At 54.9% G+C, this 57,671-nt stretch carries 46 protein-coding genes, 2 tRNA genes and 1 pseudogene; 27 read left to right on the forward strand and 22 right to left on the reverse strand.

The window, feature by feature from the left end; genetic code table 11:
• Both GSQ94_RS00950 and GSQ94_RS00955 read right to left on the reverse strand, forming a co-directional pair.
• A partial coding sequence (locus GSQ94_RS00950; protein WP_158941445.1) for a TonB-dependent siderophore receptor occupies nt 1-2,091 on the reverse strand: 2,091 nt, incomplete at its 3' end.
• A 16-nt stretch (nt 2,092-2,107) separates the two neighbouring features.
• On the reverse strand, nt 2,108-3,163 hold the full coding sequence (locus GSQ94_RS00955; protein ID WP_254063501.1) for a quinone oxidoreductase: 1,056 nt from the start codon (nt 3,161-3,163) through the stop codon (nt 2,108-2,110).
• 109 nt (nt 3,164-3,272) lie between these two features.
• On the opposite strand from GSQ94_RS00955, the gene GSQ94_RS00960 reads away from it, so the two are divergent.
• The 4 genes from GSQ94_RS00960 (at nt 3,273) to GSQ94_RS00975 (ending at nt 7,008) form a co-directional block, all read left to right on the forward strand.
• Complete coding sequence (locus GSQ94_RS00960; protein WP_158941446.1) at nt 3,273-4,292, forward strand: RimK family alpha-L-glutamate ligase; 1,020 nt, start codon at nt 3,273-3,275, stop codon at nt 4,290-4,292.
• 20 nt (nt 4,293-4,312) lie between these two features.
• Nucleotides 4,313-5,350, forward strand: a complete 1,038-nt coding sequence (locus GSQ94_RS00965) for an LLM class flavin-dependent oxidoreductase (protein ID WP_158941633.1) — start codon at nt 4,313-4,315, stop codon at nt 5,348-5,350.
• A gap of 128 nt (nt 5,351-5,478) precedes the next feature.
• Nucleotides 5,479-6,336 (forward strand): subclass B3 metallo-beta-lactamase, encoded by an 858-nt coding sequence (gene bla, locus GSQ94_RS00970; protein WP_158941447.1) that lies wholly within the window; start codon nt 5,479-5,481, stop codon nt 6,334-6,336.
• Between the two features lie 114 nt (nt 6,337-6,450).
• Entirely contained in the window at nt 6,451-7,008 is a 558-nt protein-coding gene (locus tag GSQ94_RS00975) for a hypothetical protein (RefSeq protein ID WP_158941448.1), read from the forward strand.
• 212 nt (nt 7,009-7,220) lie between these two features.
• Here the strand turns inward: GSQ94_RS00975 and GSQ94_RS00980 are convergent, their stop codons facing one another.
• The 3 genes from GSQ94_RS00980 to GSQ94_RS00990 form a co-directional block, all read right to left on the reverse strand.
• Nucleotides 7,221-8,195: a glycosyltransferase family 2 protein gene (locus GSQ94_RS00980; RefSeq protein ID WP_158941449.1), complete on the reverse strand. Its 975-nt coding sequence runs from the start codon at nt 8,193-8,195 to the stop codon at nt 7,221-7,223.
• A 119-nt stretch (nt 8,196-8,314) separates the two neighbouring features.
• Nucleotides 8,315-8,650 carry an energy transducer TonB gene (locus GSQ94_RS00985; RefSeq protein WP_158941450.1) on the reverse strand — a complete coding sequence of 112 codons (336 nt, stop codon included), beginning with the start codon at nt 8,648-8,650 and terminating at the stop codon, nt 8,315-8,317.
• A gap of 67 nt (nt 8,651-8,717) precedes the next feature.
• The gene (locus GSQ94_RS00990; RefSeq protein ID WP_158941451.1) at nt 8,718-9,503 is read right to left on the reverse strand and encodes a DeoR/GlpR family DNA-binding transcription regulator; all 786 of its coding nucleotides are present in this window, start codon (nt 9,501-9,503) and stop codon (nt 8,718-8,720) included.
• Nucleotides 9,504-9,758: 255 nt separating this feature from the next.
• Between GSQ94_RS00990 and GSQ94_RS00995 the strand changes: the two genes are divergently transcribed.
• From GSQ94_RS00995 to GSQ94_RS01010, 4 genes are all read left to right on the forward strand, one after another.
• Nucleotides 9,759-13,217, forward strand: a complete 3,459-nt coding sequence (locus GSQ94_RS00995; RefSeq protein ID WP_158941452.1) for a carboxypeptidase-like regulatory domain-containing protein — start codon at nt 9,759-9,761, stop codon at nt 13,215-13,217.
• 119 nt (nt 13,218-13,336) lie between these two features.
• Complete coding sequence (locus GSQ94_RS01000; RefSeq protein ID WP_158941453.1) at nt 13,337-14,272, forward strand: N-acetylglucosamine kinase; 936 nt, start codon at nt 13,337-13,339, stop codon at nt 14,270-14,272.
• 94 nt (nt 14,273-14,366) lie between these two features.
• A complete protein-coding gene (locus tag GSQ94_RS01005) occupies nt 14,367-15,680 on the forward strand; it encodes an alpha-L-fucosidase (RefSeq protein ID WP_254063503.1) in 1,314 nt (437 codons plus the stop codon).
• 228 nt (nt 15,681-15,908) lie between these two features.
• Nucleotides 15,909-16,655: a copper homeostasis protein CutC gene (locus GSQ94_RS01010; protein WP_158941455.1), complete on the forward strand. Its 747-nt coding sequence runs from the start codon at nt 15,909-15,911 to the stop codon at nt 16,653-16,655.
• 59 nt (nt 16,656-16,714) lie between these two features.
• Here the strand turns inward: GSQ94_RS01010 and GSQ94_RS01015 are convergent, their stop codons facing one another.
• The 3 genes from GSQ94_RS01015 to GSQ94_RS01025 all read right to left on the reverse strand — a co-directional run bounded on the left by GSQ94_RS01015 (nt 16,715) and on the right by GSQ94_RS01025 (nt 22,826).
• Complete coding sequence (locus GSQ94_RS01015) at nt 16,715-17,818, reverse strand: alginate lyase family protein (protein ID WP_254063504.1); 1,104 nt, start codon at nt 17,816-17,818, stop codon at nt 16,715-16,717.
• 110 nt (nt 17,819-17,928) lie between these two features.
• The gene (locus GSQ94_RS01020; protein WP_254063506.1) at nt 17,929-21,456 is read right to left on the reverse strand and encodes a TonB-dependent receptor; all 3,528 of its coding nucleotides are present in this window, start codon (nt 21,454-21,456) and stop codon (nt 17,929-17,931) included.
• Between the two features lie 377 nt (nt 21,457-21,833).
• A complete protein-coding gene (locus GSQ94_RS01025) occupies nt 21,834-22,826 on the reverse strand; it encodes a glycoside hydrolase family 105 protein (RefSeq protein ID WP_254063507.1) in 993 nt (330 codons plus the stop codon).
• Between the two features lie 329 nt (nt 22,827-23,155).
• On the opposite strand from GSQ94_RS01025, the gene GSQ94_RS01030 reads away from it, so the two are divergent.
• The gene (locus GSQ94_RS01030; protein ID WP_158941457.1) at nt 23,156-25,654 is read left to right on the forward strand and encodes a glycoside hydrolase family 2 TIM barrel-domain containing protein; all 2,499 of its coding nucleotides are present in this window, start codon (nt 23,156-23,158) and stop codon (nt 25,652-25,654) included.
• Nucleotides 25,655-25,808: 154 nt separating this feature from the next.
• Here the strand turns inward: GSQ94_RS01030 and GSQ94_RS01035 are convergent, their stop codons facing one another.
• Complete coding sequence (locus GSQ94_RS01035) at nt 25,809-26,996, reverse strand: alginate lyase family protein (RefSeq protein WP_158941458.1); 1,188 nt, start codon at nt 26,994-26,996, stop codon at nt 25,809-25,811.
• 146 nt (nt 26,997-27,142) lie between these two features.
• On the reverse strand, nt 27,143-27,913 hold the full coding sequence (locus tag GSQ94_RS01040; protein WP_158941459.1) for a glucose 1-dehydrogenase: 771 nt from the start codon (nt 27,911-27,913) through the stop codon (nt 27,143-27,145).
• Nucleotides 27,914-28,018: 105 nt separating this feature from the next.
• Here GSQ94_RS01040 and GSQ94_RS01045 point away from each other — a divergent pair, with 105 nt between their 5' ends.
• The 4 genes from GSQ94_RS01045 (at nt 28,019) to GSQ94_RS01060 (ending at nt 31,256) form a co-directional block, all read left to right on the forward strand.
• On the forward strand, nt 28,019-28,564 hold the full coding sequence (locus tag GSQ94_RS01045) for a hypothetical protein (protein WP_158941460.1): 546 nt from the start codon (nt 28,019-28,021) through the stop codon (nt 28,562-28,564).
• Nucleotides 28,565-28,652: 88 nt separating this feature from the next.
• Entirely contained in the window at nt 28,653-29,483 is an 831-nt protein-coding gene (kduI, locus tag GSQ94_RS01050) for a 5-dehydro-4-deoxy-D-glucuronate isomerase (protein ID WP_158941461.1), read from the forward strand.
• 56 nt (nt 29,484-29,539) lie between these two features.
• On the forward strand, nt 29,540-30,580 hold the full coding sequence (locus GSQ94_RS01055; protein WP_371417411.1) for a PfkB family carbohydrate kinase: 1,041 nt from the start codon (nt 29,540-29,542) through the stop codon (nt 30,578-30,580).
• Nucleotides 30,581-30,599: 19 nt separating this feature from the next.
• On the forward strand, nt 30,600-31,256 hold the full coding sequence (locus GSQ94_RS01060; protein ID WP_158941463.1) for a bifunctional 4-hydroxy-2-oxoglutarate aldolase/2-dehydro-3-deoxy-phosphogluconate aldolase: 657 nt from the start codon (nt 30,600-30,602) through the stop codon (nt 31,254-31,256).
• Between the two features lie 113 nt (nt 31,257-31,369).
• Here the strand turns inward: GSQ94_RS01060 and GSQ94_RS01065 are convergent, their stop codons facing one another.
• A complete protein-coding gene (locus GSQ94_RS01065; protein WP_254063541.1) occupies nt 31,370-32,779 on the reverse strand; it encodes a glycoside hydrolase family 9 protein in 1,410 nt (469 codons plus the stop codon).
• Between GSQ94_RS01065 and GSQ94_RS21200 the strand changes: the two genes are divergently transcribed.
• Nucleotides 32,759-32,971, forward strand: coding sequence for a hypothetical protein (locus GSQ94_RS21200; protein ID WP_254063544.1), 213 nt, complete (start codon nt 32,759-32,761; stop codon nt 32,969-32,971). The two genes, GSQ94_RS01065 and GSQ94_RS21200, sit on opposite strands and share 21 nt — an antisense overlap.
• Here the strand turns inward: GSQ94_RS21200 and GSQ94_RS21205 are convergent.
• A pseudogene (locus GSQ94_RS21205) lies at nt 32,948-33,160 on the reverse strand (cellulase N-terminal Ig-like domain-containing protein); the annotation flags it as partial. The gene GSQ94_RS21200 and the pseudogene GSQ94_RS21205 overlap by 24 nt on opposite strands.
• A 623-nt stretch (nt 33,161-33,783) precedes the next feature.
• On the opposite strand from GSQ94_RS21205, the gene GSQ94_RS01070 reads away from it, so the two are divergent.
• The 8 genes from GSQ94_RS01070 (at nt 33,784) to GSQ94_RS01105 (ending at nt 43,434) form a co-directional block, all read left to right on the forward strand.
• Nucleotides 33,784-37,035 (forward strand): TonB-dependent receptor, encoded by a 3,252-nt coding sequence (locus tag GSQ94_RS01070; protein WP_158941465.1) that lies wholly within the window; start codon nt 33,784-33,786, stop codon nt 37,033-37,035.
• A gap of 138 nt (nt 37,036-37,173) precedes the next feature.
• The gene (locus tag GSQ94_RS01075; RefSeq protein ID WP_158941466.1) at nt 37,174-38,367 is read left to right on the forward strand and encodes a glycoside hydrolase family 18 protein; all 1,194 of its coding nucleotides are present in this window, start codon (nt 37,174-37,176) and stop codon (nt 38,365-38,367) included.
• 29 nt (nt 38,368-38,396) lie between these two features.
• Complete coding sequence (locus GSQ94_RS01080; protein WP_158941467.1) at nt 38,397-39,605, forward strand: DUF5009 domain-containing protein; 1,209 nt, start codon at nt 38,397-38,399, stop codon at nt 39,603-39,605.
• Between the two features lie 82 nt (nt 39,606-39,687).
• Nucleotides 39,688-39,764, forward strand: a tRNA-Val gene (locus GSQ94_RS01085).
• 186 nt (nt 39,765-39,950) lie between these two features.
• Entirely contained in the window at nt 39,951-40,346 is a 396-nt protein-coding gene (locus tag GSQ94_RS21025) for a heavy-metal-associated domain-containing protein (RefSeq protein WP_216842981.1), read from the forward strand.
• Nucleotides 40,347-40,361: 15 nt separating this feature from the next.
• On the forward strand, nt 40,362-42,812 hold the full coding sequence (locus tag GSQ94_RS01095) for a heavy metal translocating P-type ATPase (RefSeq protein WP_158941469.1): 2,451 nt from the start codon (nt 40,362-40,364) through the stop codon (nt 42,810-42,812).
• Nucleotides 42,793-43,161, forward strand: a complete 369-nt coding sequence (locus GSQ94_RS01100) for a metal-sensitive transcriptional regulator (RefSeq protein WP_158941470.1) — start codon at nt 42,793-42,795, stop codon at nt 43,159-43,161. The genes GSQ94_RS01095 and GSQ94_RS01100 overlap by 20 nt, the downstream gene beginning before the upstream one ends.
• A 196-nt stretch (nt 43,162-43,357) precedes the next feature.
• Nucleotides 43,358-43,434 (forward strand) — tRNA-Asp (locus GSQ94_RS01105).
• A gap of 78 nt (nt 43,435-43,512) precedes the next feature.
• On the opposite strand, the gene GSQ94_RS01110 is transcribed toward GSQ94_RS01105, so the two are convergent.
• Nucleotides 43,513-44,517: a site-specific integrase gene (locus tag GSQ94_RS01110; protein WP_158941471.1), complete on the reverse strand. Its 1,005-nt coding sequence runs from the start codon at nt 44,515-44,517 to the stop codon at nt 43,513-43,515.
• A 271-nt stretch (nt 44,518-44,788) separates the two neighbouring features.
• Entirely contained in the window at nt 44,789-45,043 is a 255-nt protein-coding gene (locus GSQ94_RS01115) for a helix-turn-helix domain-containing protein (protein ID WP_158941472.1), read from the reverse strand.
• Nucleotides 45,044-45,345: 302 nt separating this feature from the next.
• Here GSQ94_RS01115 and GSQ94_RS01120 point away from each other — a divergent pair, with 302 nt between their 5' ends.
• The 3 genes from GSQ94_RS01120 to GSQ94_RS01125 all read left to right on the forward strand — a co-directional run bounded on the left by GSQ94_RS01120 (nt 45,346) and on the right by GSQ94_RS01125 (nt 48,056).
• On the forward strand, nt 45,346-46,293 hold the full coding sequence (locus GSQ94_RS01120) for a LysR substrate-binding domain-containing protein (protein WP_158941473.1): 948 nt from the start codon (nt 45,346-45,348) through the stop codon (nt 46,291-46,293).
• Nucleotides 46,294-46,396: 103 nt separating this feature from the next.
• Complete coding sequence (locus GSQ94_RS21210; RefSeq protein ID WP_254063509.1) at nt 46,397-46,816, forward strand: hypothetical protein; 420 nt, start codon at nt 46,397-46,399, stop codon at nt 46,814-46,816.
• Nucleotides 46,704-48,056, forward strand: a complete 1,353-nt coding sequence (locus tag GSQ94_RS01125; RefSeq protein WP_254063542.1) for a chromosome partitioning protein ParB — start codon at nt 46,704-46,706, stop codon at nt 48,054-48,056. The genes GSQ94_RS21210 and GSQ94_RS01125 overlap by 113 nt, the downstream gene beginning before the upstream one ends.
• Nucleotides 48,057-48,151: 95 nt before the next feature.
• On the opposite strand, the gene GSQ94_RS01130 is transcribed toward GSQ94_RS01125, so the two are convergent.
• The 7 genes from GSQ94_RS01130 to GSQ94_RS01160 all read right to left on the reverse strand — a co-directional run bounded on the left by GSQ94_RS01130 (nt 48,152) and on the right by GSQ94_RS01160 (nt 55,369).
• Nucleotides 48,152-48,670, reverse strand: a complete 519-nt coding sequence (locus GSQ94_RS01130) for a DUF302 domain-containing protein (RefSeq protein WP_158941475.1) — start codon at nt 48,668-48,670, stop codon at nt 48,152-48,154.
• Between the two features lie 80 nt (nt 48,671-48,750).
• The gene (locus GSQ94_RS01135; RefSeq protein ID WP_158941476.1) at nt 48,751-49,686 is read right to left on the reverse strand and encodes a ketopantoate reductase family protein; all 936 of its coding nucleotides are present in this window, start codon (nt 49,684-49,686) and stop codon (nt 48,751-48,753) included.
• Nucleotides 49,687-49,781: 95 nt separating this feature from the next.
• A complete protein-coding gene (locus GSQ94_RS01140) occupies nt 49,782-50,807 on the reverse strand; it encodes an NADP-dependent oxidoreductase (RefSeq protein ID WP_158941477.1) in 1,026 nt (341 codons plus the stop codon).
• 29 nt (nt 50,808-50,836) lie between these two features.
• Nucleotides 50,837-51,634: an enoyl-CoA hydratase/isomerase family protein gene (locus tag GSQ94_RS01145; protein ID WP_158941478.1), complete on the reverse strand. Its 798-nt coding sequence runs from the start codon at nt 51,632-51,634 to the stop codon at nt 50,837-50,839.
• Nucleotides 51,635-51,706: 72 nt separating this feature from the next.
• Nucleotides 51,707-52,711 carry a zinc-dependent alcohol dehydrogenase family protein gene (locus tag GSQ94_RS01150; protein ID WP_158941479.1) on the reverse strand — a complete coding sequence of 335 codons (1,005 nt, stop codon included), beginning with the start codon at nt 52,709-52,711 and terminating at the stop codon, nt 51,707-51,709.
• A 63-nt stretch (nt 52,712-52,774) separates the two neighbouring features.
• Nucleotides 52,775-54,511 (reverse strand): FAD-dependent oxidoreductase, encoded by a 1,737-nt coding sequence (locus GSQ94_RS21215; protein ID WP_305794707.1) that lies wholly within the window; start codon nt 54,509-54,511, stop codon nt 52,775-52,777.
• Between the two features lie 39 nt (nt 54,512-54,550).
• A complete protein-coding gene (locus GSQ94_RS01160) occupies nt 54,551-55,369 on the reverse strand; it encodes an SDR family oxidoreductase (protein WP_158941480.1) in 819 nt (272 codons plus the stop codon).
• A gap of 261 nt (nt 55,370-55,630) precedes the next feature.
• Between GSQ94_RS01160 and GSQ94_RS01165 the strand changes: the two genes are divergently transcribed.
• Both GSQ94_RS01165 and GSQ94_RS01170 read left to right on the forward strand, forming a co-directional pair.
• On the forward strand, nt 55,631-56,419 hold the full coding sequence (locus tag GSQ94_RS01165; protein ID WP_158941481.1) for an MBL fold metallo-hydrolase: 789 nt from the start codon (nt 55,631-55,633) through the stop codon (nt 56,417-56,419).
• Between the two features lie 91 nt (nt 56,420-56,510).
• Nucleotides 56,511-57,020: a nuclear transport factor 2 family protein gene (locus GSQ94_RS01170; RefSeq protein ID WP_158941482.1), complete on the forward strand. Its 510-nt coding sequence runs from the start codon at nt 56,511-56,513 to the stop codon at nt 57,018-57,020.
• A gap of 108 nt (nt 57,021-57,128) precedes the next feature.
• Here the strand turns inward: GSQ94_RS01170 and GSQ94_RS01175 are convergent, their stop codons facing one another.
• The gene (locus GSQ94_RS01175) at nt 57,129-57,554 is read right to left on the reverse strand and encodes a hypothetical protein (protein WP_050061329.1); all 426 of its coding nucleotides are present in this window, start codon (nt 57,552-57,554) and stop codon (nt 57,129-57,131) included.
• Between the last annotated feature and the right edge of the window lie 117 nt (nt 57,555-57,671).

The raw sequence follows: 57,671 nt of genomic DNA on the forward strand, positions 1-57,671 counted from the left end.
GGGCCGGTTGCCGACGAGGGGAGAGAGGGCGCCGATGGCGATGCCCGGAAGGTCGGGGTTGAAGGCGGGCGTGACATTGTCGGAGGTGAAGGACTGCTCGACGAGAGAGGCGAGATAGGTGTAGCCGCCGCGAAGGAAGAGGTGGGCGAAGGGCCGGTACTGAAGCTCGGTTTCGAGACCCTGGGTGCGGTAGGCAAGAGAGTTCAGCGAGGCGTCGGGTAGTTGCAGGGCGAGCGCGGTGGGGAGGTTGAAGTACTGCTCGAGGCCGTTGGGGGCGAGACGCTCGAGCTGGTGACTGAACTGGTTGTGAAAGTAGCCGGCTTTGAGGATGAGCTTCTGGTTGAGGATGTTCTGGTCGACGGCGACGTCGAAGGTGCGGGAGCGCTCGGCGGTGACGGGGCGAATGTTGAAGGTGGAGATGGCAGACTGGTTGCCGGTCTGATCGAGCAGGGTGGTGAGGCTGGTGAACTGATCTTCGAGGGTTGGCTCCTGGACGCCGGTGGCGATGTTGGCGCGGAGGCTGGTGCCACGGAAGATGCGATGGCCGGGACGAACGGGGACGTAGGTGAGGCCGAGACGCGGGGTTCCGGCAGTGCCGTAGAGATGGTTGCGTTCGATGGCACCGCCGAAGGAGTAAAAGACGCGATGATGGAGGTCGCCCTGGAGCTGGAGCGTGTAGAGGAAGTTGGTGCGGCTGGCCTGTTGGTTGAAGCCGGTAGTGGGATTGTAGAGGCGGCCGCGCTCGTCTTCGTAGTGGAAGCTGAAGAGGAGGCCGATGCGATAGGGGAGGGTGTAGTCGGTCTGGTAGTAGAACTCGTCGCGGTTGTGGACGTTGTCGAGGGTTGGTGAGATAAAGGCAGCCTGGCCGGTGGCGGTGTAGCCGTTGGCTCCGCGGAGGGTAACAAGGTCGCCGTAGGCGATGGTGGGTACGGCGATGCCGTTGATGATGACGGTGGACTGGTCAAACTGCTGCTCCTGTTCGCGCTTGCGGGCGATACCGTAGCGGGCGAGGTTGTGCCAGTTCCCTGCCAGAACGTTTTCAACGGTGATGCCGGAGTAGAGATCCTGATCGGATTGTTTGCCTGAGGCGGAGATGCCGTAGATGTCATGCGCCTGAGGAAGCCCGGTGGCGGAGTCGGTGTTGCGGAGGGTGAAGCGGACGGTGGTATTAGTGAAGGGGCTATAGCCAATGTTCGCCACGCTGGTGGTGGTGTGGTACTCGTCGAGTGGGAGAGCGTTGGAGGTGTTGAAGCGACTGAAGGCGGCCTGATAGTCGAATTTTTTGAGTGTGCCGGAGAGGATGGCCTCGTTGCGATAGGTGTGGATATTTCCTGCGTCGCCGGTGTAATTAAGGGTGGGCCGAAGAAAGTTACTGCGAGCGGTGGAGAGGTTGACGATGGAGGCTTCGGCTCCGGTGCCGTAGAGGGCGCTGTTAGCTCCGCGATAGATCTCCAGGCCGTTGAGCGCGGTCGTGGAGATGGGGCTGAAGTCGAAGTTCCCGCCGATGTCGGTGGCGGGGATGCCGTCGATGAGGATCTTGTTGGTTTCGGGGCCGCTGCCACGAACATAAAGTGAAATGGGGCCGCCATACTGGCCGGTTTGCAGAACGTTTGTGCCTGGGGATTGGCGGAGGTCGTTGACGAGGTTGATCTGGGTTTCGAGAGACTGCTCGGGGATGAGAGTGATAGCGGCGGGGAGTTGCTCGAGGGGAGTGGCTCTGCCGGTTGCGGTGACTGCGAGTTGCGGGGTGACGGTGGAGTACTCCATGACGATGTTGCGCGTGACGACAGCGACACGGCCGCCGTAGAAGGTCTCGCCAATGCTTGGAGTGAAGGGTGAGGCAGAGGTGAGAAGGACAAAGCGGCCTGCGACGGAGCTGCGCAGCTCGAAGGTGCCGTCCATGAGGGAGAAGGTGAAGGCGGCGACGGTACGGCCCTGGATGAGCTGAATACGAGCGTTGCCGAGTGGAACGCCAAGTGGAGTGGTGACCTTGCCTCGGACCACCACGGCTCTGGCGGGAAGACTGAGGAAGAGCGGGGCGGCGAGGGCGAGGAGGAGGCTGATCGCGCTGCGGGGCGCCGGGGTGTGCATGCTTCGATTGTAAGTGCTACGGGATGAGGAGAAGCTTGCCGGTGGTTCGGCGGGATTCGAGGTCGCGGTGGGCTTGTGCCGCGTCGGCTAGTGGGTAGACGTACTCGATGCGGAGTTTGAGAGTGCCGTTCGCTATTGCGTCGAAGACTTGTTTGGCGCGATGTTCGAGGTCTGCGCGGGTGGCGATGTAGTCCTTGAGGGTAGGACGGGTGATGAAGAGCGAGCCCATAGTGGAGAGGCGGATGAGGTCGAAGGGTGGGACGGCTCCACTGGCTCCGCCGAAGAGAACCATGAGGCCACGAGGGCGCAGGCACTGGAGAGATTGCTCGAAGGTGGATTTTCCTACGGAGTCGTAGACGACGGGAAGGCCTTTGTTGCCGGTCAAGGATTTTACCTTCGCGGCGAAGTCCTCCTGGGTGTAGAAGATGATCTCGTCGGCACCGGCTGCGCGGGCGAGGGTGGCTTTTTCTTCGGTGGAGACGGTGGTGAAGACGCGGGCGCCGAGAGCTTTCGCCATCTGGATGAAGAGGAGGCCGGTGCCACCCGCGCCTGCGTGGATGAGAACCTCATCGCCCGGCTGAACGGGATAGGTGGAGTGGAGGAGATAGTGTGCGGTCATGCCCTGGAGGATGGCAGCTGCGGCCTGTTGAGTGGTGACGCCTTCGGGAATAGCTACGAGGCGGGCAGCGGGAGCTACGGCGAACTGGGCGTAAGTGCCAGGGATCAGGCACCAGGCTACGCGGTCGCCGGGTTTGAAGGTGGTGACGTCGGAAGCGACGGAGACAATGGTGCCGGCGGCTTCCTGGCCTAGCGTGTAGGGGAGTTTGGCGGGGTAGCGGCCTTCGCGGAAGTAGGTATCGATAAAGTTGATGCCGGAGGCTTCGATGCGGATGAGGGCTTCGCCGGTGCCGGGGGTTGGCGTGGGGAGATCGGTAAGGGTGAGGACGTCGGCACTGCCGGTGGTGAGGATTTGAATAGCCTGCATGGCGTCAGAGTACAACATGACCGGCGGACCTTGATTCGGCTGGAAGACCTCTCCGCGATTCTGAAGCGTGTTGTTTCGAATTCTCATCTAAAATTGAGATATTAGATTCGAGACGATGCCGTGGGTGCTCGTCGGGGCGTTGTAACCGAGTGTTGATTTTAGAGTCGAACCCTTAGAAGAGGATGTGAAGAAGATTATGTCTAGCCATCAGACTTTGCCACTTGCGATTTATTATGAACAGCCGAACTGGTTCAAGCCTTTGTTTGCAGAGCTGGATCGCCGCGGTGCGAACTACGTGAAGTTGAACGCGGTGGAGCATAGCTATGGGCCAGAGGATCGTTCGGAAGAGAAGTATGCGCTGGTATTGAACAAGATGAGCCCTTCGGCGTGGAATCGGGGTCATGGGGATCAGATCTTTTACACGCTTGGCTTTCTTGAGCATCTGGAGAGCCGCGGGGTTCGCGTGGTGAACGGCGTGAAGGCTTATCGGAGTGAACTGTCGAAGGCCGGGCAGCTTTCGATGCTGGATGCGCTGGGGTTGGGATATCCCAAGACACGTGTGATTCACAGGGCTTCGCAGGCAAGCGATGCGGCGGAGGGTTTGCGCTTCCCTGTTGTGGTGAAGCCGAATATTGGCGGCAGCGGCAGCGGTGTGGTGAAGTTTCATACGAAGGAGCACCTTGCGGAGGCTTCGGCTATGGAGAATGGCCTGACGCTCGGGATGGATTCGACCGGGCTGGTGCAGGAGTTTGTGCCGGCGCGCGGATCGTACATTGTTCGCGTTGAGGTGTTGAACGGCAGGTATTTGTACGCGATCAAGATACATATTACGGGTGAGACGTTTGATCTTTGCCCGGCGGATATCTGTAAGACACCGCTGGGGGTGGAGCTGGATCGTGCTGCCTGCCCGATCGACGCGCCAAAGAATGGTTTGACGGTGGAGTCATTTGATACTCCGCCTGAGGTGATTGAAGAGGTGGAGCGGCTGATGGCCGCAGCGGGGATCGAGCTGGGCGGTGTGGAGTTTATGGTGGACGATCGCGATGGCGTGAGGATGTACTACGACATCAATGCGCTGTCGAACTTTGTGGCGGATGGTCAGAAGGTGGTGGGGTTCGATCCGTTTGTAAAGCTGGCGGACTGGCTGGAGGCTGAGGCGAAGGCTGTCAACGAGCGTCGCGGTGCGGTGCAGGAACTCGCAGAGGTTGGACGGTGAGCGCGACGGCAAAGGCGGGGATGCGATACGGGTTCTGGCTGCCCGTTTTTGGGGGATGGCTGCGCAATGTTGATGACGAGAAGATGGCGGCGAGCTGGGAGTATGTGCGCGACCTGGCGAAGAGAGCCGAGACGATTGGCTATGACCTTACGCTGATCGCCGAGCTGAACCTGAACGACATCAAGGGCGTGGATGCTCCTTCTCTGGATGCGTGGTCGACGACGGCTGCGCTGGCTGCGGTGACGGAGAGGCTGGAGCTGATGGTGGCTGTGCGGCCTACGTTTCATAATCCGGCGCTGCTGGCGAAGCAGGCTGCTTCGATCGATCAGATGTCGCATGGGCGGTTGACGCTGAATGTGGTTTCGAGCTGGTGGAAGGATGAGGCAACGAAGTACGGAGTTCACTTCGATGAGCATGACGACCGCTATGCGAGGACGTCGGAGTGGCTCGATGTAGTGGATGGATGCTGGAAGACGCAGGGGTTTTCTTATAAAGGCAGCTACTACGACGTGCGGGAGAATGTGCTTTCGCCGAAGCCGGTGAGCAAGCCCCGGCCTACGCTTTATGCGGGTGGTGAGTCGGAGACAGCGAAGAATCTGATTGCCGCGAAGTGCGACGCGTACCTGATGCATGGCGATGCGCCCGAGGCAGTGGGTAAGAAGATTGCCGATATGCGGGAGCGGCGCGAGAGGCTCGGGCTTGGGCCGATGACCTTCGGCGTGGCTGGGTATGCGGTAGTACGGGACTCCGAGGCCGAGGCGCTGCGCGAGGTGGAACGGATTACGGATGTGAAGCAGTCGGCGCGTGGTTATGCGAACTATGAGCAGTGGGTGACGGGCTCGAATCTGCAGACGGAGATCTCGCTGAAAGACTACTCGGTGTCGAATCGCGGGTTGCGGTGCGGCTTTGTGGGGACGCCGGAGCAAGTCTCGGAGCGGATGGAGGAGTTTTCCGCTGTGGGGGTGGATCTGGTGCTGCTGCAGTCGAGTCCGCAGGCTGAAGAGATGGAGCGGTTTGGAGCTCAGGTGATTCGCAGCAAGACTGTCGCCGCGGTTTAGTTTTTCTTCTTTGAAAGGCATCCGTCTTGCGGCGGATGCTCTTTGCCTTGTGAGGGGTGTACCACTCAGGTTAATGCAGTGAGGACGAGAAGCGTTGGCGACGTCTTCTGGGAGAGTTATTCTTTGCCATGCTGCTTCGCTCCCTCCTGCTGACCTTCGTCTTTGTCTGCGGTCTTTTTGCGCAGGACAATCCTAAATGGACGACGAATCATGAGCCGTTTCGTGTGATCGGCAATGTGTACTACGTAGGCAGCAAAGATCTGGCATCCTATTTGATTACTACCCCGCAGGGACACATTTTAATCAACAGTAATCTTCCGAGCAGCGTTCCACAGATAAGGAAAAACATTGAGGCGCTTGGATTCAGATTCGGCGATGTAAAGATCTTGCTGATCAGCCATGCTCACCTTGACCATTGCTCCGGGAGCAAGCTGCTGAAGCAGCTGACCGGCGCAAAGTACATGGTGATGGATCGGGACGTGCCGGTGGTGGAGTCGGGCGGCAAGACCGACTTTCAATATGGAAGATCGTCGAAGAACTGGTATCCAGCCGTGAAGGTCGATCGGGTGTTACACGATGGAGATGAGGTGCGGCTGGGAGGTGTGGTGCTGGTTGCGCACCTAACGGCCGGTCATACGAAGGGCTGTACGACCTGGACGATGAAGGTGCAGGATGCCGGGAAGGTTTATAACGTGGTGATCGTTGGCGGTCCCAATGTTAATCCGGGATACAAACTGGAGAAGAGCGTGGTTTACCCAACGATGGCACGCGACTTTGAGACGACTTTTCGCACGCTGAACTCGTTGCCGTGCGATGTATTTCTCGGAGCGCACGGCGGCTTCTTTGACATGGATGAAAAATTCGGGAGACTGAAGGCTGGGGATCGGAGTGCCTTTCTCGATCCTGAGGGATACAAGGCCTACGTTTTGGATCGGCAGAAGGCGTTTCGGATGGAGCTGGCGAGGCAACAGAAGAGCCGGTCGTGAAGCAGAGGGGAGCTCACCTCAAGAAGCATAGAATTGACTAGATGTCCGGCGTGATTACCTTCCAGGAACAATGACAGGACAGAGATTAGCTGAGGGCCAAGAGTGAAGGAGTGGATGCAATTTCGAGTCCCGAGCGGAGCATGGTGCGGGCTTAGCTTCGTACTCATTTCAATTGTGATTGCAGGTTGCCACTCAGCGCATAGGGGCAGCGAAGGCAATCTTCTGCTGGGTCTTACGAAGGTTGCTCCTTCCAACACTGATTCAAACAGACTTGCCGAGGACGGCTCCGCTGCGATCACTGCGGAGTGCGGAAGACAGTCTTTCGAAGATGCTCGTAAGGCGTTGATCATAAGCGAAACCGAGTTGGAAGAGGACGTCTTTACGATGAAGGGCCGCAGCGCTTCGTCGGCTCCTATCGGGTTTGGATTAGATGACGCGCTGAGGCTTGAGGAGCTGCTGCAAAAGAGGTTGCAAGGGGTAGCGCAGACAGATAAGCCCACGCAGTGTGTTCAGAAGTTTGAGATATACCTCGAGACGCTAACCGATCCGATGGTGGAGAGGGACAGGCTTACGAAGCAGCAGGACAACTCTGCCTATAATGACGCTACGAAACAAGCGCAGGACGAGGTTAAGAAGGAGAAGGAGATAGAGGCGCTCGCACCGAAAAATTAGCCTCACGAATTTCTACCGATTCTGAGGCGCTATGGCAATTTGCCTCATGGTGTAGAAGCTGCAAACGCGATTCTCTTTGCGAATGACAGATAAAAAAAGCGAAAGCGACCTCTACGTCCATTGCGGCGTTGCTCTCAAAGAGATAGCCACTCTCAATTGCGAGGGTGGCTATCTCTTTGAGGCTATTGTCTTCAACTCAATGGCTCACGGCTTTACTGAATAAGACTCTCTTCAGAGCGCAGACGCAGAATGCGATCTACGGCGTAGGGTGCGCGATGAGAGGCGGTATGGAAGTGCCGCACCTGAAGCTCGCCCAGAAGTCCTATCCCCATCATCTGGATTCCGGCAAGGATGAGAACGCCGGCAATGATAAAGAGCGGTCCGTGAAGGTCCAACACATGCTGGCCGGTAACAATTTTGAGGATGAGAAACCACGCGGACATGCCGAATCCTGCAACTACGCCGAACGCGCCGATGGTTCCGAAGAAGTGCAGTGGGCGGGTCATATAGCGGAGCAGGAAGCGGATGGTGAGCAGATCGAAGAAGACGCGGAAGGTGCGGGAGATGCCGTAGTGGCTGGTGCCGAACTCGCGCGCCGGATTGGAGATTGGGATCTCGCAGATGCTGGCACCGTACCAGGAGGCCAGAGCGGGGATGAAGCGGTGCATCTCGCCATAGAGCGGGATGTTCTGTATGACCTCTCGGCGATAGGCCTTGAAGGTGGTGCCGAAGTCATGAATATTGACTCCACTTAAAACGGCCATAAGCCAGTTGGCCGCGCGCGAAGGGATGCGGCGGAGAATGAAGTTGTCGCCGCGGTGAGAGCGCCAGCCGCTGACCACGTCATAACCTTCCTCAAGCTTTGCCAAAAAGCCTGGGATCTCTTCAGGGTCGTGTTGGAGATCGCCGTCCATGGCGAGGATGAAGTCGCCCTGCGCATGATCGAAGCCGGCGGCAAGGGCAGAGGTTTGTCCGAAGTTGCGTCGCAGTTTGATGACCAGGACGCGACTATCCACGGCTGCGATCTCTTCGAGCAACCGATAGGTGCGGTCACGCGAGCCGTCATCGACGAACACCAGTTCAAAGGTATCGTTGACGTGCTCCATTACCGCTTTGAGGCGGTCGTAGAGAGTAGTGACATTCTCCTCTTCGTTATGGAAGGGAACGACAATTGAATATTTTGGCACGATTCTATAATACTCCCGCTGTTCTTCAAGTTGGATGATGATCGAGGGTGAAAAGATCTGAATCTGGAGTTTTTTTGGTTCGGAAAGAGGCCCGCATCGCGATGAGGCAGCCCTAGAGGTTAGAATCGGAGATTTACGACGAAGTCCATGCTCTGAGGCTTGCCCTGAAAATAGCCCGGGAGGAACTCCGCCTGTTGTACCGCCAATGTTGCCGCGTCGGCCAAAGTCGCATTTCCGAGTTCAACTTTTATATCGCCGACTTTGCCGTCCTCGAGAATATCGACGATCAGACGGACATGGCCATGTTCCCCATGACAGGCCTTCCCTGACCTGCAATCCGGAGCAAGGACGCTGATGAGCCTGGGCGGTACCATGAGAGGCCGACTTTGAGCGTGCAGAGTGATACACACTGGTGCCGCGAGAAGAAGCGCGAAGAAGGCCCAGACTGTACGCATGGCCTCATAGTCTCATGAGTAAAGCGCACCGGAACCAGCATTTTTCGCTTGCCAAAGAGACTCTTCGCTAAACGATGATCATCTTTACCTGTTTTCGCTGGAAGGCTTCGACCAGTTTCGGATCGACGCTGTCGTCGGTAATGATGGTGTGGAGATCGCTGGTAGAGCAGACTTTTGTCGAGGTAAAGATGCCGAGTTTGCTTGCATCTGCGACCGCAATAACCTGCCTGGCATGCTTGACCATCTCTCCCAGAATCAGCGCCTCTTCGGACTCGATGACGGTGAGGCCGTGCTCTGGATGAATACCGCAGGCGCCCATAAATACCTTGTCGAAGAAGAGCCGTTGCAGGGAGTCGAAGGCAGTTGCGCCGACCATGGAGAAGGCTCCCGGCCAACGAATGGAGCCGCCGGTGAGGGTTACGCGGGCGTTCGGGAGACTGGAGAACTCCATCCCGATGTTTACCGCGTTGGTGACGATGTGGATACCTTCGCGGTGACGCAGGCTGCGGGCGATCTGCGTGGTGGTGGTGCCGGGAGAGAGGGCGATGGTGTCGCCTTCGTTGACCATCTCCGCGGCTGCGATGGCGATGCGGCGTTTCTCATTGGCGAAACGCTCTTCACGAAGCGGAAAGGCGGCATCGAAGCGGAAAGGCTCGTAGGTCATCTTGCCGGCCAACTCGACGCTGCCGTGGGTGCGGTTTACCAATCCACGTTGAGCGAGTTTGATTAGATCGCGCCGAACGCTCGCCGGCGAGGCATCGATGGTGACCGCCAAATCCTCCACGCAGCTCTGGCCCTTTTGAAGGAGGAGATGAAGTATCTGATTCGCGCGATCCTGAGTCTTTTGAGCCATCTATCGTCCATTCTAACTACTCGGATGAATTGTTATAGGGTGAGCTTCGGTTCAGATTGCCTTGTCATTTTGAATAAATGAACTACTTTTCTTCACAATTATGAAAACTTTGATTGACAAATGGTTACATAGATTTCTATGCTCTAGCAACAATTTGATTTTTATAGATTCAAGACGCGCATGTTCGGCAGCCCGCCGTTGAACGCCGCAAAGATCCTAACCCCTCACATTCCCACTCTCTCGGAGCCGCGCAAAATGATAAAGGCAGCACAAAACATCAAGTTTCTCAAACGGCTCTCCGGGATTGTGATCGCCTTGACAGCGCTCGTCTGTGCGCCGTCTCTTACGGCACAGACCGTTACGGGTTCTATTACGGGTGTTATCACAGACTCCAGCGGCGCAGTCATTCCTGGAGCGAGTGTGGATGCACACAATACCGATACCGGCGTGAACTCGACCGTCGTGACCAACTCTGCAGGACTCTACAGAATTCAGTTTCTGCCGATCGGACGCTATGAGGTAACCGTGAGTGCAAAGGGGTTCGACAAGGAGCAGATCCCCGCATTTCAACTCGAGGTGCTGCAGACTGCCACCTTCAATGTGAAGCTGGCGGTGGGCGGAGCATCGACAACGGTGGATGTATCAGAAGCATCGCCGATTCTGAACACCGAAGACGCCACTCTTAGCGGTACATTTACTGCAAATACAATTCAGAACTTCCCACTGAACGGACTCGACTTTTCGGCGCTCACCCTTTACGTTCCTGGTTCGGTGAGTACGGTCGGTACCTCGGGTACTACGAGCATCGAGCGCAGTACTTCGTACACGGACTCAGTCAATTTGAACGGCAACCGTGCCCAGGCGAACAACTACACACTGGATGGCATCGATCTCAACGAGACCTTCAATAATCTGATCGCGTACAGTCCCGCACCGGAGTCTTTGCAAGAGGTTAAACTTCTCACTGCCAACTCTCCTGCAGACTATGGCAACGTTAATGGTGCAGGAGTGATCAGCGTTCTGAAGAGTGGAACGAACAGCTTTCATGGTTCTGCATATGGCTACCTTCAGGACTACCGGCTGAATGCAAACTCCTGGACGAACAAGCATGCCGATCCGATCGTACCTATTAATCCCTTCTCCCAGGCTCAGTTCGGTGGTACCTTTGGCGGTCCGATCAAGCGCGACAAACTCTTCTTCTTCGTCGACTACCTTGGTTCCCGCTATCACCAAGGAGGTACCTCTCAGGCGAGCGTATTTACCCAGGCCATGCGTAACGGAGATTTCTCAGCCCTTCTAACCGGTGCGAATCCGATACAACTCTACGATCCATTGAATGGTTATGCTCCTTATGTCGGCAATAAGGGCGTTCCGATCGTCAACCCAGTTGCCACTTATCTCTTCGCGCATCCTAATCTCTATCCATTGCCTAATGCGACGCCAAAGGACGGCATCGTGAGCGACGACCTGCAAGGTCCCTCTCGAACATTTAGAGCAAACAACCAAGGGGATATCAAGATCGAGTACACCCCTAGAGGCTCGGACAAATTTAGCGCGTTCTACTCCAAGTCGACCGCCTACGATGGATCTTCCTCGGTGCTCGCAATTACGTTTCCGAATGGAAGCATCTATCCTTCCCAGCTTGGCGGTCTTACCTGGGTTCACATCTTCTCCCCGTCGATCGTCAACTCGGCACGTATCGGCTTTACACGCATCAACTGGAGCCAGGGATTGCCAGTTGACGGGACGGGCGTATTCGGCACCAAAGGCGATTCAGTTGTAGGTATCACCTTTCCAAACCAGGCGTTTCAAGGCTTCACCTCTCAAAGCATCAGCGGCGGCTTGAGCGGCGTCGGTAACAATGCGCAAAACAACGGGAGCCTTACCGACAATACCTTCAGCTATATCGATAACGTCACGATGCAGCATGGTAAGAGTACCTTCAGCATCGGTGCGCAGGCACTTCGATACCAGAACAACTATCCCACCAGCAACAATAATGGCTATCTCGGATCGCTAACCTATTCGGGAGCCTTCACCAGCAACCCCGACCCCACCCTGTCTAATGCGCCCGGTTATGGCGGCGCGGATTTCCTATTGGATCGAGTGAGTGGCGCGACCGCGACTCTTGCCAGCGTCAACGTCGGACAGAGGCAATGGCGCGCTTCAGGATACTTCAACGATGACTACAAGGCGACGCCTCGACTCACTCTGAACGCCGGCTTACGGTACGAGTACGACCAACCCTGGGTGGAGTCTAACAACAAGACAGGTAACATCGATATCGCCACGGGTCAGGTTATCTACGCGAGCAAAATACCCGCAGGGGCACCGGTTGGTTCAGGCCTATGCAGTACGCGTGCGTGTTACCAGGCCAACTATAGTCAACTTATGCCACGCCTTGGCTTTGCCTATTCGGCGACCGATCGCTTTGTGATTCGCGGCGGCTACGGTGCGACAAGCTTCTTCGAGGGCAACTCTTCCAACCAGCGTCTTACCTCGATCACTCCTTTCATTCAAGCGGTCAGTGTCACTGTCGTTACGCCGACCGTAGGGAACCCAGGGACACCGCGAACCGCCGAGCAAGGATTTACCGGTGGGACTGTGAGCGCTGGTGGCACTTTCAACGTGTACCCGCAACATATTCAGCCGGCCTACGTACAGGAGTTCAACCTCACGACAGAGTTTGCTGTTACACACTCGCTGTCGCTGCAGGTTGGTTATGTCGGGGAGCTGGGTCAGCATATTGAAGACTACGGAAACATCAATCAGTACAAGGTGAACGGGGATCCTACTTCGGCGCCTTACTACAACAATCCGTTCATCGGTATCAATGCGATCGATCCCTCGGTGAGCATCGGCTCAAACAGCCTGCTTGTCACAGAGTCTCGGGCGACCTCGAACTACCAGGCGCTGCAGACTATTCTTCGTCAGCGTACGAGTCATGGGCTGGAGTTCACGGTGAACTATACCTACGGTAAGGCGCTCACCAACAGCGCAGGCAACTACTCTGTAAATACCTCCGGCGCGACCGGCGGAAGTCAGGGTGCCTTTCAGAACTACTACGACAGCGCCGCAGACTTCGGACCTGCTGCATACGATGTACGTCACAATCTGAGCGGCACGGGAGTCTATGCTTTGCCAGTTGGCCATGGCAAACAGTATCTCTCGGGATCGAATCGCTTGTTAGACGAGGTGGTTGGAGGCTGGAAGGTTTCGACCGCAGCCGTAGTGTATAGCGGCTTTCCAGAGACGATTATTGGTCCCGGAAACAACTCCAACAGCTTTGGTAACTCGCGGCCCAACCAGTATCGCGCGTTGAAGATCGTCAACCGCAGCGTCGATAATTGGTACGGCACCGATCCTTCAGCCGTTCCCTGCACCACTCCTGGAGTTGACAACGGTTTGTGTGCCTTCGGAGCACCAGCCTCCAACACCTTTGGCGACGCAAAGAATGGGAACACACGCGGTCCGCGTTACCTGAATGTAGACATGTCTGCCTTCAAGGACTTTGCCACCTTCCGCGAGCAGACCCTGGGCTTCCGATTCGATGCCTTCAATGCCTTCAACATTGCCAGCTATGGAAACCCTGATACCAATATCTCGGATACCAACTTTGGCAATATCTCAAACCAGGGCACGGCTAATGGAATCCAGCAGGCCGTTCGTTCGACCGAACGCAAGCTGCAGTTTTCGGCAAACTACCGGTTTTAGGCAGACTATGCCTGCACCAGTTGCAGTATTCTTATCAACGCAAGGGCAGGGCTTCGGCTCTGCCCTTGCCGTATATGAATACGGCAGCATAATTAAGTAGCGCATACGAAGGAGCAGGATTGGCGTTCTATCTGGCACTGGATGTGGGCGGCACGAAGACAGAGTATGTTCTGGCAGATGACAGCCGCGAGCTTGGGCGAGTCCGTGGAGGCACGATCAAGCGTATGCGTACCGACGCGCAGACCGCGACACAGAACCTTAATAAGGCTCTCTCAGAGCTGACGGCGCTGACTGGCGTCTCTATGAAGTCCATTACCCGCAGCTGTGTGGGTGCGGCGGGTGTCACTGTGGCGCTAGTCACTGATTGGATACGCGAAGCCTTTGCGGAGCGCGTCGGCGGCTCGCTCATTCTGGTTGGCGATGTAGAGATCGCGCTCGATGCCGCCTTCTTCGGCGGACCTGGAGTGCTGGTGATGGCTGGGACCGGATCAAATGTGGCCGGGCGCACCGTCACAGGCGAGTTGACGACTGCCGGCGGGTGGGGGCCTGCACTGGCGGATCAGGGCTCAGGCAGCCGAATCGGACACCAGGCTTTGCGCGATACTTTTTTTGCCATCGACGAAGACCGGATCACCACTCTGCTTCCGGCGATTCTTGAACTTTGGCAGCTGCACGATCTCGACTCGCTCATCGGATATGCGAATCAGATCCCTGCTCCGGACTTTACCCGTCTTGCGCCGCTGGTCGTGAAGTGTGCCGCGGAGGGAGATGGTGTTGCGCAGAACGTTCTTCACCGCGAGGCCGAGGAGTTGGCTCACCTTGCTCATCTTGTGATTAAGCGCCTGATGCGCAATGCCTCTGGACAGCGTCCGGACTGGACTCCGGATCTTGCGTTTACGGGCAGCATTCTCGAGCATGTCGCTCCCATACGCGATGGAATCGTTAGTGCTCTCCGGCACAATCACCCTTCGCTGAAGGTTTTGCCCGGCACCGTCGATCCTATTCTCGGTGCGTTGTGGCGCGCACGTATCGGAGAGTCTTCCGTTGCGAATTGATTCAGGAATAAGAGATAGAGGACCTATTGTGACACTGGCATCTCTCCGCAAGAACTTACTCCGCAGAACAATGCTTGCCGCGTGGATTGGTTGCATGGCCGCAGGCGTAGCGGCGCAGAGCTTTCCTGACATCAAGCCCGCACCGCAACAGACACAGTGGCAGGATCTTGAGTTCGGCGTCATTCTGCATTTTGGGACGAACACCTTCCTCAACCGTGAGTGGGGTGACGGCACGGCAAGTCCAAAGATCTTCAATCCGAAACAGTTCGATCCTGAGCAGTGGATGACGGCCATTCAGGCCTCGGGCGCGCGCTATGTTGTGCTTGTCGCAAAGCATCATGACGGCTTCTGTCTCTGGCCAACAGAACAGACCGACTACAGCATCAAGGAGAGCCCTTGGAAGGACGGTAAGGGCGACATGGTGGCCGAGGTAGCCGCAGCCGCGCGTCGTCATGGACTGAAGTTTGGCGTCTATCTCTCGCCATGGGATCGCCACGAGCCTAAGTACAAAGATCCTGTTGCTTATGACAAGTACTATCTGGCAGAGCTTGAAGAGTTAGCGACACGCTATGGCGACCTGGTTGAGTTCTGGCTCGATGGTGCAGGAAGCACAGGGAGAACCTACGATTTTCCAAAGATCATCGAGACTCTTCGTACCTATCAGCCCGACACTATGGTCTTCGCCGACATGGCTCTCTTCGAATACGGTGACATACGCTGGGCCGGGACGGAGTCCGGCAACATCACTTATGAGAACTGGAACGTTATCGACCGGCATGGCTACCTACGATGGAGGCCTGTGGAGGTGGACACGCCACTTCGTGATTTGCATTGGTTCTGGCACCCGAACGATGAGGCATCGCTGAAGAGTGTGAAGGATCTTGTCGACAGCTACGAGAACTCTGTTGGGCGCGGAGGCCAGTGGATGCTGGGAGTCGCGCCTGATGACCGGGGACTTCTTCCTGACTCGGATGTGAAGCGGCTGCGTGAGCTAGGCGAGACTCTCCACTCACGCTATGCCGAGAATCTGCTTCGCTCGCACCTGCCGATTGATGAGAACGCTGCAAACGCAGTCGACGGCGATGAGGCAACTTTCTGGAGCGCGCCCGCCGGATCAAACTCGTCGACGCTTGAGGTGCGGCTAGCTCATCCTGTCAGGTTTGATCACTCCCTGACGATGGAGTGGCTCAACGAGGGCCAGACAGTCCAGCGGTATCGCATCGAGGCGTGGCAGAAGGACGCATGGGTTCCCATTGTCAGCGGCTACGCGATCGGGCACAAAAAGATCGATCACTTCCCTGCTGTGACGGCACAGCGAATTCGTCTTCAAATACTTTCGAGTGTAGGGGCGGCACACATCCGTGAGTTCCAGGTTTTTGCTCCGTCGCCTGTTGCGAGTGGTCCATGAAGGACCGAAGTTTTGATTGCCGTCTATGTGGTTTTAATCATTCCATACAGAGCTCTTAGCATCGTGAAGTTCTGTTATTCTCAGAATCGTGATTATTTGAGCCTCAAATTTTCACTTTATGATTTTTTCTACACATCGATATAGGTTTGTTGGGCTGATCTTTCTGTGCAAACAAATTAAGTTGATTCCATTCAAGGATCGGAAAGCTTTCGTGGTGCGTGCGATCTAATGCGCAAGATTATCTTTGAACTCTGTGCGGAAAGTCTTCAGGCCTGCCTCGCGGCGCGCGAAGGAGGGGCCGACCGCATCGAACTTTGCACAGCCCTCAGCGAAGGCGGACTTACGCCCAGCCACGGTTTGATCCGCGCCGCAGTGAAGCGCAGTGGTCTCCCCGTTCATGTTCTGTTGCGGCCGAGGAGCGGAGACTTCCACTACACGGACGACGAGTTTGCCGTGATGTGCGAGGATCTCATCCACGCGCGGAGCCTTGGAGCCAGCGGTTTTGTTGTGGGTATTCTTCACATCGACGGAACGGTCGACATGGAACGCACCAGCGAGCTCGTAAAGCTAGCGGCTCCCCTCGAGGTCACCTTCCATCGTGCGTTCGACTACACCGCGTCGCTAGAGCAGGCGCTTGAAGATGTGATTGCGAGCGGTTGCAGACGCGTTCTCACCTCGGGAGGCGAACCTGATGTGTTGGCGGGGGCAGATAGACTGATGCGGCTGGTAGAACTCGCTGGGGGAAGAATCGATGTTGCTGCCGGCGGCGGTCTACGTATCAAAGACGCGACGGCTTTGGCTCGCGCCACCCGCGCCAGCCACTTTCATGGTTCTGTGCGTCGAAGCGAAGCCAGCAAGATGCAGCGTGATCGTCACTGGGTGTTAGAAGATGCAGATTCACTAGATGGCACATCTCGCTTCGTGGTGGACTCCGACGATGTGCGTACGATGATTGAAAACCTGCGGAGCGCTTGAGATTAAATCTAAGTACGAGGGAGTTAGTCACTCGCAGTTTAAAGGAGCAATCCTAGAACTTATTTTATTGGAGGAAGGCCGCCGAGATAATAGACGCTCAAGTTAGGGGCGTGCGCCACCATTTGCATCAGAACCGGGTTCCGGAAACGTTGGAGATATGGTGGCGCCCATCCGATCTGATCGCCGCTTGGACGTCCGGGAACTTCCTGTTTCACACCGGTAGCCTTCTCGAAGGGTGTGGGGTCCTGGAGACCAGAGATGCACAGGTTCACCAATCGGTGAAGAGATCCATTTCCATGAGCGTACAAGTCAAGCCCGTTCGATTCTCCAAACTCTGCAAGAAGAACGAGGGGAGCAAGTGCATAGAGGTGATAATGCAACGCCTTACTGCCACGCGCCATTTCGAGGGGGAGAGTTCCATCCGGTTTTATCTGATTGATTCCGTCTTCGTAGACCTTTATCCCCCACTCGAAGTCGCTTCGTGCGTTTGCGGCTATTCCGATCGCTGCCACTTCAACGCCTGCCCAGTACAGATGATTGTTCAGGCCATCGCCGTGACCTGCCGTTCGATGCACATCATAATATCTCTTGGTCTGTTCCGCTACGTTGAGCAGCCACCGGCGAATGGATGCATTCTCCTCCGGTGTGCTTGTGCCGGAGTCGCGAACCTTTAGATAAGCGATCGCGATAGCACCAACGACCCACCCCTGCACGTAATATGCCTGGTTCGACGACATGCTGCCGGCAAGCGCGCCGTCGCGTGCCAAAGTATTCATTCTTTCGACCGCACATTGAGCGGCCTGGAGGACGCCCGAGGTGCGGTAATCATCTGCTGCTCTCACGATTGTCAGCCCGGCTGACTTTACGGCATCGCTCGATCTTCGGTACGCCTCCATACGAATCGGATCGATGATGGAGTGAGTGGGGTCATCCAGTTTGTAAAATCCGTCGGTGACCAAGCCGGGAGCAATATGCGGAATTGCCGGGCACGAATAGGAACCTGTGACCGTCTTGATCGGATGTCCATCCCAAGGGGAGCGCAAAGAGGTTATCTGCGACGCAACGCAACCAGGAGCTGCTACGAGAGAAAGTGTTAGAAGGGCGCACAAACGAAGTTTCATCTCTTGACCTACAACAATCCCATGCTGTGCGACTTTGTTCATTTTGTTGTTTCTATATATCGTTGGCGGCGTTCTTATAGAGTTTCCCCTAACTTGGAGGGGCCGATGGGACTATGGCCTCTCCAAGTTTCGGGTTGTGTTGTGTAAGGGGATTAGAAAGAAAAGCGTCCAGACACCTGCATCGTCCGGTTGGGCTGCGTGCCCGTAATCTTTCCGAATCCAGAGGAAGTGGCGAAAGTTGCTGCCGTGCCAACCTCAGTGACGGTAAGCGAACCACTAGGTGCCGTGAAGTTGGTATGGTTTATAACGTTGAATGCATCGACGCGAAACTGAAACTTGAGACGCTCGACCAGCTTGAAGTCCTTCGCGACAGAAGCATCGAAGTCTACCTCGCCCGGTTCCCGATTCGAATCCCTTGAGACATTTCCGAAGCCGGTTGTCACGATCTGTTGTCGAACCCCGCCGATCGTGTTGTAGACCGGTCCGGACGGCGTTAGAGGGAAATCGGGATCGGTCGCGGAGTCGTAATATTGCAGCGCCGCACCGTTTTTCGTGGGATGAGATAGCTTCAGGAGTTGGGGATTTCCATTAGGACGTTGCGATGAACCGGGAATCTCATTGGTTTGAGTGATGTTGATCGGAAGCCCCGTGTGTCCGACGAAGACTGGCGAGATATGCCAGTCGCGCAGCCACCAAGGACCAGGTGTGGTGTAGACAACAGCGATGTTCAACACGTGCTTGACGTCGATGTTACTGACGGTAAAGTCATGCGTGAAGTTTGGGCCGGCGACAGGATATTGCGAGTTCGCCGTACCGTTCGGAGCTGAAAAGTTGTAGATGGTGCTGCCATCATCCTCGCTCTTCGCATAGGTGTAGTTGGAGAGCAGAGCGAGCCGTCTATCAAACTGGCGGCGAACCGTTACCTGCAGCCCGTTGTAGTTGGAACTTCCAATGTTGCTGTTCACCTGGAATGCTTTTAGGTTTGGGAACGGCTGGGCGTTTTGTGTCGCAACGCTGGTGTTGGTGAGTGTTACAGCCGGCACCTGGGAGAGTGGAACCTGATTCTCGTTAATGTTGTACGAGAGGTGGAGGGCATGGTTTCCAATGTAGTTGACCTCAAGAGTCAGCGCCAAGGGAAGCCGACGCTCGAAGCCCACATTCCACTGTTGAACCAGAGGCATGCGGCTCTGATTATCAAATGAAACCGCAACGCTGTAAGGGTTGGTTGCCGAGCTGTTTACCAGAGCAGCAGCGGGATTCTGCAGGTTTGGCGGCGGCGCAAGCGGGATTCCCTGAGAGAGAGAAAACGGTTGAGCGACTGCCGTTCCAAGATTGTTGTAACTGATGGTGTTGTCAAACCCTGGATAAGCAAGTTGACCACCGAGATTTTGGAAGATCGTCCCATAAAACGTACCGAATGCCGCACGAAGAACGGTTTTATCATTGATACTGTAAGCCAAGCCGATACGTGGCGAGAGATCCGCTTTTGGCGTACTTACGTTCAAAGAACGCGAGACGCCGTCGTGGCCCGCAGCCAACAGAAGTCCTGTAGTGGGATCGATTCGACTGTAGATGTCGGTCGCAATCGTCAGCGCCGACTCGTACTCGTAGCGCACTCCCAGGTTAAGGGTTAGCTTGGGCGTTGCTCTCCAATCGTCCTGTAGAAAGATTCCGAGGTTATAGTTTCGTCTGCCGGTCGGCGGCTGAGGTTGTTCGTACTGAGCAGTCTTGACCTGGCCTAAAAGTAGATCGGCGATTTCTGTATTTGGGTTGCCCGATGCTCCATGATTTGTGATGGAACCATCGAACTGGAAGAGCCCTTCTGGATTAGTGGCGGGATTGAACGAATTGAATTCGTTCTTGCGAAGCGATGCACCCACTTTGAAAGTGTGAGGACCGGCAGTTTTGGTAATTGTCCCGAAAGGGGTGTAGGTGTTGGTGATATTTACTTGGCTTGTGTTTGTGTCCGCACCGATGTTGCTGAACCCGAAACTATTACTGGCATTGTCCTGGGCGGTGGTGCTGGCTGAGATCTGCGGTGTCTGGTCCAAGGGCAGAGACCCAATGCCGAGAGTCGTCGTCGCGTTTTGTCCGGTTCCAGGAGGATTGCGGAGAACAACGTTTCGAAAGAATCCCATGTTCAGGTCCATCACAAGGGTCGGAGTCCATGTGCGAGTGTAGTCGACCGATGGGAGCCATGCAGTGGTGCAACTGCAATCGTAGTTCGTATTTAGAAGCGGGCTGTTGTAACTGACGTATTGCGGCGATGTGTTGGTATAACGATAGACGTTGAAGCTGAGCCTGTCTTTTTGGGTCAAAGCTTCATCAACTCGAACCACTATCTTCTGCGTATGGGACGTCAAATTTTGAAGTGATGTCCAGTTGCCTGTGTAGCGGTTGTTGACTGCGTCATAGGTTCCTACTGTATTCGGCAGAGGCAGTAAGGCGAGAATTTTGGCTGCTGCTGGATCGATCCCTGCGACCTGGTTGCCAGCAAAAGCTGGCGAAGACTTTCCTGTGGGTTGATAGATTGCTTGCGGAGTTCGAGGCTTTCCGTTTGCATCCAGAGGAGCAGAGGCATTCGAGAAGTCGCCTGTACGCTGTGCGGCAGTTGGCACGGTCTCTGTCACGAGCGTTGAGTTTGGAGAGATGGTGCGATCGTAGTTGACGAAGAAGAAGGTTTTGTCATGGCCGTTGTAGAGATGAGGAATTCTGACTGGCCCGCCGATGGAGCCGCCCTCCTGGAAGAATCTGTCCCGATTGCGCGGGGTGACTGCTCCGGTGACAGCGTTGATGGTGTCCTTATGAAAGTACTGGTTGGCATCGAGTGCCTCGTTGCGAAGCAGAAAGTATGCGTTTCCGTGATAGGTGTTTGTGCCTGAGATGGTATTTACTGAAATTACAGCGCCCGAGGTGCGACCGTACTCTGCCGGCGCGTTCGTGGTGATGACGCGGAATTGGTCGACCCCGTCCGGTGACGGTAGCGTGGCTGGGGTTCCAGTGGAAGCCACAATTGTTGAAACTCCGTTCAATAGAACTTCGGTGTTCAAGGTGCGACTGCCATTGATCGAGAGCTGAGACGTTGATGGCTGGTCCCCGGCACCGCCATGTGCTACGCCGGGAATAAATGCCAGAAGGTTTTCAGTGGCGCGCTGTTGCAGGGGAATGTTCTGGATATCTTCCGGAGAGATGAGCGTCGAGACGTCCGAAGTGCTGCGGTCAAGCTCTTCACCTTTTGAGGAGACAGTAACGGTTTCGCTATTTTCACCGATCTGCATCGAGACGTTCACAGAGGTGACCTGGGCAACGGTTGCAGCAAGGTTGTCAATGACCGTCTGCTTCAGGCCCGCGGCTGTAACGGTAATCTTATAGACGCCAGGAATCACCTGAGGCGCCACAAAGGTTCCGGCTGAGTCGCTCTTACCATTGAAGACGGTGAGGCCGGTGTCACGATTGACGATGTTCACCTGTGCATCAGGAATAAGAGCCCCTGATGGATCGAGAACCTGACCACGAATGGTCGCATTGGTGTTCTGCGCATGCGCCGCGCTTCCCAAGACGAAAATAGCCAGCGTTATCGTACAGATTGCTATCCGCGATAGTTCGGCTAGCGTTTTTGAGATGCGAACGGCCTTAAGCACTTTAAGGGATGCCGCTTGCACAGCTTGGTAGTTCTTCACAGAAATGCCTCCGATTACTGAATCAATTAGTTACTGCAGTTTTCTGTAGGTCTTTAAACTCTTACGAGGATGGTGAGCTACAAGCCGTGAGCAGATGGCTATAAAACACCGACGAGGCACGTGTCATTCGGTTTTTCGTGTCATTCACGGATTGGGCTCAAGGCATTTCCTCTTGATTTAATCCGCAGTTAGGACAAAAAGGAACTTTTCATAACGACGAACATGAAAACCTTTTGCTCATACTTCTGTCAAGCGTTTGTTTATTGAACTTTTGGCGTTCCAGATGAGAAATAAATTACGGAAGAAGATTCGTCTCCGTCTGGAGTATGCGTGTGAAGAACATCCTAGAGACGCTGAAGATGAACTGTCCTGTTCCGTTAGCGCTTTCGTAATTTTCCGTGCACCTTGTTCATGCGTGCGACCTCGCTTCCAGCCAGGAGAAAACCCCCGACTCCATAGACGTAGCTCGAAGAGGCTCTGAAAGAGTCGGGTGCAGCTCCAATCGGCTGAATTGCGCCGAGCCTTCCGTTTGCATAGATGTGGCTCACCATCCCGGCCCACGAGCGTGCAACCACAGGACGAAATACCTTTGCATCTAAAATGCCTTGATTGATCCCCCACGCCATGGCATAGGTATAAAACGCTGACCCGGAGACCTCGGACTCGGAGTAGGCATCGGGATCAAGAAGCCCAGTCTTCCATAGACCATCGGCAGTCTGAAGCTGCGCAATACGCGTGGCCATTTGGTTGAATTGAGTCAAGTATCTGTCGCGTGTGGGATAGTTCGCCGGCATGAACTCGAGCACGTTGACCATACCTGCAACAACCCATCCATTGCCTCGGGCCCAGAACAGAGGCTTACCGTTCTTCTCCTTCTGAGTGAGATAGCGTGCATCGCGAAAAAACAAGCTTTCCTGCTCGGAATACAGCAACTTTGTGGTGCTTGCCCAGTTGCGGTCCAGCGCATCGAGGTAGCTGCGGTCACCTGTAATCGCATACATACGCGCGAGCACCGGAGGCGCCATAAACAATGCGTCGCACCACCACCAAACAGGCTTCGCGGGATCTACTGATTTTGCCTTCAGGCGATCCATCACTTCCCTAGTCGAAGCCATCCGTCGAGGTTCAGGTTTGAGTCGATATAAATCGAGATACGCCTGCCCCAGCGCCTGATCATCTGCATGTGGGAAACGATCGTTCAGAAGCTTCCAATCGAAGCCTTCACTTATCCTGGCAACAGCGTCGGAGTACTTTGGGTCGCCCGTCTCGTGCGAGGTGGCAAGAAGGCCATCGTAGAGCGCAGCATAGGTCCACTGCTGGTTGAACTTCGAAGCAGCTTCGGTCAACTGCCAGTCCGCGACCTTACGCATCGCCAACTCGACATCGTGGCGGTTCAACTTATTCGAAAGGCCCTTCGCGAGCGGGCCCGGATCTTCAGGCGAATCTCCACTCGCTTGCCGATCAACTGTCGGACCGGGGCTTTGTGCTGCCAGTGTTAAAGGCTCTATTGGAAGCAGAGTCGCGAACCACAGACTGCAAATTAGTGAGGAACGAAAGAAGAATCTCAAGGGTGCTCCATTCAGTAGGTTTATTCCTATCCATACGAGTGCTTTTGACAACCGACAGCACCCGCGAATATATCTCTAATGTGACTCAGTAGCATCTTCGAACAAAATCGGGTTTCTGCCCAGACAAATTTATGCGTGACATCTCCCGCCGCCTGTTCCTGAAAACATCACTCCCCGTTGCAGCGTCTGCGGCTGTTCCCGTCGCACCCGCATGGCTGCGCAGCTTCGCCGAGTCCGATACGCCTGCTACGATTCAGCGTCTCCGTGATGGGTGGGAGTACCTTCAGCAATCATTGGACGGACCATGGCAGGTCTGGCATAGTGCAGAGTTGGCCACCTGGAGTGCGGTCACCCTTCCTCATTGCTTCAATCACAACGATGCGTGCGATCCCGACGTTCCCGCTTATCGGGGGCCGGGCTGGTATCGAAGACATCTTGTTGTCGCTAACCCATATCCCGGTGGACGCACTTTGCTTCACTTCAGCGGTGCGGGTCAGACTACCGACGTTTACGTCGGTGAAGCTCACATTGCCCGGCATATTGGGGGGTACGACCAGTTTGTCATCGACATCACCGAACACGCAGCTCCTGCGCTATCCACTCCCCTGCTTCTCGCCATTCGCTGCGACAACGGCCGAGACTTAGACCGGATGCCGTCTGACCTGAGCGACTTCACCCTTTATGGTGGCCTGTATCGCCATATCGAGCTCGTTTACGTTCCTGCTGTATCCCTTGAGGCCATTCACATCCAGGTCCATCCGTCTTCACAAAGAGATTGGGCTAGCCTGGATATTACTGGCCGTCTGCATCACTCGCTAGCTACACCGCCAAACGCTACCGTATCGATTGAAATCCTCAAACCCGACGGGACTTCAGTGGCCCAGTTATCCACTAAGTGGCCAAATGCCCGTTCCACAGAGAACGGGTTCGATGGCGAACGTCACTTGGCCACCTTCAAACTGTCGAACCCGCTGCTGTGGTCGCCGTCCACTCCGAATCTCTATCGCTGTCGCGCTACCCTTTCGTTCAAAGACACGCAGCACGTGTTCACTGAACGATTTGGCGTGCGCTTCATCGATTTTCAGAAGAACGGTCCCTTCCTTGCCAACGGCGAGCGCCTGCTTCTGCGCGGCACTCACCGGCATGAGGATCATGCTGGCTGCGCCGCCGCCATGACAGATAGCGACATTCGTCAGGAGATGCAGCTGATCAAGGCCATGGGAGCCAACTTCATTCGGCTGGCCCACTATCAGCAATCTCAACTCGTGTTGGACCTTTGTGACGAACTCGGTCTATTCGTCTGGGAAGAGTTGCCCTGGTGCCGCGCTGGAATGGGTAACGATTCCTGGCAAGACATGGGTCGGCAGAAACTGTGCAACATGATCGATCAGCACTTCAATCACCCCTCTGTCATCTTTTGGGGATTAGGAAACGAAGACGACTGGCCTGGGGAATATCCGTCTATTGATCAGGACGCGATCCGCTCTTACATGAAGCAGCTGAACGATCTCGCCCACCGTTTGGATCCTAGCCGCTACACTTCTTACCGCCGTTGCGACTTCGCACGTGACATTCCCGACGTTTACAGTCCGTCGATATGGGCTGGCTGGTACGGTGGACTCTACACCGAATACGAGCATTCCCTCGAAGTACAGCGCAAGCGAGTCGAGCGATTACTCCACATCGAATGGGGTGCAGACAGTCACGCCCGCCGTCACTCCGAAGATCCTGACCGTGCTGTTGGCTCTGTTCGCTCTACAGCCAATACTGCCGAAAGTGGCCTTGCCTACCTGAACACCGGTGGCCAGGCTCGGGTATCCCGCGACGGCGACTGGTCGGAGACGTACGCCTGCAATCTCTTCGACTGGCACCTCAAAACTCAAGAGGCGTTGCCATGGCTCGCAGGCTCTGCGCAATGGATATTCAAGGACTTCACGACCCCTCTACGCGTCGAGAATCCTGTACCTCGCGTCAACCAAAAGGGTCTCGTCGAACGCGATCTCACTCCGAAGGAGTCCTACTACGTCTTCCAGTCCTATTGGAGCTCGGAGCCCATGGTCCATTTGTACGGGCACTCATGGCCGATCCGCTGGGGAAGACCCGGCGAGCTGAAGATGGTTAAGGTTTACTCCAACTGTCGTGAGGCCGAACTGTTCTTGAACGGGGTCTCCGTCGGCGTGCGACATAGGGATAGCCAGGATTTCCCCTGTGCCGGCCTGCGATGGATGACATCTTTCCGGGAAGGTTCAAACCAACTTCGGGTCATCGCAAATTCAGCTAACGACACCAAGGTTACAGACGAACTTAACTTCTTCTATCAAACTGATGTATGGCAAAACCCGGCGACACTTCTTCTGAAAGAAGTGTCGAGAAGAGATGGAATCGTTACTTGCAGAGCCACGCTGCATGACCAGAACGGCATCCTGTGCCTGGATGCACGACACCAGGTCAGATTCACACTCGCGGGAGCCGCACGCCTCATAGACAATCAGGGCACATCTTCAGGCTCTCGTGTCGTTGAGCTATACAACGGTCGCGCAGAGATTTCGATTCGCGATATCCGCGGGTCTATCAGCCTAGCGGTAAGTACACCGTTACTCCCAACCGCCATTTGCACCATTGAAGGCTGAGCTGTACCTGCTCGGAGAAACTCGATCAGTCCAACTGATCACGCCGGTGATCGGATTGCGATAGCAACTCTAGGGATGGTTGCCCTACACATGTACCTACCCGCTGAATTACTGTATTGATTCGAGTATCAGCAACGTCATCGCGGGAACGCCCTCAAACCCACAGCAATGGTTGACGAATTGGATAGTTACGAATGATCTCTTTGTCGGTCGGATCTGGATTTAGCGTCTTCCATAACGAGACATACTCTGCCCGGTGGCATGCCAAACCGGAAAAGAGCAATCCAGGCGACCGTACCGGTAGCGCATCAAAGTGCTCGACGTCTTTCGCATATGGCCACTTATCTTTGTCCTTCAGAAACGGGTAGAGGAACTCCGCTGCTTTGCAGAGCCCTCGGCCATCGGACAACGAGAAGGTAGTGAGATCGATTCCAGACCCCTTGAGCGACTGTGCCAAACCTGCCATCACGTCGAAGTTGAAGATTGAATAGCTGTATGGCTTAGTCCGCACCAGCTCTTTAGGAAAGGAGCCGTCCATGCCGAGTTGATCTGGAAGCAGCTTCGTGGTGAACCACACCCGGATTTCATCGCGCGTTCCCTCGTCGCCGATCAGTCGAGCAAACTCCGAAGCTTGCAAGGCCCAGCATGTCGCATGATTGTTCAGGGTCGCACGCTCCTGCTTCCCTTTTTCGCTGCTCTTCATCCAACCGAGGTACTCGCGAAACCATTGCTTCACGCTCTGCTGATCGGCTGCTGAGAGTGCTTCGGTGCCTAGAAAGCTGGCCGCTCGTGCGACCTCAACGAGATGGAGCGTATCGATAATGCCATAGTTGCGTCCCGTAGAGACGCCGTGTACGCCCTGCGAAAACTCGAGATTGGGTTTCATGCGGGTCTCAGGCGCAACAAACCAGGCTCGCAAATGGTCGCCAGACCGTCTTGCATAGCGGCGGTCCTTCGTCAGCAGCCATGCCGCGGTGAGAGATGGCATCCGGACGGAGAGATCGATCATCACCTTGCGGTGATCAATAAAGTTTTCAGGATTACTTTGGCCGTCCCGATTGATATAGGGTCCATCAGGGTTCTTTGGATTGGGCCAGAAATAGTCAGCCTGCGAGAAGAAGTCGTGCGGCCCTCCCGGACTCCTGGGAGAAAGGAACGCTGTAATGGTCACCGGCTCCATCGGAAGATACAGCTTTGCGGCTTGCAGGATTCGACCCCGATCCGTCTTTGCCACCATCTGATAAGCGTGTGATTTGTCCGCTGCCCAGGCCGGGTATGTCCGTCCAGCAAATGCTGCCACCGCTGCGGTGGCACAAAACTCTCTTCTATTGAGTGTCATCATTCCAACCTTTTTCTAGATAAGTTCGATTATGGTGTCCCGCGCAAGCGAGAGCTACCTTCATTTCCGCAGACACAAAGGGAACGTAACTCAACGTTTGTTCCATTTTTATGCTCTCTTCATCGATTGGACGCGGTTTGAAAACATTTCTATCGCCCCATCCATCCTCCGTCCACCGTAAGGACCGTGCCGGTGACGTAGTTGCTGGCGGGAGAACTAAGGTAGAGGGCGGCCCCGGCCAGGTCTTCCGGTTGGCCCCAGCGCGCTGCGGGGATGCGGTCAAGGATCTGCCGGTTACGAGTTTCATCGGTCTGAAGGGCTTCCGTGTTGGTGGTTGCAAAGTAGCCGGGGGCGATGGCATTAACCTGGATACCGTTGGGGGCCCACTCGTTGGCCAGGGCCTTGGTGAGTTGAGCAACTCCGCCTTTGCTGGCAGCATAGGCGGGGACGCGGATGCCACCCTGAAAACTTAGAAGGGAGGCTATGTTAACGATCTTTCCGGACGAGCGTGGGATCATATCGCGGGCTGCAAGTTGGGAGAGTTGGAAGACGCTGGTGAGATTGACTTGAAGTACGTGCTGCCAGTCTTCGAGGGTGACCTCTTCCGCGGCAGCGCGGTATATGGTGCCGGCATTGTTGATGAGGATATCGATTCGTCCGAACTTATCTTTGACCTGGGTGAAGAGATCCTCGGCTCCCGTGGTGGAGGAGAGATCGGCGCTGAATGCGGCAGCTTTTTCACCGATGGTCTCTGCAGTTTCGGTAGCGGCGCGGCGGTTGCCATGGCAGGCAATGATCGCTCCTGCCTGCGAAAGGGCAATGGCGATGGCTGCGCCGAGGCCGCTAGCCGAGCCGGTGACAAGAGCTATCTTGTTGTCGAGACGGAAGCTGTCGAGGACGTTGAAAGGCGTGTTTGGCATCTAGGCAAATGTACGTGGTGTCAAGCCAGTCGGCAAACAGCAAGGTGTTGACGATGGAACGATGGTTTCGTATGGTTGGTGGGTATTGTTTGAGGAAAAAACTATATGCGTTGGCTAGTGCGCTGTACGAAAGTTTTGGTGAGCGGAGTGTTGGTGACCTCTGTTGGATGGTCGCAGGCAGTAACACCTGGAGCTGCACCGCAGGTTGTGGTTGGACCTGTGGAACTGCTGACCTCTAAAGATATGACTGCTCAGGGAGCAGAGCAACTTGAAAAGGCGAAGACAAGTGCAGCTGGAAGTTCCAGCACCGTGCTGGCGAAGTACCCCGGACACTACACCATGATGAGTGCTAGGACGAAGAGTGGTGGCGCTGAGGTTCACGCAAACTATTCTGACTTCCTGATCGTGTTGGATGGAGACGGGACGGAACTGACCGGTGGCACGGTAGTCGATCCTAAACAAGGAATGAATGGAGAGACCAGGGGCCTGCGCCTGGAGGGTGCAACGGCTCATACGCTTCATAAAGGCGATATTCTTCATATACCAGCCGGTACTCCGCACCAGGCTATCGAGGTTCCGGGACAGACGATTACGATCTTCGTTATCAAAGCGGAGCAACCGGCAGGCGGATCCAATACCGAAGGGAAATGACTATAGAGCCCCACGGTTGAAATAAGAATAGAAAGTTGTTTTGCTGAATTGAATTAATACTGTATTGAATGGATAGAGGAGATACCGCATGCGGCTTTACCAGATGGCAGACTCCGTAGGCTACGGGTTGATGAATACCGAGGAGTTAAGAGAGACCTTCTTATTGGAAGGAATGTTCGAACCAGACGAGATTGAATTTGCTTACATTGATCTTGACCGGACTGTGATTGGGTCTGCCGTGCCTGTGGGCGAAACGTTGACGCTTGAAACGGAGCCAGAGCTACGTGCGGAGTATTTTTTGGAGCGACGCGAGCTTGGAGTTTTGAACGTCGGTGGAGCGGGCTCGGTAATGGTGGACGGAGAGAGCTTTGAGATGGGTAAGCTGGATTGCCTGTATGTGGGGCGAGGAAGTAGAGATGTTGAGTTCTCGAGCAAGGATGAAGCTAATCCCGCGTATTTTTATTTGTTGAGTTATCAGGCTCACGCAGAGTATCCAACGAAGATGGTGAAGTTTACCGATTTGCAGGGTCTGCAGTTAGGGACTTCAGAGACTTGTAACAGACGGACGATTTATAAAGCTATTTACAAAGGTGGAATTCAAAGCTGCCAGTTAGTAATGGGTTTCACTTTGCTGGAGCCGGGAAATAACTGGAATACGATGCCTCCGCATACGCATATGAGACGGAGTGAGGTTTATTTTTACTTCGATGTGGACCCTGCACATCGGATCCTTCATTTGATGGGGCCGCCGGAGGCAACAAGTCATCTGGTGGTGGCAGATAAGGAGATTGTGATATCGCCGGGATGGTCGATTCATGCGGGAGTTGGAACGAAGAACTATGCGTTCTGCTGGGGGATGGGTGGAGAAAATCAGGCTTACGACGACATGGATCCAGTGTCGATAGCGGAATTAAGATGAACGACGCTTCGGCAGGTGTGGCGATACGGAGTGCGAGCTCGTGCAGGTGGGATCTTATGAGTCTTGGGGAGGTGATGCTGCGATTTGACCCGGGCGAAGAGAGGATCACAGGGGCACGAAACTTTCGCGTGTGGGAAGGGGGCGGCGAGTACAACGTAGCTCGCGGCTTGCGGCGGTGCTTTCAAAAGCGGACTTCGATTGTCACGGCACTCGTTGATAATCCAGTCGGAAGGATGCTGGAAGATCTGATGTTGCAGGGCGGGGTCGATCTGTCGCATCTGCGTTGGGTAGAGTATGACGGGATTGGACGCGAAGCTCGTAATGGAATTTATTTTCTAGAACGTGGATTTGGGCTACGCGGTGCGATGGGGATGATGGATCGGGGGCATACTCCGATCTCACAGTTGAAGGTCGGTCAGGTGGATTGGGATGCGATCTTTGGCGAAGAGGGTGTTCGCTGGTTTCATACAGGTGGCGTGATGTGTGCTCTATCGGCGGATGCACCTGATGTTGCTCTAGAGGCGATGGCTGCGGCAAAGAAGAGTGGCGCGATTGTGTCGTATGACTGCAACTACCGGCCTTCACTTTGGAAGAATAGTGGCGGAAGACAGGGAGCTAGTGATGTCAATCGGAAGCTCGCTCCGTTAGTAGATGTGATGTTTGGACACGAAGGGGATCTGGCCGCAGTGCTCTGTGATACATCGCACGCTGCTCCGTGGCATAGTTATGAGAGTTATGGAGCCATGGCGGCAAAGGTGTGCGACGAGTTCAAGAACATCAGGGTGATCGCAACTACGACGAGACGGCCTAAGACTGCAAATAGAAATGACTGGGCAGCATTTGGCTACGCGGGCGGCCAAGTCTACAAGAGTATTCGATTTGATGATCTTGAGGTGTTCGACCGCGTGGGCGGCGGAGACTCGTTTGCCGCGGGTTTCATCTATGGACTTATGGAAGAGAAAGGGATGCAGTGGGCGCTGGATTGCGGGGTCGCGCATGGTGCGTTGGCCATGACCACTGCGGGTGACAGTTCAATGGCAACGCTGGACGAAGTGGAGCGATTGATGGCGGGTGGGTCGGCTGGAGTGCAGCGGTAGAGTTACCTAGAGGAGAGATATGAAAAAAGCTGCGGTACTTCGAGCATTGCAGGAGATCGGGTTGGTACCGGTGTTGCGGGCGGATTCGGTCGAGCAAGCGATGGCGCTGGCTGACGCGATCGCTGCGGGTGGAGTGACAGTACTTGAAGTCACAATGACGGTGCCAGGCGCAGTCGAGGTGATGCGCCGGTTGGCGGTACAGCGGCCAGAGATTCTAATCGGGGCTGGCACGGTCCTGGACCCTGAGACGGCACGGATATGCATTCTAGAGGGAGCGCAATTTGTTGTTAGTCCCGCGTTGAATGTGGCAACAATTGAGATGTGTCAACGCTATTCGGTTGCAGTGTTGCCAGGAGCTTTGACACCAACCGAGATTGTGACTGCATGGCAGGCTGGCGCGGATGTGGTGAAGGTGTTTCCGGCTGGCGCAATGGGCGGGCCTAAATATCTGACCTCGCTGAAGGGACCTCTGCCTCATATCGAAATGATTCCGACAGGAGGCGTGATGTTAGGAAACGCTGCAGAATTTCTCGAGGCGGGGGCGTTTGCTCTTGGAGTCGGGTCGGACTTGGTGGCAGCGAAGATGATCGCGGAAGGAAGACCTGAGGCTGTTACTGAAATTGCGCGCAAGTACCTGGAGATTGTGAGGACGAGTCGGCTGAAACAGAAGGCATAGCTCCGGCCCGCTGCAATAACAGGAGGGGAAGAGCACACATCTTCAAACTCAAGAACCGCAGCATCTGTCGTCTGCATTTTTAGGATGCTCACTGGCGATCAGGTGCTTGGGCCTCAAGAGTGCGGAAGACTAACGGCATAGAGATACCACGCCGCGTGAGGGAGCCACTGCTCAGTCCAACGCCAGTCTTCGTCTTTGCCTGTCACAGCAAACCCCTGGTTGAACGCAATGCCGTCTTCACTTTCCGCTGAAGCAGTAATGCCATTGATGATCGACCCAGGCGCGCTTGTGTATTTATATGAGTGGAAGAACATATATGGTGCGTTCCCATGGCCGCTTCCCATGAGCATGCTCGAGTCAAAGGGATTTCTCCCGAGAATCCAGTGCAGTTGATTCCACGCATAATCCTGAAGCTGTGATTGGAAGGAAGGGTCGTCGGCAAAGAGCGGCGCGGCCATTCTTGCGGCGGCAGCCAGAGACGCCAACCGTGCATTTTCACCCTGCCACCAAGGGGCCGCTTCTGTGTCATGTGGGAAGAAAAAAGCAGTACGAACGGAACCGCCTCCCATGCGCACCAACTGCCTTGCGTAACCGAATGGATTATTAACTTCTCCGGTTGTATCAAGTTCAAAACGGAGCGACCGTTCTACCGCTTCCCTTACCCGTCGTTTGGACGCCGGAGTTGCAATGTCCGCATATTCGAGAAGACTAATGACTGGCAGTCCAGCATCGGACGGATGGAAGAAAGGCCGCGATTTCTCATCAGCTCGCCAGTAGTTGTGCCGACCCTCGCCATCGGCAAGGCGTTCCATGAGATGCCGGGCTCGGCGATCTGCCGATTGGAGATACGTCTCTTTGTGAGTCGCTCGATATAACTCTGTGGCAGCCATCAGCGCACAGTAGTCATCGAGGATATTTTCTTTGCCATCGTTGAGCAGTTCGATGTTATGCGCGTCGAGAAACTGAAATGCTTCTTCGGCCGCGCGAAGATACCCAGTGCGAGTCAGATCTCCGTCGAGCGGCATGGTACTGGCAAGCGCTAAAGCGGCGATCGCCATCCCTCCTCCAGCGCGAAAGGACGCCTCATAAGCGTGTGGCCCGACGGCCGTTTGTATTTGCTCGGTTGAATCCGATGCGTTTTTCTTAATCTGCGTTCGCCAGTTAGGGTTGCCGATTACGCGATCCTGAGGCAACTTGTCTTTTCCTGGGGCATTAATACTTTCAAAGAACGATCCATTTGGTCGTTTGATTCGCAACAGAAAATCCGCGCCAAAGAGGCCCTCATCCAGCATTCTTCTCAGATATTCGCTGAAGTTGTCGTCATGTCGCGCTTCTAGTGTTCGGTAACTCTTCAATAAGCTCCATGCAACCAGAGGAACTTGTTGAGGATTGAAATACGAGGTTAGGTTTTGATGAGAGAGATGGATGCCATAGTCCCCAGTGGCGTCGTACCAACCACCATGAACATCCACGAAGCCCGACTGCCCCGGAGGCAAAGGGAGATGACGATCTACCTGATCCATCTGACCACTGGCACGTTGGCCTTTGAAGTAAAAGATGACGTTGGAGAGTGTCTCGCGCTCGAGGAGATCATCATCGATGTCGAAGGAGCAGGAGTGTACTTCGCCTGTGGTGGACTGAACCTGAATGGAGTAGTGACCGATGGTCTTCAAGGAAGAGAAATCGGCGGTCCAGAAGACGCGGCCACCCCATGAATTTACCTGGCCATTTGGAACAAGATTTCCTGTCGATACGACTTTGCCGCTTGCCGTATCGACCAGCGAAAACTTCTCCGGGCGATCTTCCTGGGCGCCGACAATGACGGCTTTTTTGAGAGCGTTTTTCTCGTAACCAACCTGATCGACCAGGATTGTCAGTTGTCCCATCGCCATAGATGAGAGCATCCCTACACAGCAGTATGCCAACAGGCTCTTCCATGAATGTCTAATTTTTCTACTCCTCAAAAATGCTCATTAGAAGCATCGGTTCTGGCGCAAGTCTCATTTCGAAGTGCCACGTGTTGGGATTTTTTCAGCCTGTCTGGACGACTATACTCATCCCCTGATTTCAAAACCAGACACATTTACTCCAGGCGTCGAGTGGTTGCAAGCGGCTGACTGTTGACTGGTCTGACCATGGTGGGTGGTTCCCCTAAACGCTAGCCGTTATTGGGTTATGCAGGTCGGTCCAAGAAGTAATATCACTGGTGCCACGCTCCACAAGATTTTTCTTGCGCTTCAGTACAGTTGTCTATACGATCGGTCATCCTCACATTTCAATTTACGAATAATTTTGCTCTTCTTTGACCCACGAATCAGACTGTACTTTCTGCTTTCCGAGTAGATGGAGTGCTGCATTCCAGAAAGATCGCAAAAACGTATCCCCGTTAGCCATCCTCATTTAGGCAGAGTCACTGTTCGCATGCAACACGATCATTCGTAGCAATCATGACGGGTCAGAAAAAAGCCGACTGCGACCTCGTATCGGCCAAAGCAATTCACTCAAAACTTCACTTTGGAGGAACGCAATGCATAAAGGACTAAAGCTCAGCCTTCGATGTCTTTCAGCGTTAGCGCTGGTTATTGGAATGTGTTTTACGGCATTCGCGCAGACCATTACCGGTTCCATCACTGGTACCGTGACCGATCCCACCGGAGCTGTCGTAGCGGGAGCTAAGGTGACTGCCACTAATGTCCTGACAGGAGTGGCCACTCCAACCGCGACCAACCAAAGCGGTATCTACTCGCTGCATTTTTTGCAGATCGGGCAATACAAGGTCACTGTCGAGTCGTCCAGCTTCGCTCCTCAGAGCACCACCGCCTTCACCCTGGAGGTCGATCAGGAGGCGAAGGTTAATGTATCCCTGAAAATCGGTGGTGCAAACAGTAATGTGACCGTCACTGACACTACTCCCATTCTGAACACGGAGAACGCCACCACTGGCGACTCGATTACCGCAGCTGCCGCTACAGAACTTCCCTTGCAGAGCCGCAACTTCTCCTCTCTCACGCTGCTCGTAGCCGGAGCGATCACTCCAAATCCTCAAGCCCTTAATAACGTCGGACGTGGCCAGTACAACGGCGGCTTCAATGTGAACGGCAATCGCGAGCAAAGCAATAACTACACTCTCGACGGCGCCGATATCAATGAAGCCATCGATAACTACATCGGATATAGTCCGAACGTCGACGCACTCGGCGAAGTCCGCATCATCACTGGCAACGCCACCTCCGAGTACGGCAACGCGAACGGCGGCCAGGTCGTCATGGTCACCAAAAGTGGAACCAATCACTTCCACGGCAATGCCTTCTTCTTCGGCGAGAATCAGAACCTGAACGCAGCCCCCTGGAACGCTGGGTCTCGCCCTGCACTCAACCGTGCCATGTTTGGTGGAACGCTTGGCGGCCCGGTAATCAAAGACAAGCTTTTCTTCTTCGTCGACTATCAGGGCGCTCGCCAACACAACGGCACCGTAGAACAGCGCACGGTCGTCACGGCTGCAGACCGTGCTCGCACCGACATCACCAACCCCGCAGCCATCTATCTCTTCGCTCATCCCGAACTTTATCCGCTTCCTAATACCACTCCAGCCGCGGGCTCTTCCGTAAACTACATCGCGTCTTCCGCCCAGGCCACCGTGAACAATCAGGGCGATATAAAGATCGACTGGAATGCCACGCAGAAAGACACGCTCTCGGGCCGCTTCTCCATCGGAAGGGAGAACGACGGCTTCACCAAGGTCGCGCTGCCAACCGATATCCCCACCAATAACAACAATCCTTACACCGGCTTCATTCTGAACTGGACCCATGTCATCTCGCCAAGCCTTATCAACGAGGCGCGCGCCGGGTATAGCCGCACCCGCTACACTGCGACTCCCACCGACGTCTCCGGACACTGGGGACTCACCGGCAACGCGACCCTCGGTATTCCGGGAACCCAGCTCGTCCCCGGCTTCAGCACGCTCGTCATCGGCGGCAAAGCCAACTCCGGTACGGTCGATGACATCGGCACCCCTTCGACTGCAGACGGTAATGGAAGCTATGGGGGCATCGACAGCGATAGCATCGTCAACGCGTTTACCTATGGCGACAACCTGACCTGGCAGCATGGAAAGCAAACGCTGAAGGTCGGCGCCCAGGTTCTTCGATACCAGGAGAACCGATACTACTCCGGAAACGACGGCACCCTCGGCTGGTTCAACTTCAACGGACTGGTTGACGACTTTCTCCATGACTCGGTTACCACCGAAGGACAGGGCGCACTCACCGGTCGCTGGGGTCAGCGTCAGTACCGGCCCGCGGTCTTCGTGCAAGACGACTACAAGGTGAGCTCCAATCTGACTGTAAATATCGGACTGCGTTGGGAGTACGACCAGCCCTACATCGAAGTCAACAATAAGCAGGCAAACATCAATCTCACTACAGGCGCGATCGTCAACGCAGGTGTCAACGGTGCCCCTCGCGCTCTCTACAACTCTTACTGGGCAGGATTCATGCCAAGGCTGGGTTTCGCATGGTCACCGGATAGCTTCCATGAAAAGTTTGTCCTGCGTGGCGGATATGGCATCACCAACTTCCTCGAAGGAACGGGAGCGAATCTTCGCCTCACGCTCAACCCACCATTCTTCGTCGACGCATCGTGTACCGTTGGTCTCCCCTCCTGCGCCAATGGTGGTCCATTGGCAATCACCCAGGGCTTCTTCCGCCCCTCTGATCCCTCTGTCTATGCTGGCAACGTTCGGGCCTGGCAGAAAAATCTGAAGCCTGCTCTCATCCAGCAGTTCAACCTCACCTCGGAGTATCAGCTAGACAACTTTACTTCTCTCACTGTTGCTTATCTCGGACAGACCGGCAACCACCTCGTCGACCCGCGCGAAGGCAATCAGCGCGCGTGCCTCACATGCGATCTCCCCATTACGACTCTCTCCAAGCTCAACCCGGCACTCAGCCAAATTACAAACATCAGCTTCACGGAGTCCGAAGCGGTTATGAACTATAACTCGATTCAGGTTACCGGGCGTCGTCGCCTTAGCCATGGCCTCGAATTTCTGGCTAACTGGACCTACAGCAAAGGCCTGAGCAACAACCTGGGCTACTACGGTGCGGGCGGCGGTGCAGGAGACTCACAAAGCGCGTACTGGCAGGATGCTTACAACGGAGGTGGAGACTACGGTCCAACCTACTTCGATGCCAGGCACAATCTCTCTGTCTCCGGCTACTACGAGCTTCCCTTCGGTAGGGGACGTCAGTTCGGATCTGGAATCAATCGCATTGAAGATGAAGTGATCGGAGGCTGGAAGTTCAGCACGATTCTGAGCTTCCACACCGGTTTCCCGATCACAGTCAACTCGAACGCTTTATACTCGACGGCCGTCAACGCAAGGGCATCCCGCGCAAATCACCTTCGCCAGTTGAAGGTGGTTGGACGCACCTCGAAGAACTGGTTTGGGACCGATCCTTCGGCTCAACCCTGTGCCAACGATACTGATAACGGAGCCTGTGCCTATAGTGCAGAAAGCGCCTTAAGCTTCGGCAATGCGTCTGTCGGATCGGAACGCGGCCCTGGATATCAGCAGGTTGATCTGTCTCTCTCGAAAGACTTCGCTGTCACTGAAGGAAGCCACCTCGAGTTCCGTGGCGACTTCCTCAACGCATTCAACATGGTAAGCCTCGCTCCGCCGAGCAACAATGCCACCCCAGGCAACTCGTTTGGGCAGATCTCCAACGCAATCAATGATCCACGTAACATCCAACTGGCGCTGAAGTTTGTCTTCTAACTCTTAAACATGAAGCTCTTGGACGGCGAATGACCTTCGCCGTCCTTCTTTTTTCGCATACAGGATGAAATGCTCTGCAGATACTTTCCATCGGATGCGAATTCTCAGATTCGTTTGTCTGTCGAGAATAGGAAACGCATGAAACAGCATCGCAACTTGTCTAAGCCGGGTTTGGTTCGCATTGGCCATTCGTTGTCTTGTGTTTTTATTTTGATACTGTGCTTCCCAATGAGCCTCCGTGCAGCGGAACCCTCCGCCGCGAAGAAACAGATCATCGCGTATATCTTTCCGAAAGATAGGATCTTAGCGCCAGGAGAGGTTTCAGCAGGCAAACTGACGCGAATCAATTACGCCTTTGCCGATCTGCAAAAGGGCCAGATCATCGAAGGCTTTCCACATGACGCTGAAAACTTCGCAGTCCTCAACACATTGAAACGCGATAACCCTTCCCTGACTCTGTTGGTGTCGATTGGCGGATGGACGTGGTCGGGCAATTTTTCGGAGATGGCCCTCACGAAACAGGGCAGGAAAGTCTTTATAGAAAGTACAGTCAAGTTCATCGAAAAATACCAGTTAGATGGCCTCGACATCGACTGGGAGTACCCCGGAATGCCTGGAGATAATCACCCGTTCCGCCCGGAAGATAAGCATAACTACACACTTCTTCTCAAGGAGCTGAGGGCCCGATTCGATCATGAAGAGAAGCGTCTACACCGTCACCTCGTGACCTCCATTGCGACTGGTGCCTCGAATGATTTCCTCGATCACACGGAGATGGCTAAAGTTCAGAGATACGTGGACACAGTCAACCTGATGTCCTATGACTACTACGTGCCAAGCTGGGACAAGACGACCGGACATCATGCCCCCCTCTTCACCAACCCCGTGGACCCAAAGAAAATCTCTGCGGATCGCACCGTTCACGAGTATGAAAGCGCCGGTGTACCCGCCGAAAAGCTGGTGCTAGGCTTGCCATTCTACGGAAAAAGCTGGGGGCACGTTCCAGATCAAAATCACGGGCTGTTTCAACCCGGGAGAGAAGTACCTGGATCCTATCTTCCATATAGCTCCCTAATTAATTTGGAGAATAACGGCTTCATACGGTATTGGGATACACAGTCCTCCGCACCCTATCTTTATAACCAAGCCACGCAAACCTTCATCTCTTACGACGATCCCGAATCTCTGACAAAGAAATGCGAATACGTGCTTGACCACAAACTAGCTGGCGTCATGTTCTGGGAGTACACCGGCGACTCCGGTAGCATGCTTCTTGATTCGATCAATAGCGGTCTGGGAGATACTCGTGCGGTGAAAACGGTGTCCCGATGAGTTTGGCAGTGGAAGTACCTTCGACGAGCATGGCCAGTTCAGTTCGCGTCGACCGCGTCGTATCCATCGATATCTTTCGCGGACTCACGATGACTCTCATGATCTTTGTCAACGAACTGGCTGAAGTAAAGGGTCTCCCTTGGTGGAACTACCACGCGCTCGCAAAGGTCGATGCTATGACCTACGTCGATATGGTCTTCCCTGCTTTCTTATTCATCCTTGGAATGACAATTCCAATTGCGCTGGAACATCGCCTTCGTAAAAATCCGTCCGTGCCAGCTCTTTGGCTTCACGTGATCCTGCGTACCATCGCGTTAGTCGTCATCGGACTTATCCTCGCAAACGCAGAGTTCGGAAGTCGTTCTCTGATGGGAATAGGTCCAATGGTATGGACCATCCTTGCACTCGCGGGCGCGGTACTTTATTGGAACGTATACGGACGTTCCGCCCGTTACCAAACCCTGTTTCGACTTCTACGATTTTCCGGGATCGCACTGATGGTAGCAATGTTCGCAATCTTCCGCAGAACAACTCCCGATGGACATGCCGCATGGATTAGTACATCCTACCCGGAAATTCTTGGACTTCTAGGCTGGACTTATCTCGCGACCGTCTTCCTGTACCTCGCAACGCGGCGGTGGCGCTGGGCACCGCTCGTGTGGTTCATCGCCATGACGGCTCTGTGTGCTGGGTCAACCGGGAACTGGATTACATTTCCCCACGGTCTTCCGCTATACCTCTGGCCCTTCGGCAACGGCGCCATGGCTTCCATTGCTCTGGCTGGCGTTGTCATCTCGGGCATCTTCGTTGACACCCGCGGGGGGAAACAGGCTACCCTTCAACACAAATCTGCAATGGCGATCTCGTTCGGAGTCTTAACGCTCCTGCTTGGATGGCTGCTTACTCCACTAGGAATCTCAAAGATCCGCGCTACCCCAACCTGGTGTCTCTACAGCATCGGTTGCAGCGTACTGTTATTTACGCTGCTCTTTTGGGTCTGCGACGTCAGGCGAGCGGTTCGCTGGGCTGCATTCTCACGACCAGCCGGCGAGAATACGCTGCTTACCTATCTTCTCCCCGATTTCTATTTCTTCATCGCGTCGGCGTGTGGCTTCACCTACTTTTCAAAACACGCCAACATAGGCCTGCCCGGAGTACTCCGATGCATGATCTTCACAGCTCTGATACTTGCTCTCTCTGCACTCCTGACGAGATTGAAGTTGCGGCTCCAGATCTAGAGGGCATGCGGTCGCTCATCTAGCACGTTGCATCAACCCCTATCCCTCCCATACACTATCTTAGGTACGAAAGAATCACGACGGGCGGTTAGCTCAGTTGGTTAGAGCGCCTGCCTTACAAGCAGGATGTCGGGGGTTCGAGTCCCTCACTGCCCACCAATTACACTTCCAAGATTGTCCAGTTAAGACCGAGAAACCCCAGCAAACGCCGGGGTTTCTTATTTAATTGCTGGGTGGCGTCCAGTGACACAAAAGTAGAAATCACGCACTGATGATGAATTCCCCCGAATACGCCCAGTTTTGATGGCATTCGGCAGAGCGCTCCAGAGGCCACTCCAGTCGGCTATGCGAATCATCGAGGAGGTTTTGGCCTCAGGCAATCCTCCCGGAGAGTCGTACCTACAAGATCAGGATTCGTCTTCACTTAAAATTGGCTATTGCCCTTTATTACATCTAATTTGGCTACCCACAGTCTTTTTTGCATACCCCAGGGGGGTATTTGCATCTATTTATGAGAGGGAAGGTTATATGCAGGAAGTGCTTGTATTGTCGATTGAAGGAATGCATTGCGGAGCCTGCGTTCGCAGGGTCACTGCTGCTCTCGGTAAGACCGAAGGTATAGAGGTGAATTCGGTTGAGGTTGGATCCGCCAGGGTCACGTTTCATCCCGAAGATATAACCGCAGATAAGATCGCCGATGTGGTCAATCAGATCGGATTTGCTGCGCGTGCTGAACGGTGACTTCGATGGGAAGCTATGCTCAGTAGCCTAAAAAATAGAGGTAGAGTCGAAACCGAAGTTGTCTCTCAAGTCCCCGAGGAGAAGGTAACTATTCCCGTCACAGGAATGACCTGCGCAGCCTGCCAGTCTTTTCTGCAGAAAGAACTAACTAAACAACCTGGGGTGCGGGACGCGACAGTCAACCTGATGCTGCATAATGCAACGGTTCACTTCGATCCAGAGACTACCTCTTCTTCTGTGTTGGTCGAAGCCATTCGTGCCACCGGTTATGGTGCGGAGGCCCCCATGCTGCACCGGTCGGCCTTGGAAGAGCAGGAGGAGCAGGACGAACAGCAGCTGCAAGAGTACCGGCAGCTGCGGCTGAAGGCCGTGGTGAGCCTGCTCGCCGGAGCCCTTGCGATGATTCTGTCCATGCCACTGATGTCGTTGAACCGCGAACGAGGAATGGAGCGGGTAAAAGATCCGCTGCTGAACTGGAGCATGCGGGTAATCGATCCGTTGTTGCATAGCACACTGCCCTGGATCTACGAGTTCCATGCTGAGACAGTTCGCTGGTTTCTCTTTGCGCTTGCAACATTCATTATGGGATGGGCGGGACGCAGGTTTTACACCAAAGCGTGGTCCGCTCTTCTGCATAAGACGGCGGACATGAACAGCCTGGTGGCACTTGGCACCGGCGCGGCGTATCTTTACTCAGCAGCCGGCACAATCGCCCCTGGTTTCTTTATTTCCCGCGGCGTCGCTCCTGACGTCTACTTCGAAGCTGTCACGCTGATCATCGGATTAGTGCTGGTGGGCAATATGCTGGAGAGCAGAGCAAAGGGACAGACATCAAGCGCACTGCGAAAGCTTACCCAGTTGCAACCCAAGTCCGCGACCATACTGCGGGATGGCATTGAATACTCAGTTTCACTTGCGTCGATTCAGAGCGGAGACATCGTGTTGGTTCGCCCAGGCGAGAGGGTACCTACCGATGGTGAGGTCCTCTCAGGAAAAAGCAGCGTTGACGAGTCGATGCTCACCGGCGAGTCCTTGCCGATCGAGAAGATAGCGCGGGATAGGGTAACGGGAGGATCGTTGAATCAACGTGGCTCCCTGCAATATAGAGCGACCAGCTTGGGGTCAGATAGCACCCTGGCACAGATTGTGCGGCTCCTGCGACAAGCTCAGGGCTCGCGCGCTCCGATTCAACGCATTGCAGATCGCATCAGCGCAGTGTTTGTACCCACGGTGCTGGGGATTGCGATCGTTACCTCTTTCGCGTGGCGGATCTTCGCTCCTCATTTGGGCATCGTCCAGGCACTCGCCGCTGCGGTAACTGTGTTGGTCATCGCTTGTCCCTGCGCTATGGGTTTGGCTATTCCGACGGCCGTGATGGTAGCGACTGGGCGGGGTGCCAACTATGGAATCCTAATCAAAGGGGGGGAAGCTCTTCAGCGATTAGAGAAGATCAACACCATTGTCCTCGATAAGACGGGAACCATCACAACGGGCAGACTTGAGGTTACAGATCTTTTGCTTCCCCTTGAAGACAACGACACACCAACACAGAACGTCACGCTCGCCGAGGAAAATGTTTTGCGCCTTGCTGCTGCCCTGGAACGGGCAAGTGAACACTCTCTGGGTGAAGCAATTGTTCGATACGCTGAAGCGCGAGGCTTGCTTTTGCCCCAGGCAGAAGAGTTCGAATCCTTTCCTGGCCTCGGCGTAGCAGGAGTCGTCAATGGCGATAGCGTACTGATCGGTAATTCCGAGCTGATGAAGAATCACAGCGTGAACATAGGACCGTTGATATTTACGGCAGAGCGACTATCGGAGGAGGCAAAGACTCCTTTGTGGATTGCAGTCGGCGGCAGGTTGGCGGCAATCCTGGCCGTTGCAGACAAGATCAAACCGAGCTCTACCGAAGCTATTCACCGCATGCGCGTTGATGGGTTCCGCGTGGTGATGCTTTCGGGCGACAACGAACGTACTGCACATGCGATTGCACGTCAAGTCGGCATCGACGAGGTGATTGCTGGCGTGTTACCTGTTGGCAAAGTGGAAGCGATCAGACGCCTTCAGGCAGAGAATGGCGTAGTTGCCATGGTCGGTGATGGAGTCAACGATGCTCCCGCACTCGCGCAGGCAGATGTCGGCCTCACGATGGCCAGCGGAGCAGATATTGCGATGGAGGCTGGGGACGTCACGCTGATGCGAAGCGACCTGAGCGGAGTCATAGCGGCTGTAGCGCTTTCGCGAGGCGCGATGAGAGTGATGCGGCAGAATTTGTTCTGGGCCTTCATCTACAACCTGATCGGAGTTCCAATTGCTGCCGGGGTCCTTTATCCAACGTTTGGGCTACTGTTGAGCCCCGTCGTCGCCAGCGCAGCCATGGCACTCAGTTCTTTCAGTGTGGTTACAAACAGCTTGCGATTGCGTCGGCTTAAGCTCGATTGGGGAAGATATGGTGTCGAAGAAAACTAATCCGAAACAGAGTGTGGCAATCATGGACTCCTGCGGTTGCGAGGCAGACAAATCTGTGCGCAAGGCGGTAGGAGTCGATCCCGAGATTAAGGCCTCCAACCTGCGGCGGTTGCGGCGGCTCGAGGGCCAGATCCGCGGCTTGCAACGCATGGTCGAGGACGATCGCTACTGTGCCGACATTCTGACCCAGGTTTCTTCCGTGCAAGAGGCGCTGCGCGCGGTGGCGCGAGCCCTGATGCGGAATCATCTCTCTCATTGCGCAACTCAGGCCATTCGCTCTGGATCCAACCAGGAGAGAGAGGCTATGTACGATGAGTTACTGGAACTCATTTACAAAAATGCGCGCTGAAAGAAGATCAGGCATCCACAACTTCAAACTGAAATCACAAACACAAAAGTGCTCCACGATCTGATAGACTTACATCTGTTGTTTGGTCACGCTTCGGTCTCTTACATGTCCTGACTAAACTCGAAGGCTGCAACTCAGGAATGGGCTTATAGCTGAGCTCAATCGATGTGAGATAATTGCAAGTCGAAGACACTTTGGGGACGTAGCTCAGTTGGTTAGAGCGCTGCCCTGTCACGGCAGAGGTCGCGGGTTCGAGCCCCGTCGTCCCCGCCATCATTCTAAAGCACTTAGGATGATGGGTGACCCCAAAAAGACAGAGGTCTAAGGTTTGATATGGGTGCGATAAGCATCCTACCCTACCTTTTGAGGGTGTGTTTCACCCCTCGTTTCACCCAGATTCGGAACCATCATCTTTAAAACCTTGCTCTGTGCGGCCCGCTTGTTGGAGGTCGTCGCTTGTGTGTACACCTCAAGCGTGATCCTGCTGTTGGCATGCCGTAAAAGCTCCTGGACCGTCTTCACATCTTCCCCATTCGCCTTCAACAACGTGCCGAAAGTATGGCGGAAAGTATGCCAGCCGATTCGTTTGTGAATGCCGATTGCTTTCGCAACCGGGCGGATATGGCGCTTCATCAGATTGTCCGGCCAGTACGGTTGCTTGCCCCGCATGGTCTCGCTGGCGAAGACATAATCGTCAATCAGTGGGTAGGCACTCTGGCGACGCCAGCGCAGCAAGTCCTCCGCCATATAGCTGTCGAGCGGAACCGGCTTAGCTGATGTCTCCGTTTTGCAGTCTCCCACCACCTGATGCCAGATGGAACGGGTCACACTGAGTTCAAGATTGTCGAAGTCCACATCCCGCCATCGCAAGGCCAGGAGTTCGCTGACGCGAAGCCCCGTCCCCGCGTCCAGCAAAACGAGCGTCCGTTCCCGAACGTCGAGTTTACTGAGCAGGAGTTGAATTTCGACGAGTTCCAGAACATCGGGTATGCGCTCGCGCTTCGCGCTTTGCCGAACGAGTTTGATCGGATTTCGATCTGCCCATTCGTATCGCATCGCGTGTGTGAAGAGTGCGCTCATGAGGTTCCGTATCTTGGCTCGTGTTCCCTTCGCCCGCCTAATGCCGTCCAGCCAGTCTTCAACAGCTACGGACTTGACCTGGTCGAGTGTGTGATCTCCCCAGCGAGGGAGAATCCAATTCTCCAGATTGCATTCATAGGCAGATCGCGTCGAGAACGCTTTTCTTCCGTTACGATCACCGGCCAGTTCCTTCAGCCTGTAATGTGCAACGAGCATCGCAATCGTACTCGGCCCGGTTCCTGCCGAGGGGGTTTCTTGGTTGGCGTCGATGCGCAACGCTTGAGCTGCTTTGAGGGCTGATGCTTCATTTGCGATGGTTGTGATCGTGCCGACGATTGCTTTACGGTACTTACTCTTGCCGTCGGTTCCGGTCTCATACCACCGAAAGATCCATACATCAGGTCCGCTCCGCCGCCGTTCGCGTTGCACGCTTCCTTGTTGATACCGTGTTCGCCTTGACATTGTTTCTCCTGTCTCAGGCGTAAACGGATGGCTACCTATAGGGTAGCCCTACGCCAGGCAGAGGTCGACATGTTTTGTTGATTTTTCAACTTGCCAATTGTCGATCGATCCACTGTTCGATCTCGGACGCGCGAAACCGCCAGAGCTTCCCAATATGGACTCCGCGCACAATTCCTTTGCGTGCCAATTTCTGAAGTGTCTTCGGGTGGATCTTCATGATGGAAGCGGCTTCATCAGAGTCCAATAGCGGTTCTGGTAACGCGCGCGCGGGGGACGCCGGTTTTCTGCGATTCAGGTCCTCGTCATCAAACGAGTTGCGATCGGTAAGCTGTGGATGCATCGCGAGTCCTTGTGAAGCAGATTTCGACGATCATGTTCGCAAAGGAGGACAGTCGATTGGTTCCTAGACTGCCTTTCGGTGCAGAAACAGTCCAATACTTCCTCTCTATAATGCCCAAGGTTCTATCTATCGCGATCCAAAAGAGGCACAGGTAACTAGGAACTTTTTGGTTCCTAGTTACCTGTGCGTACCTTCTTGACGAATCTGATTCGATCTCAAAACATGTAAATAGAACGACCTTATCCACAGCTTTGCACTTCGGGCCTGTGGGATCGACTCAAGCCAGCGGAGAACCTAAGGCCATGTCTGATTCCCTCGAATTTCGACTCCTAAAATACATTGTCGCGGTCGCGGAAACCTCAAACTTTACCCGTGCCGCTGAGCGTCTTTTCTTGGCCCAGCCATCGCTTAGCAAGCAGATTCGAGACTTAGAAGAAGAGATAGGGTTCGCGATCTTTGATCGTGGTCGAGATGGAGTGCGAGTCACACTCGCCGGCGAGATGATCGTGGCATACGCGAAGGAGACGTTGAGGGTCAGGGATGAACTTGTAGCGATGGCTCGGGCAGTTTATCTCGGCGATGTGCCCCCTCTGAGGCTGGGCTTTTCATCGTTCGTGAGCGGTCACATCTTGCAATCCTTTCGTGAAACCTATTGCGGCATCTTTCCCGGGTGCGAAATCAAGTTGACGGGAGGCGATCCTGCTCAGGTACTTCAACGAATCAACCAGCGTGCTTTGGACTGCGCGATTCTGCCAATGCCAATAGAGAACGACATCTACAATGCCCAACAAATATCGCAGTCGCCTCTCGTGATTTGCTTACGTGGCGACGATCCTCTCGCGCAGCAATCACAACTCGACATTCATGAAATTGCGGATCGCATCAAGATCTTTCGTGATCCCGAACTTCAGCCGTCCGCACATTCACGGCTCGTCGAGATGTTCGCAGAGGTAGGGATTGCCATGAATCTAGCATGTTCTGCGAATACACCGGCTGACATCCAGTGGATGGTGAAGTCGGGCTATGGGCTTGCGCTGATCGATCAAGTGGCGCCTCTTGATCCCGGGCTGACCAGTAGACCGATAGCGGGCGTGAATTGGACGGCCGACACCGCATTCGTCCACCACAATAGAGCCGACCATATTGCATTGCCCTTTATCGAACGATCCCTTGCGCAGCGATGGCGGGATGGCAACAAGAAGAAGCGGCCTGAAATTATTCGACCTGAGCAGTTGAAGCTGTTGGCATAGACAAAAGATATGGCGATATAGACACGAAGTCTTGGACGGCAATTCGTTTGGCGGTTAGCTTCCGAATCATGACGGCGAACATTCGAGCCGTTCGGAGGATCAGATGCCCAAGACTAGCCCCCTGAGGTCCCTGCTTCGCAACCGGCGAGGACACCGCATACTTCAACAACGATTGCTTTCCATCGCGCGCACCTTACTACCTACCGCCATTGCGGTTTCATTCGCCGCAGCCGCTCATGCTCAAGGAACGATGGATTTCTCCGGAGCCCAGACGCTCATGGGGACGTTCAAAACGTTCGCGGTGTACGCGGGAGCTGTTATCTGTTTCGGCGGCCTCATCTTCGCTGGAATTCGCATGATGTCGGGAAGATTTCAAGATGCTATCCCAGGACTCTTCGGCGCGCTATTCGGTGCCGGAGTACTCGGTTGGGGAGCCGGTTGGATTGGACCTCCAGCGCCGCGACGTGCATCCTCTGGAAGAGGCGCGGAGCTTCAAAGCATTGCTCGACTTGGAGGAACCTAAATACAGCATCGAGCAGATTGCCTCCAAGATCGGTAAGCCGCCCGCTTACGTCGCCACGCGCTTGAAGTTGACTGAGTTGGCCGAGGTTGTCGTAGAGGAGTTCTACCGTGAAGAGATCGGCGTTGGCCATGCGCTGTTGCTGGCGAAGCTGCCGCTCGATAAACAGGAAGAGGCGTTGAAGGAATGCTTTCAGGAGGAGTGGAGTGCGACTCGCGACCGCAAAGCCAAGCGCATCATTCTCCCTGTCCGGCATCTGCAAGCATGGATTGAGCAGAACATCTTGCTTGTCCTCAAGGATGCGCCGTTCGATAAGAAGGACGCTCATCTCATCGCCATCGCCGGGAGCTGTGTTGATTGCCCAAAACGCACAGGCCACAACAAGCTACTGTTTGCCGACCTCGGCAAGCAGGACGCATGTACCGACCCCAATTGCTATCAGGCAAAGGTCGATGGGCACCTAGCCAAGACTCTCGCCGCCAAGCCGACGCTCGTACAAATCAGCACCGGGTATCAGAAACCGCAGGAAGGTAGCACCGCTCTCCCGCGTGGCAAGTACGTTGCTATTCAGGAAGACAAGCCGAAGACCAAGGAAGATGCGCAGCGGCCAGAATATAAGGTGTGTAAGTTCACCATTGAGGCTATCGTTGCCGAAGGTAGCGGCAAGGGAACCACGCATAAAGTCTGCGCCAATCCAGACTGCGCGGTACATCATCCAAAGAAGCAAACCAGCGCAGACGATGCCAAGTGGAAGGCCGAACGGGAGCGGGAACGCAAGCAAGAAGCTGTCGCCCGCGCGACCGGGTTTCGCACCTTGGAGGCCATTGGGAACGCCGTCCCGGTGCGCCCGATGAAACGCGAGTTGCTGTACGTCGCTCTAATGCTGGCGGCCAAGCTCGACCTTCCGCGTGTGGAGATCGTCGCCAAGTTGCATCATGTCAGCGGACAGAAAGAAGAAGAAACACTGTCGAAGACAATGCAAGCATACTTGCGCCGCGCTCCCGAAGGCACGTTGACAAGGCTCATCATGGAGATGTCGATTCTGCTCCGGATGGCCTCTGGGCAGGACAGCAACCGCGTTCTGGCCGAGGCCGCGAAGGACTACAGCGTCAATGTGGATGCCATCGCGTCAAACGTTAGAAAAGACTTCGCCGCGCGGGAGAAGGCCAAAGCGGAGAAGAAGGCCGATGGCAAAGCTGTACCAGTGAAGACCGCTACAGCCAAACTGAAGAAGACAGCCTAACGGATACAAGAGCACTTTGGGGTCTGCGCCAGCAGACCCCTATTTTCGCGCCCGTCCTTCCCGCCCCGGACGTTGCTCCTGCTTCGCAGAAGCCCCTATGTCCTCCCACCCGACGGGCTTGGATACGAACTGATCGTTTCGATGAGGGCAACCAATCTCGCGTCGAGCTTCTTTGCCACCTCATCGATCTTTGCATTCTGGAACAAACCAAATTGGGTTGAGGGCAAATCGTATTCAAAGTTCGTCCCACCGCTGGCATTTTCATAGACGGCCAGGCGGAGGGGAGCATAGAGTCCCGCGCCAAATGCATGTTGGGTCATTCGAATAGCCATCAAGACATTCCCAATGTGATAAACGACACCCCGCCGCCGCTTACCAGTCAGCGCGAGCCAGTCTCCATGCGTCGCAACGTAGTGGATCATTAGACCATGTGGACGGGAGGCTTCTTCCAACTTCTCTCTCAGCTCCTCGATCTTGTTCTCCGCAAGCAACTGGCGGAAGCTGTCATCCAGACGATTGACTTCCGCTTCGATTCTCGCCTTAACGGATTCATACTTCATTTCTGTCGATACGGTGACGTGTCGAACCTGGTGTTCCGCTGTTACTGTCTCCATATATTTCCTCTCTGTGAGCGATCGAACGCTCGAAACTTTTGTGTGTTGTGCGTCGCACGCCCGTTCCAGTCCAAAGCAAACTATGCTCCCCGAGGCGATTGTTGCTTACGGTTTTCGTATACGGAGAGATGGGTATACGCCGCCCGCAATAACGTCGCCTCAACACTGTGCGCTTGCGCATGTTTGAGGAGGTCTCCGAGAATGGCGTCCACCTCAATATGGTTGCTCCGGAGCAGATCCCGATAGAGAGATGTGGTGAACTTGGAATCCTCTGCCGTCAGCGTGGCAATCTGTTGCTGTTGAAATTGCGGCGTCGGTCTGTGCCCACAAACTGTGGCGATCGCTATGCATTCCAACAATATGGCGCGGGAAAACTCAATGCCTCCCGGCGCTCTCGCCACCTCGCCAATATCACCGCGCATGAGGCACGTTATCGCTCCCGCTGCCGCAAGCTGCACCCACTTCTCCCACATGCCCTGGACGATATCCGTGGACAATTGAGTGTCGAAGCCGGCGCCTCGAAACACCTCGTCCGTTTGTTCGGTTCGAGGAGTGATCTGTCGATTTAGTTCTCCGTAGGAGAGCTTTTGTACTTCCGACAACTGCACGATCCGTCCATCTTTGTCCATTTCCGTTGACACCATGCAAACTCCGCCAATGAGAGCCTCCTCGCCGAATCGACTGCTCAAGGTCTCCATGTGACGCATACCATTGAGAATGGGAAGAATCGTTGTATTGGGACCAACGGCTATCGCAAAATCATTCATTGCCTGGTCCAGCGCGAAGCCTTTCATGCTTAGAAAGATGATGTCGAAAGGTTTCTTGAGTTGGTCTGCTAGCACGACTTTCACCGGCATGGTGAGATCTCCATGGGGACTCACGACACGGATGCCGTCGGTGTTCAGTTGTTTGGCTCGCTCACCCCGAACGAGAAACGTGATGTCCCGGCCTGCCTGGGTCAGACGCGCACCGAAGTAGCCCCCCACCGCACCAGCACCTACAACTAGAACTCGCATCAATTTACCTCGGTCGACAAACGTTTCGATCAGACTTGGAACTTTCGTGAATCGGTACTGCGAGTGAGCTGCGAATGCCCATCCAGCGGCAGAGATCAGTGAGCCACATGGACTAGAAGTTTGCCAAAGTTCCGGCCCGCGAGCATCCCGATAAACGCTTGCGGCGCGTTTTCGAGACCCTCGACAATGTCTTCCTTGTACTTGACCCTGCCTTCGGCGATCCACGCGGAAACATCTTTAATGAAATCGTCGTAATACCGCTCCATTAGGTCGTAGTTCAAGAATCCTTGGATGAGCATGCGCTGATTGAGAATCTGTCTCATCGTCGCCGGCAAATAGTCTTGGGGTCGATCGCTATTGTTGGCATCGTATTCAGCCACGAGTCCACACACCGGTACACGGGCGAAACGATTAAGAAGGGGAAGGACGGAATGCCATATAGGTCCGCCCACGTTTTCAAAATAGACATCGATGCCAGAGGGACAGGCGGACGCGAGTGCCTTACCAAAGTCTTTGGCCCCGTGATCGACCGTGGCGTCAAAGTGGAGTTCATCTCGGAGATAAGCGCACTTTGCACTGCCACCCGCGATGCCGACCGCACGAGCTCCAGAGAGTTGAGCAAGCTGGCCCACTAATGATCCGACCGGCCCACTTGCGGCCGCTACGACCACGGTCTCCCCTCGGGCGGGTTTCCCAATTGCCATCATTCCCGCGTAGGCGGTAAACCCGGGCATTCCCAGGACGCCGAGCCTTGTGGTCACGGGAGCCAGTTGAGAATCGATCTTTCGTACGCTGTCTCCTGCTAAGACAGCGTGCGTCTGCCAGCCTGTATGGGCCAGGACGAAGTCGCCAGCACGATAAGCAGAGTTCTCGGAGGCAAGCACGGTGCTGACACTTTCACCTCGCATGGTTTCGCCGATCTTCAATGGTTCTGCGTAGGATTTCCGGTCGTCCATACGACTACGCATATAAGGATCGAGCGACAGATACTTCACTTCAAGCAGAAGCTCGCCTGCCTTCAGATCACGAGGTGCAAAATCCTCGGAGCGAAAGTCATCTAGCGTAACCGTGCCGTGAGGCCTGGCTACCAAAACAATCTTGCGTCCCATGGCGTTTGTCATTCGATGCCTCCATTGTTCTACCGCTTCGCTCATAGCGTTCTAGGCTGGCTAAACTCATGCTTTGGAAACGGCCTGCCTTCCTTGGCAGCAGCAGAGGCTCCTTGTAGAACTGTCTGAACTTCGTCCGCCTCAAATAGAGGCATAGAAACGTCGTACAGAATCGACCGCGCCGCAGCGAGCCCGCCCGCAGCCCATGTTCGCATCAGAAGTTTCGTCGTGGCGTAAGCAGCTGGAGGCCCGGATGCAAGCCTGTCTGCAAGGGCTCGGCATGCGTCTTCGAGTTGGTCGTCAGGAACAACGCGATTGATTAAATTGAGTCGCGCCATCTCGTCGGCACTATGCAGATCGCTGAGAAATGCAAATTCGAGCGCACGGGCGCGACCGATGCGCTCTGCAAGCTGGATGACTCCGCCCTGCAAGGTAACGATGCCGAGCAACGCTTCCGGGCAACTGAACACTGCGGATTCGGTGGCGACAACCAAGTCGCAGCTCAGGATGAGCTCCAGGCCGCCTCCCATGCAGCGTCCCTGCACGACCGCAACTGTCGGAATCGATAGTCCCTCTAGCTGATTCAACGCCTCCGCAAATGTCTCGATCTTGGGGCGCAACTCGCGTGCCGGAATGCCCGGCCAGTCATGTACATCGCCACCTAAACAGAAATCGTCACCTTCTGCGCGAATCACGAGGACGCGAACATCGCTGACCGCGACCTGACGAATTGTCGTGAGCAGGTCTTCACGCATGGCGAAGTTGATACGGTTGCCCTTCGGATGATCGAGAGAAATTGTGGCGATCGAGCCGCCAATCGCTAGATGCGCAAACGGCATACGTTAACCTCCGGGATACGGTGCTGGACGGCGAAGACCTTACATCATCGGGACCTGTGGGTTTCGACATACTCAGAAGCGTACAAGGATCTTTTTGTCTCCCGCATCGCCATCTGCGACACGTAGCGCGGCTCGATACTCGCTAGCTGGAAACACGCGCACCTCTGGCACTGTGAGTGTTCCGGAGCCGAGCAAAGATAGAATCTCCCCGACACAAGCTCGCAATACGGATGTGGGCTGCGCGGCGGCCCAACGTACTATCCACCAACCTTGCACCTTCGCGGTGGAATAGATCAGTCTCGGGCTGAAGATCGGCATCGTGAATTTGGCCGGATCAGTCTGTCGATGCGTAGAGAGTGCTCCATAGACAAAGAGTGTTCCTCCGAGAGCGAGACCCCGTGTCACTTCAGCTCCAAGCTCTCCGGCGACGCAATCAATCGCGTGGGCAACGCCGCGGCCATCGGTTAGTTCGGTAATGCGGCTGCGCAAATCCTCGTCTGCGGTACAAACGACCTCGTCCCCGCCTAAAGACCGGACGATCTTTTCTTGTTCTCGCCGACGCACCACATTGATCGTTCGAAACTTGTGAACCTGAGCTAGCTGCAGGACAAGCTTGCCCACGCTTGAGGCAGCCGCCGTCTGAAGGAGCCAATCGCCTTCCTGAAGATTATGGCTGGAGCGAGTGAGCGCCCATGCGGTCACCGGGTTGGTATATGCGATAGCTGCGGTTTCGTCAGACAAGGTCAGAGGAATTGGAAATAGGTCCTCTGCTCGACATATGACGAGCTCTCGCCAGAGGTTCCATGTACGAAGAAACATTACCCGGTTGCCGGGAGCAAGAGTTTCGACACCTTCCCCGAGTTGCTCAACGACTCCGACGCCCTCCGCGCCAGGGCTCGCTGGCAATTCCGGTTGATAGCCATACCGTCCCCGAATCATATGAAGATCGGATGGGTTGATAGGGCTGAGCGCCACACGTACGAGCACCTCTCCCTTTCCGGGTTTGGGGTCGGGAAGCTCTCCAAGTTGCAGTACCTCGTGGGGATCGCCGGTGTTGCTAAAGATGAGTGCTTTCATTTCTTCTCCTGAGAATCCTTTACCGTTAATGAGTGCGGACGGCAGGCTTGAGCTGCCGAGTGTCTAAACTTTTCCCATTGCGAATTGCTTGTTCGCTTCAACCACCGAACTATTGGCGCTGTCCGCCGTTTCGGCCAGGAAGCGATGCACGAGATGTATAGCGATAGAGCCCTCACCAACTGCCGATGCCACGCGCTTCACATTTCCCGACCGACTGTCTCCAACCGCGAAGACGCCAGGCATACTCGTCTCCAACATGTGCGGAGCCCGTGTCAATGGCCACAGAGTATCCGAGGTGCCAGCGTGCAAGTCGGAGCCGGTCAGCACGAACCCCTTCTCATCGAGAGCAATGCAGTCTTCCAGCCATTCCGTTCGCGGAGACGCTCCGGCCATCACGAATACATAGCGAATTGGACGGCTGCTTACAGCCCCGGTCTTTCCGTCGCGCCACTCGATCGATTCAAGATGGGCGTTCCCATGCAACCCGATGATTTCCGTTTGATAGTGGATGTCGATCTTAGGATTCTCCTCGATACGATCAACCAAATACTGTGACATCGAGTCTGCTAATCGCTTGGAACGCACAACAATATGGACGTGCGCACACGTTCGCGCGAGAAAGATAGCAGCCTGACCTGCGGAGTTACCGCCGCCGACCACGACGACCTCTTCCGAAGTGCAGAGTTGTGCTTCCATGTAGGTCGCGTTGTAGTGAATACCCCTGCCAGTGAAAGCCTCAATGTTGCCGATGGGTAGACGCGCATACTGTGCTCCGGTCGCGATGATGACCGCGCGCGCGCTAAACTTCATGCCGGAGTCGAGGACAACGCGATAGGGTTTGCGGTTGCAATCAAGATGTACGACTGTTTGAGCAACCATCAGCTTCGCACCGAACTTGATGGCCTGCGCTATTGCTCGATTTGCCAATTCTTGTCCCGAAAGCCCCATCGGGAAGCCGAGATAGTTTTCAATCTTTGAACTGGAGCCAGCTTGGCCCCCCGGAGCGTTCTTTTCGATCACCAGGACGCTCAGACCCTCCGAGGCAGCATAGACCGCTGCGGCAAGTCCTGCCGGACCTGCGCCAATCACAATTAGATCCCGGACGGCATTTTGATCGATATTGCTATTTAGATCGAGGCATTGGGCAAGTTCTCGGATGGAAGGGTTTCTTAGCACATGCCGGTTGTTGCAGACTACGATTGGAATGTCCCCCATGCCCACAGAGAACCTGCGCAGGAGGTCGCTAGCCGAACTATCTGTTTCGAGGTCGATGTAAGTGAACGGGTGTCCATTTCGAGTGAGGAACTCGCGGAGTGCCAGCGTATTGGAAGAATCCGGTGTCCCAAGGAGGACGACGTTCCCGTCGCCTCCTTCTATCAACGTGGAGCGGCGCGTTACGAACGCTGCCATGATCAGCTCGCCTAGTTCTGCATCTCGTGAGATCAACGAACGCAGTCGATCACCGGGAACAACGAGCAGTTCGGCCGCCTCTGTCACACGACCCCGAAAGATTGATCTCCGTCCTGAGATCATCGTCATCTCGCCTGTGAACTGGCCGGCCCCTCTGGTAGCCACCTTCTTCTCCTCATCTTCCAAGGGCTGCACAATCGCGATGCTTCCGCTGAGGACAAGGAAGAACGGTATATCAAGGTCTGAGGCGTCAAAGAGGATCTCTCCCACCTCTGCTGTGCGGTGTGTTGCGAACTGCTCGATGCGCGCAATCTGTTGCGGTGTAAGGATCGGATCTTCCTGCATGTCGAACTCCTCAGCGAACGGGTTGATGAGCGCGGTCTGATTCATGCCTGTAAGTAGGGCGTGAACTGGACGCTTGCGCGGAAGTTAGGCCTGCGGCGCGCTTCGGTAGCGCTCCGCTGGCTCTGGACGAAGGAGATTCGGAATCATTCTCTGGCGAGCTGCCTCGTATTCCTCCCACTCGGCCTTATCAGGCAACGACGGGAGAGTAACGAGTTCCCCTTGATCGAGTCCGGCGAGCGCAGCATCGACGAGGTCTTCAGGTGACATCAGGCGATTGCGTCGTTCCTCGGTCATCGTTTCGATAGGCGTTCCCGCGACCGAAAAGAATTGCGTGCGAGTCCCTGGCGGCAGTACCGCTTGAACGCGAACACCTTTTGCCTGCAATTCATGATGCAGAGATTGAGTAAAGGCGAGCACAAAGGCCTTCGAGCCGCCGTAGACGCCGTTCAGAAGTTCGGGCGCAATCGCGACGATGGAAGAGATATTAATGATCGTCCCGTGACCGCGTTGGACGAATTGAGGAACTACTGCGTAGGTAAGCCGTGTAAGCGCGGTGACATTGAGGTTGATGAGAGCCTGCATCCGGTCGGCATCTGCTTCCAAGACTGAAGCGGTCGACCCGAACCCAGCATTATTGACTAGCATCGTGATCGAAGAATCGGACCGAAGCAACTCCTCAATGCAGGTGATGTCATAGCATTCAGTGAGATCGGTGGGCAGGACTCGCACGGATCGGCCCGTGCTGTTAGCGATGTGTGTCGCGCCAGATTCTAGTTTGACCCGGTCTCGGGACACCAGGATCAGATCGTATCCCCGCTGTGCCAGCCTCTCGGCGTAGACTGCGCCGATGCCCGACGATGCGCCTGTGATGACAGCTGTACCGAGAGCACTTTTGTCTACCATTGTCAGGTTCCTTATGGAGGCTCGTAGGAACGGAAGCCTTGAATGAAGTCTGACCCTCCACTACTGCCATCCAAGGGAAAAAAAGCGCAAATCTTTGTTAACGGAGCATTCGGCGAGACCCGCTCGGCGATTCATTCGGATCAGCAGAGACAATGGGTGCTGCTTTACAAGAATTTGCGTTTCTTCACGAGCACCGTGTCGGTTGATCGGGCACTATGTGCTCAGTGACGCACAGTTCAATGGCTCTAGCAGGAGATAGTGATGCATGGAAGCGTAACCACCATTCAGAGGAACGGATTAAAGGTGCATACCTATGCGGCTCCAGAAGCGGGCTGGGTCGTGAACACTCATATCATTGAGCTAGCGAGTCAACTTCTGGTAGTCGATGCCCAGTACACTCTCGACTTCGCAGAGGAAGTTGTAGCGTTTGCGGCTACACTCAACAAACCGATAACGCGCCTCTATGTCACGCACTATCACCCAGATCACCTCCTTGGAGCGGCTGCCTTCGGGCTGCCGATTCATGGGCTTGCAGAAGTCGCGCGGAAAATCGATCAGGTTGGAGACCGAGTTGCCGGCGAGGAGCGCGCCAAGGTTGGAGATCGGATTCCAGACCACGCGGAACGGATTTCCGAGATCGTACAGGAGGGAGAAGAGCGGATTGATGGAACTCTCCTTCGACACGTCGCACTGCGCCATGCCGAGACCGCAGACGCGCTGGTAATTGCACTTCCTGAGCATGACATTCTGATCACTCAGGATCTTCTTTACCATCAGGTCCATGTATTTGTAGGCGAGCTTGCCTTCGAAAGCTGGCGCGCAGCTCTCTCGACCTTCTCGACTCTTAATTTCGGCACGCTCCTACCGGGCCATGGGAATCCTGGCGATGCAGCACTCTGGACCCATATGAGGGACTATCTGGATGTCGCCGAGCGGACATGGAAGACGTCCGACGGCGCGGAAGCCTTCCACAGGCAGATGGTCGCACTGTTCCCATATCACCGCGGCGCTCTGCTTCTGCAACACGAAGGCCGCTTTCTCTATAAATAGCCCCTACGCCTGTCATCCGTGATGGCTTGACAAGTAATGAAGCCTAACCAACAGCAAAGAAATAGAACCGTAACGACATGGGAGCTCAATTATGAAACGTTTGATACGGCAGTGCGTGTGCGGCGGCCTCCTCATGGTGGCGTTCTCGGCTTCGGCAATGGGTCAAGACAGTAGCTCAGAACCCGATGCTGCTGTCCGCAAGGCTTACAAAGATCTGATCGACGCCGAGAATCGGCACGATTTGTCAGCGGTCGAAAAGCTCGTATGGGATTCTCCGAACACCCTATTCGTTGCCAAGGCGCCTGTCGGATGGAAAGGGTACTGGGGTAAGGATGACGTGATGCAGCACTTTCACGATCTTTATGAAACCCACTTCCGGATCGATCCTGATTATCCGAACGAAAAGATCGTGCATCTCACGCCAAATGTCGCCGAAACATATGTGCCTGTAAACATCACGGCAGTCTACGGCGGATATCCCAAGCCAGCCCCATTCATCATGGTTTTGCTTTGGGTCAAGGTGGAGGGTGGGTGGAAGATGGCCACCGATCTTCCCATCCCGGTGCCACCGGAGGCAGCGAAACCAGCAGTTACAAAGTGAACCTTGGCTGCAGTGATACTCAAGCGAGCTTGCTTTGTGAGTCGCTCCGATTGATCGACAGAGCTGCAACAACGTCGATCAATCGGAGCGGAGTGGCTACGGAATTCGCTATGCTTGTCCTGCATCTGCCGGCGCATAGTCCCACATGTCGTCAGGCAGCCTTCCAGCGTTAAGGATATACAGCTTATCCCTCAGAAGCTTGACCGCAGGAAAGGGCCGGTATGCGATCGTTCGCTCAATGAGCAAACCATTTTCGTCATCGGTGAGCAACTCCAGGCTCTCGATCTCATGTCCCTCGACCGTGCCTTGCCATCTGAGAAAGGTAGTTCTCTCATCCAGTTTTCCCTCGTAAATGTACTTTCCAGGGTTATCCCGGCTCTTTGATGAGTTGGAGATCGTGAAGGCAACGTTCGCTCGTCCTTCAATGGCCCGGATGAGCATGGGGCTGTGCATTACGACGTTTTCCGCAAGTATTGCGGCGACTTGCTCGGGGGTGGGAGGACCAGCTTCACGTAACTTGCGCAGAGGGTGCATGATTGATTCCTTTCTGAGTCGTGCGTGTTGTCGATGGTCGTTGCCAGTTTGTGGTCCCCCGCGTCAAGCCTTCCACGGTGAACCTCCAAGAGAGGCACGCAGCCTCAGTGTGCTCCC

It is taken from the genome of Granulicella sp. S190, from assembly GCF_009766095.1.
In the GTDB taxonomy this organism is placed as follows: domain Bacteria; phylum Acidobacteriota; class Terriglobia; order Terriglobales; family Acidobacteriaceae; genus Edaphobacter.

Bases quoted from the DNA above. Each gene is read 5' to 3' on its own strand.
- GSQ94_RS00975 (WP_158941448.1), top strand. From the start codon at position 6,451: ATGCAATTTCGAGTCCCGAGCGGAGCATGGTGCGGGCTTAGCTTCGTA.
- GSQ94_RS01175 (WP_050061329.1), bottom strand. From the start codon at position 57,554: ATGCACCCTCTGCGCAAGTTACGTGAAGCTGGTCCTCCCACCCCCGAG.
- GSQ94_RS21215 (WP_305794707.1), bottom strand. From the start codon at position 54,511: ATGAATCAGACCGCGCTCATCAACCCGTTCGCTGAGGAGTTCGACATG.
- GSQ94_RS01160 (WP_158941480.1), bottom strand. From the start codon at position 55,369: ATGGTAGACAAAAGTGCTCTCGGTACAGCTGTCATCACAGGCGCATCG.
- kduI (WP_158941461.1), top strand. From the start codon at position 28,653: ATGCGGCTTTACCAGATGGCAGACTCCGTAGGCTACGGGTTGATGAAT.
- GSQ94_RS01005 (WP_254063503.1), top strand. From the start codon at position 14,367: ATGGCCGCAGGCGTAGCGGCGCAGAGCTTTCCTGACATCAAGCCCGCA.
- GSQ94_RS00990 (WP_158941451.1), bottom strand. From the start codon at position 9,503: ATGGCTCAAAAGACTCAGGATCGCGCGAATCAGATACTTCATCTCCTC.
- GSQ94_RS01015 (WP_254063504.1), bottom strand. From the start codon at position 17,818: ATGAACAAAGTCGCACAGCATGGGATTGTTGTAGGTCAAGAGATGAAA.
- GSQ94_RS01145 (WP_158941478.1), bottom strand. From the start codon at position 51,634: ATGCCGTTTGCGCATCTAGCGATTGGCGGCTCGATCGCCACAATTTCT.
- GSQ94_RS01070 (WP_158941465.1), top strand. From the start codon at position 33,784: ATGCATAAAGGACTAAAGCTCAGCCTTCGATGTCTTTCAGCGTTAGCG.
- GSQ94_RS01100 (WP_158941470.1), top strand. From the start codon at position 42,793: ATGGTGTCGAAGAAAACTAATCCGAAACAGAGTGTGGCAATCATGGAC.
- GSQ94_RS00985 (WP_158941450.1), bottom strand. From the start codon at position 8,650: ATGCGTACAGTCTGGGCCTTCTTCGCGCTTCTTCTCGCGGCACCAGTG.
- GSQ94_RS01035 (WP_158941458.1), bottom strand. From the start codon at position 26,996: ATGATGACACTCAATAGAAGAGAGTTTTGTGCCACCGCAGCGGTGGCA.
- GSQ94_RS01055 (WP_371417411.1), top strand. From the start codon at position 29,540: ATGAGTCTTGGGGAGGTGATGCTGCGATTTGACCCGGGCGAAGAGAGG.
- bla (WP_158941447.1), top strand. From the start codon at position 5,479: ATGCTGCTTCGCTCCCTCCTGCTGACCTTCGTCTTTGTCTGCGGTCTT.
- GSQ94_RS21025 (WP_216842981.1), top strand. From the start codon at position 39,951: ATGCGAATCATCGAGGAGGTTTTGGCCTCAGGCAATCCTCCCGGAGAG.
- GSQ94_RS21200 (WP_254063544.1), top strand. From the start codon at position 32,759: ATGACGATCTACCTGATCCATCTGACCACTGGCACGTTGGCCTTTGAA.
- GSQ94_RS01135 (WP_158941476.1), bottom strand. From the start codon at position 49,686: ATGCGAGTTCTAGTTGTAGGTGCTGGTGCGGTGGGGGGCTACTTCGGT.
- GSQ94_RS01075 (WP_158941466.1), top strand. From the start codon at position 37,174: ATGAAACAGCATCGCAACTTGTCTAAGCCGGGTTTGGTTCGCATTGGC.
- GSQ94_RS01130 (WP_158941475.1), bottom strand. From the start codon at position 48,670: ATGGAGACAGTAACAGCGGAACACCAGGTTCGACACGTCACCGTATCG.
- GSQ94_RS21210 (WP_254063509.1), top strand. From the start codon at position 46,397: ATGCCCAAGACTAGCCCCCTGAGGTCCCTGCTTCGCAACCGGCGAGGA.
- GSQ94_RS01115 (WP_158941472.1), bottom strand. From the start codon at position 45,043: ATGCATCCACAGCTTACCGATCGCAACTCGTTTGATGACGAGGACCTG.
- GSQ94_RS01170 (WP_158941482.1), top strand. From the start codon at position 56,511: ATGAAACGTTTGATACGGCAGTGCGTGTGCGGCGGCCTCCTCATGGTG.
- GSQ94_RS01165 (WP_158941481.1), top strand. From the start codon at position 55,631: ATGCATGGAAGCGTAACCACCATTCAGAGGAACGGATTAAAGGTGCAT.
- GSQ94_RS01095 (WP_158941469.1), top strand. From the start codon at position 40,362: ATGCTCAGTAGCCTAAAAAATAGAGGTAGAGTCGAAACCGAAGTTGTC.
- GSQ94_RS01030 (WP_158941457.1), top strand. From the start codon at position 23,156: ATGCGTGACATCTCCCGCCGCCTGTTCCTGAAAACATCACTCCCCGTT.
- GSQ94_RS01010 (WP_158941455.1), top strand. From the start codon at position 15,909: ATGCGCAAGATTATCTTTGAACTCTGTGCGGAAAGTCTTCAGGCCTGC.
- GSQ94_RS01045 (WP_158941460.1), top strand. From the start codon at position 28,019: ATGCGTTGGCTAGTGCGCTGTACGAAAGTTTTGGTGAGCGGAGTGTTG.
- GSQ94_RS01120 (WP_158941473.1), top strand. From the start codon at position 45,346: ATGTCTGATTCCCTCGAATTTCGACTCCTAAAATACATTGTCGCGGTC.
- GSQ94_RS00955 (WP_254063501.1), bottom strand. From the start codon at position 3,163: ATGAGAATTCGAAACAACACGCTTCAGAATCGCGGAGAGGTCTTCCAG.
- GSQ94_RS01065 (WP_254063541.1), bottom strand. From the start codon at position 32,779: ATGGATCAGGTAGATCGTCATCTCCCTTTGCCTCCGGGGCAGTCGGGC.
- GSQ94_RS01025 (WP_254063507.1), bottom strand. From the start codon at position 22,826: ATGCGTAAGGTCGCGGACTGGCAGTTGACCGAAGCTGCTTCGAAGTTC.
- GSQ94_RS01060 (WP_158941463.1), top strand. From the start codon at position 30,600: ATGAAAAAAGCTGCGGTACTTCGAGCATTGCAGGAGATCGGGTTGGTA.
- GSQ94_RS00960 (WP_158941446.1), top strand. From the start codon at position 3,273: ATGTCTAGCCATCAGACTTTGCCACTTGCGATTTATTATGAACAGCCG.
- GSQ94_RS00965 (WP_158941633.1), top strand. From the start codon at position 4,313: ATGCGATACGGGTTCTGGCTGCCCGTTTTTGGGGGATGGCTGCGCAAT.
- GSQ94_RS01080 (WP_158941467.1), top strand. From the start codon at position 38,397: ATGGCCAGTTCAGTTCGCGTCGACCGCGTCGTATCCATCGATATCTTT.
- GSQ94_RS01040 (WP_158941459.1), bottom strand. From the start codon at position 27,913: ATGCCAAACACGCCTTTCAACGTCCTCGACAGCTTCCGTCTCGACAAC.
- GSQ94_RS01150 (WP_158941479.1), bottom strand. From the start codon at position 52,711: ATGAAAGCACTCATCTTTAGCAACACCGGCGATCCCCACGAGGTACTG.
- GSQ94_RS01140 (WP_158941477.1), bottom strand. From the start codon at position 50,807: ATGACAAACGCCATGGGACGCAAGATTGTTTTGGTAGCCAGGCCTCAC.
- GSQ94_RS00995 (WP_158941452.1), top strand. From the start codon at position 9,759: ATGATAAAGGCAGCACAAAACATCAAGTTTCTCAAACGGCTCTCCGGG.